The 57,671-nt window shown below is 34.6% G+C and carries 47 protein-coding genes, 3 tRNA genes and 1 other RNA gene (1 of these 51 only partly in view); 22 read left to right on the top strand and 29 right to left on the bottom strand.

Translation table 11 applies throughout. The features are described from left to right. A protein-coding gene (locus tag GTZ96_RS01810) for an SDR family NAD(P)-dependent oxidoreductase (protein WP_161640877.1) crosses the window boundary here: on the top strand, positions 1–398 show its final stretch. It extends 421 nt beyond the left edge of the window; the window shows 398 of its 819 coding nt (coding positions 422–819); its start codon lies off the left edge, out of view; its stop codon occupies positions 396–398. Positions 399–456: 58 nt separating this feature from the next. After that, a complete protein-coding gene (locus GTZ96_RS01805; protein ID WP_161640876.1) occupies positions 457–1,353 on the top strand; it encodes a helix-turn-helix domain-containing protein in 897 nt (298 codons plus the stop codon). 194 nt (positions 1,354–1,547) lie between these two features. Here the strand turns inward: GTZ96_RS01805 and GTZ96_RS01800 are convergent, their stop codons facing one another. Further along, the gene (locus GTZ96_RS01800) at positions 1,548–3,851 is read right to left on the bottom strand and encodes a DNA topoisomerase 3 (protein ID WP_161640875.1); all 2,304 of its coding nucleotides are present in this window, start codon (positions 3,849–3,851) and stop codon (positions 1,548–1,550) included. A 194-nt stretch (positions 3,852–4,045) separates the two neighbouring features. On the opposite strand from GTZ96_RS01800, the gene GTZ96_RS01795 reads away from it, so the two are divergent. Together GTZ96_RS01795 and GTZ96_RS01790 are read left to right on the top strand one after the other, a co-directional pair. Continuing rightward, positions 4,046–4,252 (top strand): hypothetical protein, encoded by a 207-nt coding sequence (locus GTZ96_RS01795; protein ID WP_161640874.1) that lies wholly within the window; start codon positions 4,046–4,048, stop codon positions 4,250–4,252. Next, positions 4,253–4,525 (top strand): type II toxin-antitoxin system YafQ family toxin, encoded by a 273-nt coding sequence (locus tag GTZ96_RS01790; protein ID WP_161640873.1) that lies wholly within the window; start codon positions 4,253–4,255, stop codon positions 4,523–4,525. Positions 4,526–4,730: 205 nt separating this feature from the next. On the opposite strand, the gene hmpA is transcribed toward GTZ96_RS01790, so the two are convergent. The 7 genes from hmpA to GTZ96_RS01755 form a co-directional block, all read right to left on the bottom strand. After that, the gene (hmpA, locus tag GTZ96_RS01785) at positions 4,731–5,930 is read right to left on the bottom strand and encodes an NO-inducible flavohemoprotein (protein ID WP_161640872.1); all 1,200 of its coding nucleotides are present in this window, start codon (positions 5,928–5,930) and stop codon (positions 4,731–4,733) included. Positions 5,931–6,030: 100 nt separating this feature from the next. Continuing rightward, positions 6,031–6,375, bottom strand: coding sequence for a hypothetical protein (locus GTZ96_RS01780; protein ID WP_161640871.1), 345 nt, complete (start codon positions 6,373–6,375; stop codon positions 6,031–6,033). A gap of 15 nt (positions 6,376–6,390) precedes the next feature. After that, complete coding sequence (locus tag GTZ96_RS01775; RefSeq protein WP_161640870.1) at positions 6,391–6,978, bottom strand: 5'-methylthioadenosine/S-adenosylhomocysteine nucleosidase family protein; 588 nt, start codon at positions 6,976–6,978, stop codon at positions 6,391–6,393. A gap of 402 nt (positions 6,979–7,380) precedes the next feature. Then, a complete protein-coding gene (locus GTZ96_RS01770; RefSeq protein WP_161640869.1) occupies positions 7,381–9,663 on the bottom strand; it encodes an NADP-dependent malic enzyme in 2,283 nt (760 codons plus the stop codon). 359 nt (positions 9,664–10,022) lie between these two features. Further along, positions 10,023–10,099: transfer RNA gene (locus GTZ96_RS01765), tRNA-Arg, on the bottom strand. 30 nt (positions 10,100–10,129) lie between these two features. After that, a tRNA-Pro gene (locus GTZ96_RS01760) sits at positions 10,130–10,204 on the bottom strand. Between the two features lie 16 nt (positions 10,205–10,220). Next, positions 10,221–10,304 (bottom strand) — tRNA-Ser (locus GTZ96_RS01755). A 246-nt stretch (positions 10,305–10,550) separates the two neighbouring features. On the opposite strand from GTZ96_RS01755, the gene GTZ96_RS01750 reads away from it, so the two are divergent. Both GTZ96_RS01750 and GTZ96_RS01745 read left to right on the top strand, forming a co-directional pair. Continuing rightward, positions 10,551–11,729: an acetyl-CoA C-acyltransferase gene (locus GTZ96_RS01750; RefSeq protein WP_161640868.1), complete on the top strand. Its 1,179-nt coding sequence runs from the start codon at positions 10,551–10,553 to the stop codon at positions 11,727–11,729. A gap of 13 nt (positions 11,730–11,742) precedes the next feature. Then, on the top strand, positions 11,743–12,504 hold the full coding sequence (locus GTZ96_RS01745) for a C40 family peptidase (protein WP_161640867.1): 762 nt from the start codon (positions 11,743–11,745) through the stop codon (positions 12,502–12,504). A gap of 61 nt (positions 12,505–12,565) precedes the next feature. On the opposite strand, the gene GTZ96_RS01740 is transcribed toward GTZ96_RS01745, so the two are convergent. Further along, entirely contained in the window at positions 12,566–13,840 is a 1,275-nt protein-coding gene (locus tag GTZ96_RS01740; RefSeq protein ID WP_161640866.1) for a tetratricopeptide repeat protein, read from the bottom strand. A 41-nt stretch (positions 13,841–13,881) separates the two neighbouring features. Further along, positions 13,882–16,527 carry a DNA gyrase subunit A gene (gene gyrA, locus GTZ96_RS01735; protein WP_161640865.1) on the bottom strand — a complete coding sequence of 882 codons (2,646 nt, stop codon included), beginning with the start codon at positions 16,525–16,527 and terminating at the stop codon, positions 13,882–13,884. A gap of 256 nt (positions 16,528–16,783) precedes the next feature. Between gyrA and GTZ96_RS01730 the strand changes: the two genes are divergently transcribed. Both GTZ96_RS01730 and rimK read left to right on the top strand, forming a co-directional pair. After that, the gene (locus GTZ96_RS01730) at positions 16,784–19,333 is read left to right on the top strand and encodes an ATP-dependent Clp protease ATP-binding subunit (protein ID WP_161640864.1); all 2,550 of its coding nucleotides are present in this window, start codon (positions 16,784–16,786) and stop codon (positions 19,331–19,333) included. Positions 19,334–19,482: 149 nt separating this feature from the next. Then, on the top strand, positions 19,483–20,859 hold the full coding sequence (gene rimK, locus GTZ96_RS01725) for a 30S ribosomal protein S6--L-glutamate ligase (protein ID WP_207720131.1): 1,377 nt from the start codon (positions 19,483–19,485) through the stop codon (positions 20,857–20,859). Here the strand turns inward: rimK and GTZ96_RS01720 are convergent. The 3 genes from GTZ96_RS01720 to GTZ96_RS01710 form a co-directional block, all read right to left on the bottom strand. Continuing rightward, entirely contained in the window at positions 20,856–21,704 is an 849-nt protein-coding gene (locus tag GTZ96_RS01720; RefSeq protein ID WP_161640977.1) for an EamA family transporter, read from the bottom strand. The genes rimK and GTZ96_RS01720 overlap by 4 nt on opposite strands. Before the next feature lie 75 nt (positions 21,705–21,779). Beyond that, positions 21,780–23,111 (bottom strand): inorganic phosphate transporter, encoded by a 1,332-nt coding sequence (locus GTZ96_RS01715; RefSeq protein WP_161640863.1) that lies wholly within the window; start codon positions 23,109–23,111, stop codon positions 21,780–21,782. Positions 23,112–23,140: 29 nt separating this feature from the next. Next, the gene (locus GTZ96_RS01710) at positions 23,141–23,785 is read right to left on the bottom strand and encodes a DUF47 domain-containing protein (RefSeq protein WP_161640862.1); all 645 of its coding nucleotides are present in this window, start codon (positions 23,783–23,785) and stop codon (positions 23,141–23,143) included. A gap of 685 nt (positions 23,786–24,470) precedes the next feature. On the opposite strand from GTZ96_RS01710, the gene thrA reads away from it, so the two are divergent. From thrA to thrC, 3 genes are all read left to right on the top strand, one after another. After that, on the top strand, positions 24,471–26,918 hold the full coding sequence (gene thrA / locus GTZ96_RS01705) for a bifunctional aspartate kinase/homoserine dehydrogenase I (protein ID WP_161640861.1): 2,448 nt from the start codon (positions 24,471–24,473) through the stop codon (positions 26,916–26,918). Positions 26,919–27,076: 158 nt separating this feature from the next. Further along, positions 27,077–27,997, top strand: coding sequence for a homoserine kinase (locus GTZ96_RS01700; RefSeq protein ID WP_161640860.1), 921 nt, complete (start codon positions 27,077–27,079; stop codon positions 27,995–27,997). Between the two features lie 126 nt (positions 27,998–28,123). After that, the gene (gene thrC / locus GTZ96_RS01695) at positions 28,124–29,413 is read left to right on the top strand and encodes a threonine synthase (protein WP_161640859.1); all 1,290 of its coding nucleotides are present in this window, start codon (positions 28,124–28,126) and stop codon (positions 29,411–29,413) included. A 137-nt stretch (positions 29,414–29,550) separates the two neighbouring features. Here thrC and GTZ96_RS01690 read toward each other — a convergent pair whose 3' ends face one another. Further along, positions 29,551–30,075 carry a hypothetical protein gene (locus tag GTZ96_RS01690; RefSeq protein WP_161640858.1) on the bottom strand — a complete coding sequence of 175 codons (525 nt, stop codon included), beginning with the start codon at positions 30,073–30,075 and terminating at the stop codon, positions 29,551–29,553. Then, on the bottom strand, positions 30,072–30,539 hold the full coding sequence (locus GTZ96_RS01685) for an N-acetyltransferase (protein WP_161640857.1): 468 nt from the start codon (positions 30,537–30,539) through the stop codon (positions 30,072–30,074). Before GTZ96_RS01685 ends, GTZ96_RS01690 begins: the two co-directional genes overlap by 4 nt. 424 nt (positions 30,540–30,963) lie before the next feature. Here GTZ96_RS01685 and GTZ96_RS01680 point away from each other — a divergent pair, with 424 nt between their 5' ends. The 7 genes from GTZ96_RS01680 to GTZ96_RS01650 all read left to right on the top strand — a co-directional run bounded on the left by GTZ96_RS01680 (position 30,964) and on the right by GTZ96_RS01650 (position 38,575). Further along, positions 30,964–31,539 carry a methyltransferase family protein gene (locus GTZ96_RS01680; RefSeq protein ID WP_161640856.1) on the top strand — a complete coding sequence of 192 codons (576 nt, stop codon included), beginning with the start codon at positions 30,964–30,966 and terminating at the stop codon, positions 31,537–31,539. Positions 31,540–31,923: 384 nt separating this feature from the next. After that, positions 31,924–33,498 (top strand): rhomboid family intramembrane serine protease, encoded by a 1,575-nt coding sequence (locus tag GTZ96_RS01675; protein WP_161640855.1) that lies wholly within the window; start codon positions 31,924–31,926, stop codon positions 33,496–33,498. 108 nt (positions 33,499–33,606) lie between these two features. Beyond that, positions 33,607–34,188: a hypothetical protein gene (locus tag GTZ96_RS01670; RefSeq protein ID WP_161640854.1), complete on the top strand. Its 582-nt coding sequence runs from the start codon at positions 33,607–33,609 to the stop codon at positions 34,186–34,188. Positions 34,189–34,235: 47 nt separating this feature from the next. Beyond that, positions 34,236–34,715 carry a GNAT family N-acetyltransferase gene (locus GTZ96_RS01665; protein ID WP_161640853.1) on the top strand — a complete coding sequence of 160 codons (480 nt, stop codon included), beginning with the start codon at positions 34,236–34,238 and terminating at the stop codon, positions 34,713–34,715. Between the two features lie 258 nt (positions 34,716–34,973). Next, positions 34,974–35,318, top strand: coding sequence for a hypothetical protein (locus tag GTZ96_RS01660; protein ID WP_161640852.1), 345 nt, complete (start codon positions 34,974–34,976; stop codon positions 35,316–35,318). A gap of 69 nt (positions 35,319–35,387) precedes the next feature. After that, a complete protein-coding gene (locus GTZ96_RS01655; RefSeq protein WP_161640851.1) occupies positions 35,388–36,155 on the top strand; it encodes a phosphatase PAP2 family protein in 768 nt (255 codons plus the stop codon). Positions 36,156–36,163: 8 nt separating this feature from the next. Next, positions 36,164–38,575, top strand: coding sequence for a TonB-dependent receptor domain-containing protein (locus tag GTZ96_RS01650; RefSeq protein ID WP_161640850.1), 2,412 nt, complete (start codon positions 36,164–36,166; stop codon positions 38,573–38,575). 101 nt (positions 38,576–38,676) lie between these two features. Here GTZ96_RS01650 and GTZ96_RS01645 read toward each other — a convergent pair whose 3' ends face one another. The 5 genes from GTZ96_RS01645 to GTZ96_RS01625 all read right to left on the bottom strand — a co-directional run bounded on the left by GTZ96_RS01645 (position 38,677) and on the right by GTZ96_RS01625 (position 45,964). After that, positions 38,677–39,159, bottom strand: coding sequence for a hypothetical protein (locus GTZ96_RS01645; protein ID WP_161640849.1), 483 nt, complete (start codon positions 39,157–39,159; stop codon positions 38,677–38,679). 205 nt (positions 39,160–39,364) lie between these two features. Beyond that, a complete protein-coding gene (locus tag GTZ96_RS01640) occupies positions 39,365–40,813 on the bottom strand; it encodes a TolC family protein (protein ID WP_161640848.1) in 1,449 nt (482 codons plus the stop codon). After that, complete coding sequence (locus GTZ96_RS01635; RefSeq protein WP_161640847.1) at positions 40,776–43,973, bottom strand: efflux RND transporter permease subunit; 3,198 nt, start codon at positions 43,971–43,973, stop codon at positions 40,776–40,778. The genes GTZ96_RS01640 and GTZ96_RS01635 overlap by 38 nt, the downstream gene beginning before the upstream one ends. Before the next feature lie 120 nt (positions 43,974–44,093). After that, entirely contained in the window at positions 44,094–45,176 is a 1,083-nt protein-coding gene (locus GTZ96_RS01630) for an efflux RND transporter periplasmic adaptor subunit (RefSeq protein WP_161640846.1), read from the bottom strand. 380 nt (positions 45,177–45,556) lie between these two features. Continuing rightward, on the bottom strand, positions 45,557–45,964 hold the full coding sequence (locus tag GTZ96_RS01625) for a hypothetical protein (RefSeq protein ID WP_181033119.1): 408 nt from the start codon (positions 45,962–45,964) through the stop codon (positions 45,557–45,559). A 376-nt stretch (positions 45,965–46,340) separates the two neighbouring features. On the opposite strand from GTZ96_RS01625, the gene GTZ96_RS01620 reads away from it, so the two are divergent. Both GTZ96_RS01620 and GTZ96_RS01615 read left to right on the top strand, forming a co-directional pair. After that, entirely contained in the window at positions 46,341–47,588 is a 1,248-nt protein-coding gene (locus GTZ96_RS01620; protein ID WP_161640844.1) for a hypothetical protein, read from the top strand. Positions 47,589–47,731: 143 nt separating this feature from the next. Next, positions 47,732–48,130, top strand: a complete 399-nt coding sequence (locus GTZ96_RS01615; protein ID WP_161640843.1) for a YybH family protein — start codon at positions 47,732–47,734, stop codon at positions 48,128–48,130. Positions 48,131–48,325: 195 nt separating this feature from the next. Here the strand turns inward: GTZ96_RS01615 and GTZ96_RS01610 are convergent, their stop codons facing one another. The 4 genes from GTZ96_RS01610 to glyA all read right to left on the bottom strand — a co-directional run bounded on the left by GTZ96_RS01610 (position 48,326) and on the right by glyA (position 52,048). Then, a complete protein-coding gene (locus GTZ96_RS01610) occupies positions 48,326–48,820 on the bottom strand; it encodes a GNAT family N-acetyltransferase (protein WP_161640842.1) in 495 nt (164 codons plus the stop codon). A gap of 3 nt (positions 48,821–48,823) precedes the next feature. After that, positions 48,824–49,867 (bottom strand): GMP reductase, encoded by a 1,044-nt coding sequence (gene guaC / locus GTZ96_RS01605; RefSeq protein ID WP_161640841.1) that lies wholly within the window; start codon positions 49,865–49,867, stop codon positions 48,824–48,826. A gap of 214 nt (positions 49,868–50,081) precedes the next feature. Beyond that, positions 50,082–50,675 (bottom strand): tRNA-(ms[2]io[6]A)-hydroxylase, encoded by a 594-nt coding sequence (miaE, locus tag GTZ96_RS01600; RefSeq protein ID WP_161640840.1) that lies wholly within the window; start codon positions 50,673–50,675, stop codon positions 50,082–50,084. Positions 50,676–50,773: 98 nt separating this feature from the next. Further along, positions 50,774–52,048: a serine hydroxymethyltransferase gene (glyA, locus tag GTZ96_RS01595; RefSeq protein ID WP_161640839.1), complete on the bottom strand. Its 1,275-nt coding sequence runs from the start codon at positions 52,046–52,048 to the stop codon at positions 50,774–50,776. A gap of 106 nt (positions 52,049–52,154) precedes the next feature. Here glyA and fahA point away from each other — a divergent pair, with 106 nt between their 5' ends. After that, complete coding sequence (gene fahA, locus GTZ96_RS01590) at positions 52,155–53,438, top strand: fumarylacetoacetase (RefSeq protein WP_161640838.1); 1,284 nt, start codon at positions 52,155–52,157, stop codon at positions 53,436–53,438. A gap of 74 nt (positions 53,439–53,512) precedes the next feature. Here the strand turns inward: fahA and fsa are convergent, their stop codons facing one another. The 4 genes from fsa to ffs form a co-directional block, all read right to left on the bottom strand. Then, positions 53,513–54,169, bottom strand: a complete 657-nt coding sequence (gene fsa / locus GTZ96_RS01585) for a fructose-6-phosphate aldolase (RefSeq protein WP_161640837.1) — start codon at positions 54,167–54,169, stop codon at positions 53,513–53,515. A gap of 92 nt (positions 54,170–54,261) precedes the next feature. Then, a complete protein-coding gene (locus tag GTZ96_RS01580) occupies positions 54,262–54,462 on the bottom strand; it encodes a hypothetical protein (protein WP_161640836.1) in 201 nt (66 codons plus the stop codon). Between the two features lie 2 nt (positions 54,463–54,464). Further along, positions 54,465–55,268, bottom strand: a complete 804-nt coding sequence (locus GTZ96_RS01575) for an SDR family oxidoreductase (RefSeq protein ID WP_161640835.1) — start codon at positions 55,266–55,268, stop codon at positions 54,465–54,467. Between the two features lie 190 nt (positions 55,269–55,458). Next, positions 55,459–55,556, bottom strand: an RNA gene (gene ffs / locus GTZ96_RS01570) — signal recognition particle sRNA small type. Positions 55,557–55,644: 88 nt separating this feature from the next. Between ffs and GTZ96_RS01565 the strand changes: the two genes are divergently transcribed. Continuing rightward, on the top strand, positions 55,645–56,694 hold the full coding sequence (locus GTZ96_RS01565) for a glutaminyl-peptide cyclotransferase (protein WP_161640834.1): 1,050 nt from the start codon (positions 55,645–55,647) through the stop codon (positions 56,692–56,694). A gap of 73 nt (positions 56,695–56,767) precedes the next feature. Here the strand turns inward: GTZ96_RS01565 and GTZ96_RS01560 are convergent, their stop codons facing one another. Beyond that, on the bottom strand, positions 56,768–57,643 hold the full coding sequence (locus tag GTZ96_RS01560; protein WP_161640833.1) for a hypothetical protein: 876 nt from the start codon (positions 57,641–57,643) through the stop codon (positions 56,768–56,770). Positions 57,644–57,671: the final 28 nt, after the last annotated feature.

Raw genomic sequence — 57,671 nt, 5'->3', positions numbered from 1 at the left:
CATTGCCTATTTTAGGGATTTACAGTGCTTCTAAATTTGCTGTTGAAGGTCTGACTGAATCTCTGGCTGCAGAAGTTGCAGGTTTCGGAATCAAAGTCACTCTTGTAGAACCAAATGGTTATGAAACCGATTTTGCTGCATCTTCTGCAGTACAAAGTAAACCTTTGCCACAGTATGATGCCGTAAGAACAGCACTTTTCGCAGGAAACAAAGAAGAAGATAATGGCGTGCCTGAAGCGACTTCAGAAGCCGTTTTAAAACTGGTAGATGCAGAAAATCCTCCATTAAGATTACTTTTAGGCAAAGCTGGTGTACAATGGACTAAATATGCTTATGGCGAACGTTTGAAAACCTGGGAAGAATGGCAGGACGTTTCTGAAGCGGCACATGGAAAATAAAGTTTAAATTTGCAGAATCCGATTCGTCGGGTTCTGCTTTTCTTTTAAAATTAAACAAATGAATCATTTCGATAAAATAAGTAGTTACAACCAAGCTATCGGACTTAAAGCTCCTGAGCATCCGTTGTTTTATATTGCTCGGGGCGATATGGAATGCTGCAGTGTTGGCAAGGAATCTGAATTTACGGCTGACTTTTATATCATTATTTTCAAAAAGATCGAATCTGGAAGCATACAATACGGAAAAACAAAATACGATCATAATCAGGGAAAAATGTCATTCATTAAACCGAGACAGATTACCGGATGCAAAAACATTCGTTTAGAGGAAGATTGTTTTATAATTCTTATTCACGAGGATTTTTTATCAGGAACAACTTTGCATAATGAAATCAAGAAATATGCTTATTTTGAATACGAAGTAAATGAAGCGTTACACCTTTCGCCCAGTGAAGAAGAGACGGTTTGGAATCTGGTGTATGCGATGGAAAAAGAATACCACAATAACGTTGATGATTACAGCAAGACCATTATTCTTAGTCATCTTGATACGATGCTTAAATATGCACAGCGCTTTTACAAACGACAGTTTATCAATCGCGAGGAATTATCCGGGGCAACATTTACAAAGTTTAATGATTTGCTTTCAGAGTATTTTGAAAATAGAAAAAATAATGATTTGGGACTCCCTACTGTTAGTTATTTAGCGGAAAAACTGAATATTTCTTCACGTTATTTGAGTGATATGCTAAAACAGGAAACAGGCAAAACTGCCTTGGAACTTATTCATCTCTACTTGATTTCAGAAGCAAAAAATTTATTGAAAGAGGGAAAAATGAATATTACTGAAATTTCTGTTTCTCTAGGATTTGAAAATCCTACTTATTTTTCCCGTTTGTTTAAAAAAGAGGTTGGAATCACACCGAATATATTCAGAGAGCAAAGTTTGAATTAGGTGATTTAACATTCTAAATGTGAAAAATTACTATAAGGTTAGGAATAAGGGTCAGGTTGGAAAAAGTACATCAATGATTCTCACCACCCTACAGCAATTTTTATACAATGCATTGTTTTAATGAATTGTCTTGTCCTGAAATAGATTCATACAAAAGTGTAACTATTTGGTTCAAAGCTTAAGAAAAATGCTTCTTAGACTCCTTCCTTCAAAATAGCATAAACCAGTTCTTTAGTTGGTTTTTGATCTTTTAATTTTTCTCTAACTACTTCAAAAGTAACTTTAAAGTCACAACCTGATTTATAATCACTACAACCATAGGCGGTTTTGCCTTTTATAATGGTTCCTTTTTGACATTTTGGGCAAGCTAATTCATCTGATGTTGGTGCAGATATTGTCTTCGGTGCTGTTTTCTTAGGCTCTAATTTAAGTTTGAAATTCTCATCAAAACGAAGCAAACCTTCCACTATATCATCATCAATTTTAAAGTCTTTTAAATTGACTGTAGAGCCTTTTTGGAGCAATCGCAAGTATTGGTTCTCCGATATTTTTTTGGTTCCAAAAGTAAAAGGCAATAGAAAATCGCAACCGGCTTTATAATCAGCACAACCATAGGCTGATTTCCCTTTTATTAATGTGGCTTTTTTACATTTCGGACAGGATTCAGCTTCCATTCCCGCCGCTTTCTTTTTCTCAACAGCAGCCACTTCTTTTTGAATACTTCCGGCATGCGAAATATTGGCACGGGTAGTTTCACTCCGTACTTCATATACCAAAGCATCTACCATGCGTTTCATGTTATTAATAAACGCAGCAGCAGTAAAAGTTCCTTTTTCAATATCCTTTAACTGCTTTTCCCAGGAACCCGTCAACTCAGCCGACTTTATCAATTCATTCTGAATGATATCAATAAGCTGAATTCCTGTTGGCGTAGGCAAAACTTGTTTTTTATTTCGAACAATGTATTGGCGTTTAAAAAGCGTTTCAATAATATTAGCCCTTGTAGATGGTCGTCCAATACCGTTTTCTTTCATCAATTCCCGTAAATCCTCATCATCCACCTGCTTACCTGCTGTTTCCATTGCTCTTAATAAAGAAGCCTCGGTAAACTGATTAGGCGCTTTGGTTTCTTTTTCTAAAAATGAAGGTTCGTGTGGACCTTTTTCCCCCACAACAAAACTGGGTAATATATCCGCTTCTTTTTCTTTGGCATTTGGGTCTTCAAAAACAACTCGGAATCCTTTTTTCAAGATTTCTTTTCCCGTAGTTTTGAACATTACATCGGCTGCTTTACCAATTACTGTGGTATTGGCAACCACGCAATCATCATAAAAAACAGCAATAAAACGCTTTACAATGATATCATACACCTGTTGCTGATTGTACTGTAAATTAGATTGTACACCCGTAGGGATTATTGCATGGTGATCGGTGACTTTTTTATCATTGAAAACCTTAGGCGATTTTTTTATTTTCTTTCCTAAAAGCACTTCTGTCAATGAAGCATAATTAGTCAGTTTTTGAAGAATATCCGGTACTTTAGGGTAAATATCACTTGGTAAAAAAGTAGTATCTACTCTAGGATAGGTAACTACTTTTTGTTCGTATAAAGTTTGAACTATTTTAAGTGTTTCATCAGCCGAAAACCCAAACTTGGTATTACAATACACCTGCAAACCTGTTAAATCAAATAGCTTAGGAGCAAATTCATTTCCATTCTTTTTTTCGACAGAAACAATTTCGAAATCACTTTCCTTGACTTTATCGGCTAAAATTGCTCCGTCTTCCTTTTTTAGAAAACGTCCTTCTTCATAACTAAAAAGGGTTTCTCTATATAAGGTTTGCAACTCCCAATATGGTTGCGGCTTGAAATTCTCGATTTCTTTAAAACGATCCACAACCATTGCCAATGTTGGCGTTTGAACACGTCCAATAGACAATACTTGTTTGTAACCGCCATGTTTTACAGTGTACAAACGGGTGGCATTCATACCCAATAACCAGTCGCCAATGGCTCTGGAAAAACCGGCATAATATAAATTATCGTAGTTGGCGGATGGTTTTAAGTTTTCAAAACCTTCTCTTATGGCTTCGGTAGTTAACGAAGATATCCACAGGCGTTTTACCTCTCCTTTATAATTGGCTTCATTCATAACCCAACGCTGAATCAGCTCTCCTTCCTGCCCGGCATCCCCGCAGTTTATAACCAATTCGGCTTTATCAAATAAACTTTTTATAATTCTAAATTGCTTCTGAATCCCTGCATTCTCCACTACTTTAGTTTCAAATTTTTCGGGAAGCATCGGAAGATTATTCAAATCCCAACTTTTCCAATACGGTCTGTAATCGTTGGGTTCTTTTAAGGTACATAAGTGACCAAAAGTGTAAGTTACAGCATAGCCATTACCTTCATAATACCCATCGTGTTTGGTATTCGCTCCTAAAACGGATGCAATTTCACGTGCTACACTTGGTTTTTCGGCAATACAGACCTTCATTTTTTCTTGCTAATTTGAGGGCGCAAATTAGGGATTTACAAATTGGAAATAAAGAGAAATCATCAGGAGTTATGAACCACAAACTGTTTTTACAACAAAGCCACAACAACAGCCGAAGCTTATACTAATTTTGCTTTTGTTAAGATTTTTAATTTGGAATATTTTATATCTTTGTAGTATTAAAAATTTATCTTATGGCCACAATAACATTATCTTATGATGCTCGTAACGTTATCGCAAAAAAAACTATTGCATATATACTCTCGTTGGGCGTTTTTAAAAATGCCGAAAAACCACGTTACAACGCTAAAACCGAGAAAGCAATACAAGATGCAAAAAACGGAATTGGAGTAATTAAAGTAAAAAACGTTGAAGATTTATTTGAAAAACTAAATTCTTAAATGTATAAAATTTCATTTTCAAATAAATTTAAAAAAGATTATAAACTTTGCAAAAAAAGAGGTTACGACATGTCTAAACTAGAAGCTGTAATTTCTATTTTAGAAAAAAAAGGAACTCTACCTCAAAAATACAAACCACATAAATTATCGGGTAATTATGATAATTGCTGGGAATGCCATATTAAAGGCGACTGGCTTTTAGTTTGGTTACAAAACGATAATGAACTTACTCTTTTATTTATCAATACAGGAACCCACAGCGACTTATTTTAGTCGCTTTTTTTTATACCAATTCTCTACTAAGTTTCCAGACTTCGTTACACACGCTAAATAAACAATATAAATTCAATCCTTATAGCCAAGATTTCTTCACTTGCCCTACTTTACGCAATATCAAACACAAAAGCATTTTAACCCTTTCAGAATTCAAAACTTTGAAAGGGTTAATTTTTACTCATTTAAAACTACCACCTAAACTTTAATTTAAAGAAACAGACTGAGGACCAAATTCTTCATAGAAAATATTTGATTTATCAACATTAAAACCAACTAATGATTCGTAGTGAGCTTTGATAAAAGGCGCTGGACCGCATAAATAATAGCGGGCATTTTCTAATAAAATAGCTTCTTTGCATTTTTTCAAATCGACTCTTCCTTCGATAACACCTGATTCCACATTTTGTTCTATGTCTTCATTAAACAAAAAGGTTTCTAACCAGTCTGATTCTTCTTCCATCGTATCAATTACTTCTTTGAAAGCATGAACTGATGAGTTGCGGCAACCATGAATCCAAACCGTTTTATTTTTATTTGCTTTTTGATTGGTTTCTAACATACTCAACAATGGAGTCACTCCCACTCCACCACTTATTAAAACTATGGGTGCATCAATACTTTGTAATGAAAAATTCCCCGCAGGAGCCGATACATTTACTGTGTCGTCTTCTTTCATTTGGTGTAAAGTATTCGAAACCATACCTTCTGGCTGAGTTTCCAAAGCAGTTTCTTTTTTGACAGATATCCTATAATAATTTGGATGAAATGCACTAGAAAGACTGTACTGCCTTGGTTGTAACAATCCCAATTGTTCAACAAAAACCTGCACACTTAAATATTGCCCTGCAATATAAGTTGCAATTTCTTTTCCATCCGTTGGATACAAATAAAATGATTTGATTTCATCTGATTCGCTAACGATTTCTTTGATGGTAAAATTTCTCCAACCGTTCCAGGCTCCTGTTTTTTCTGTATTTTTAAGATAGAATTCGGCTTCAATACCGATCATTATTTCTGCCAATTCATTATACGCAACAGTCCAGGCATCTACTAATTCCGGTGTGGCTACATCTCCTAAAACTTCTTGTATCGAAGCTATTAAATGCCCTCCTACAATGGCATAATCTTCGGCTTGAATATTTAAACTTACGTGTTTGTTTCCAATTCCTTTCAGAACATTAATCAATACCGAAGGATTATCAATGTGCTCTGCATAAGCCAAAATAGCTCCTGCAAGGGCATGCTTTTGTTTGCCATTAGCCTGATTTCCCATATTAAAAACAGATTTTAACTCGGGATTGTATTCAAACATTCTTTTATAAAAATAGTCAGTTAAGACTTCGCCTGATGATTGTAAAATGGGGATTGTAGCTTTGATTAATGCTTTCTGATTATTATTCATAATATTGTTTTTTAATTTACCACAAAGCTAAGTTTGAGTGCTAATTCTATTTTATGATTTGAATCATAAAGCCATAAAAAACAATAGTTATTTAAGCATTTTAAACGCTTTCCCAATTTAATTCGGAAACAACAATAAATTCCATTTCTTGAATAGGATGTTCTTGACGGAATTTCTTTCCAATGCTACTATATTGCCAGAAAGAAGAAGCGCTAATGGGATAAGGAATTTTCAAAAGCGAAATTTCTATTTTTTCATTTTCTTCCCAAAGCAATTGATAAATACCATAGACATAATTGACCACATCATAAGTGCTGAACTGGAGCTTAAAATCGGCTCTTAGATCTTCGTCATTGGCAAAACAAACGGAACCAACCTCAAATTCATCTTCGACAAATGGAGTTTCAATTATTTTTTCTATTGTTTTTAAAACTTCCACCTTCATTACTTATTAAATAAACTAGTTCTTAATTTGAAGAATTTCACCAAAAGCAACAGAGGCTTTGTGAACTAAAACTGTCCAGTCATCGGCTGCGTTATCATCGGCACCATCTGAAATGTATTTAAGACATAAAAACGGAATCTTTTCTTTCATAGCAATAGTTGCCAGAGCATAAGCTTCCATATCAACAACATCGTATTTAGTTTCGGTATGTCCCATTTCAAAACTATCTCCCGTACCACAAATTCCTTCAGGAAGACTTTCCATTGGCAAACCATATTGCAATAACGATGGCACGTCCGAAAAAGGTGTTTGATAAAGTTCGAAGCCCAAACCTCTTACATCCATATCGCGTTGTACAAACTGCGTACAACAAACAACATCTCCTTTACTGAATTGACTGCTTCCGGCAGAACCTAAATTTACAATTAAATCAGGCTTTTTTTGATGAATAGCCTTAGTCAATTCATAAGTAGCATTCACCTTCCCTATTCCGGTGAACAACTTGTTTTGAGCATGAAAAACTTCGCCTGCTTCCATTTCTAATGCAAATACAAAAAGGACATTATCTAGTGAATATTTATGGATTTGATTTATTGCTATCATCGGTATGGGTTGATTTATTGTATGCTAAAGGACTTTAAACTAAAATCCATCAAATTTTCGTCGGCAAAATTACAAATTATACCAATTGTATTTATTTTTTAATCCATGACGTTCTGGTATAATGCCGATATAGTATGAAAATAGTCCTCTTTTTTTGGAGGGATATATTGAATACATAATCGGTATTATAAAATCAGTCTAAAAATTAAGCTACAAATAAAAAGCGAACCCAATTTCTTTACAAAATTGGGCTCGCCTTTTTGAAATTTATGACAATTCCGTTTTAAGAACTAAAGCGATTATTCTTCAACGATTATTTTGAATTATTACTAGTATAAACAAAGGTATCAAAATCGGCAGCTGTTTTAGATTTTACACCATTGCCTCTGGCAAAAGTCTATATTAAGCTTTTCTTTTTTTTTCACGCTCCTGAGCATCAATTACAGCTACGGCAGTCATGTTTACAATTTCATTCACACTTGCACCCAGTTGAAGAATATGAACCGGCTCAGCCAGTCCCATCATGATAGGCCCAATTGATTCAGACTTATTCAATTCCTTCAACAATTTATAAGTGATATTAGCTGATTCTAAATTTGGAAAAACAAGTGTATTTACTTTTTTACCTGCCAATTTTGAAAAAGGAAAAGTCTTTTGCAATAATTCGGTATTTAAAGCAAAATCAGTTTGAATGTCTCCATCCACTACTAATTCCGGATTGTTTTCATGCAAAATGCTAACTGCTTTTCTAACTTTAGCAGCATTAGGATGTGTTGATGAACCAAAATTAGAATACGAAAGCATTGCAATAACAGAATCAAACCCAAAAGTGGTCGCAACATTTGCCGTCATTTGGGCAATATCTGCTAATTCTTCTGCTGTTGGGTCAATATTAATAGCAGTATCAGCTAAAAACATCGGGCCTCTTTCTGTGGTCAAAATATTAACCGTAGCCACTTTTTTCACATTAGCAGCTCTTCCAATCACTTCAAAAATAGGTTTCACCACCGTTGGATACGCTCTGGTATAACCCGAAATCATTCCGTCAGCGTCACCTTCCAGAACCATCATCGCTCCAAAATAATTACGCTCTCTCATTTTTGACTGAGAACTGTATAAGGTGGCTCCGCTTCTTTTTCTGTTGTTCCAATATTTCTCAGCATATTGTGTCCTTTTTTCCTTAGATTCAGCATCTTTAGAATCAATAATTACCACATCTGCATTAAAATCTAACTCTTTTTTAAGTTCTAAAATAGTTTCTTTATTACCTGATAAAATCGGTATAGCAATACCTTCTTCAAAAACAATTTGGGCAGCTTTTAGAACATCTAGTTGATCTGCTTCGGCAAATACAATCTTCTTAGGATTTGTTTTTGCTCTATTGTGAAGCATACGAACTACTTTATTATCATTACCTGAACGCAATAACAATTCTTCTTTATAATTATCCCAATCTTCAATTGCAATTCGGGCTACACCTGAATCCATTGCCGCTTTAGCAACAGCCGGAGGAACTGAATAAATCAATCTTGGATCAAAAGGTTTAGGGATAATGTAATCTCTACCAAAAGCCAGACGCGTTTCGCCATAGGCAATATTTACCTGCTCAGGAACAGATTCTTTTGCTAATTCGGCTAAAGCTTTAACGGCAGCCATTTTCATAGCTTCGTTAATTTTTGTAGCTCTAACATCCAGTGCACCTCTAAAAATATAGGGGAATCCCAAAACGTTATTCACCTGATTAGGATGATCTGAACGTCCTGTTGCCATGATAATATCTTTTCTGGTTTGCACCGCTAATTCATAACCAATTTCAGGATCTGGATTTGCCATTGCAAAAACAATTGGATCTTTTGCCATTGTGAGTAACATCTCAGCATTAACAACATCGGCAATAGATAATCCAATGAAAACATCGGCATCGACCATCGCTTCTTCCAGAGTATCAATCTTTCTATCTGAAGCAAATTCTAATTTCTCACCAGATAAATTTTCTCTGTCACTTCTAATTACGCCTTTACTGTCTAACATCACAATGTTTTCAGCACGGGCACCAAAAGCTTTATATAATTTAGTACAAGAAACAGCCGCAGCTCCCGCTCCACTTACTACAATACGTACTTCTTCTATTTTTTTATTGGTAATTTCCAATGCATTCAATAAGGCTGCCGCCGAAATAATTGCCGTTCCATGCTGATCATCATGCATCACCGGAATATCCAATTCTTCTTTTAATCTTCTTTCGATTTCAAATGCTTCTGGCGCTTTAATGTCTTCCAGATTGATTCCTCCAAAAGTAGGCGCCATTATTTTTACCGTTTCAATGAATTTATCCACATCTTTAGTGTCTAATTCAATGTCAATACTGTCAATATCAGCAAAAATTTTAAACAATAACGACTTTCCTTCCATTACCGGTTTAGAAGCTTCCGGACCAATATCTCCCAATCCTAAAACCGCAGTTCCGTTTGAAATTACCGCTACCAGATTTCCTTTGGCAGTATATTTATAGACATTATTGACATCTTTGGCAATTTCTAAACAAGGTTCAGCTACTCCCGGAGAATAGGCCAATCCTAAATCACGTTGTGTGGCATAAGGTTTTGTAGGTACTATTTTGATTTTTCCAGGTTGTGGTTCTGAATGGTATAATAAGGCGTCTCTTCTTAATTTTTCTTTACTCATAAATTCAATTATAAAATTTAATAAATCTTAATTCTAATTTGTCTTTTGATTGTGTAATAATTATTAACCCATATAAAAATAACTATTTAAAAAATGCCTCTCAACTTTTAAAAAATAGTTTCTTTAATTTATAACAATACCAGTTCTAATGTTGGCCCTGAATTGACTAAACGTTTTCCTTCTTCGGTATCCGTGTAGCATTAAAATCTTCATTACCAACCAATTTAACATAGATCTTCATGTGTGAAAAATATGTAAAAATGTACTAAAAAGAGGTGTTTTGTTGTGCTAAATGTAAGGAATTAAAAAACACGAAAAGGTACAAAACGCAAAAAACCCACTGAATACAGTGGGTTTCGTGGTGAACGCAGAAGGATTCGAACCTTCGACCGCCTGCTTAGAAGGCAGGTGCTCTATCCAACTGAGCTATGCGTCCATTTTTTTTTAACTTAATGGTAAAGTTTTGTCGGGGTGGCAGGATTCGAACCTGCGGCCTCCTGCTCCCAAAGCAGGCGCGATAACCGGGCTACGCTACACCCCGAAGCAAAAATATTAAGCGGAGAGACAGGGACTCGAACCCTGGCGACCGTTACCAGTCGACAGTTTAGCAAACTGCTCCATTACCGCTCTGGCACCTCTCCAAGCTCAAAGAACGTGTCTTGTTTTGCGGTTGCAAATGTAACACATCATCCCATTACTCACAACTATTTTCGGCATTATTTTTATTATTTTTTTTACTTTATTTTAAATCCACTCACAATCAAACACATAGATTCAAACAAAAATAAAACTATTTTTATAAAAATAGAATCAACTAATGAAAATCTAAATTTTATACAAAAAAGAGTAAATTTGCTACAAGTATACATTCAAACATTATTTAAGTCATGAGCAAAAGAGTTGTTATCGTTTCTGCTGTTAGAACACCTATCGGAAGTTTTATGGGAGCATTATCAGATATTCCAGCCCCTAAACTTGGCGCTATAGCAATAAAAGGAGCTTTAGATAAAATTAATCTAGATCCTACTCTGGTTGACGAAGTACTCATGGGTAATGTTATCCAAGCCGGTGTTGGACAAGCACCCGCTCGTCAAGCTGCTATTTATGCTGGATTAAACACTACAGTTCCTTGTACTACTATAAATAAAGTTTGTGCATCAGGAATGAAATCAGTAATGATGGCCGCTCAAGCTATTCAAGCAGGCGATGCCGAAATTATCGTGGCTGGCGGCATGGAAAACATGAGCTTAATTCCCCATTATACCCATTTAAGAAACGGAACTAAATTTGGCCCTACCACTCTTATTGACGGAATGCAAAAAGACGGACTAATGGATGCTTACGACAACCAAGCTATGGGAGTATATGCTGACCTCTGTGCTACCGAATACAAGATAAGTAGAGAAGAACAAGATAATTATGCTATCGAATCTTACAGACGTTCTGCTGAAGCTTGGGAATTGGGTAAATTTAATAATGAAGTTGTTCCTGTTGAAGTACCACAAAGACGTGGTGGACCAATTGTTATTGCAAAAGATGAAGAATTTACCAATATCAAATTAGACAAAATCTCCACTTTAAATCCTGTTTTTTCAAAAGACGGCACTGTAACCGCAGCGAATGCTTCTACTATAAATGATGGAGCTGCTGCTTTAGTATTAATGAGCGAAGAAAAAGCCGCCCAATTAAAACTCAAACCATTGGCTTACATTAAAGGTTATGCCGATGCTGCACAAGAACCAAAATGGTTCACTACAAGCCCTGCTAAGGCCTTACCTAAAGCCTTAGAGAAAGCAGGTATCACAATCAACGATGTCGATTTTTTCGAATTCAATGAAGCTTTTTCAGTTGTTGGCTTAGCCAATATTAAAATCCTTGGTTTAGACAGTAATAAAGTTAACATTAATGGCGGAGCTGTTGCCTTAGGTCATCCGCTAGGCTGTTCTGGCGCTCGAATTATTGTAAGCTTACTAAATGTTTTAGAACAGAATAATGCAAAAATAGGAGCTGCTGCAATATGCAACGGAGGTGGCGGCGCTTCAGCAATTGTTATTGAAAGAATCTAAAAAAATATAATTAATGTTTGGAATATGTAATCTAGCTATTATCCCACTTCGGTTTGAACCTAGTGACAAAAGTGAAATTGTTTCTCAAGTCTTATTTGGCGAACATTTTAAAATATTAGAAAAACACAAACAATGGTCTCGTATTAAATTACAATATGACGACTATGAAGGTTGGGTAGATTCTAAACAATATCAAGAAATTTCCGAATCAAATTACGAGCAATTATCAAAAGAAACCCTGATATTAAATTCCGATTTAATCGAATACATTACAGGAACTTCTAATACATTAATTCCTATTCCTCTAGGGGCTTCTTTGTCATTCTTGAACAATAACGAAATCAACACTCAGAATTATGAGTTTGAAGGCACAAAAGTAAATGGGATTAAAGACAAAAAAAATATCATCAATACCTCTTACCTATACTTAAACGCTCCTTATTTATGGGGTGGAAAAACACCTTTTGGAATTGATTGTTCCGGTTTTACACAAATGGTCTACAAACTTAACGGTTACAAACTTTTAAGAGACGCTTCGCAACAAGCAACACAAGGAGAAGCTTTAAGTTTTATTGAAGAAAGTGAACCCGGTGATTTAGCTTTTTTTGATAACGAAGAAGGTAACATCATCCATGTGGGCATTATCATGGAAAACAACTACATCATTCATGCCAGTGGCAAAGTTAGAATTGACAGGATTGATCATTTAGGTATTTTCAATGCCGAGACCAATAAACACACACACAAACTTAGAGTCATAAAAAAAATTATCTAAAAAAAAATCCTCTTTAAAATTATTTTAAAGAGGATTTTTTTTAGCACTTTTTTATTAAAGCTTATTTTTTCATTTTAGCTTTTAAAGCATTTTTCTCTTCAGTCATTTCTAATGCTCCATAAACTCCTGAAAGTGTTTTTGCAACATCCATATTCTCAGGATCTAACTCATAGGCTTTTTTCAAGTAAGGCAAAGTACTTTTAAACAATTCCTCTCTTTTCTTTTTCAAGACATCATAGCGTTTCATATCTTTATCAGAAGTACCCAATTTGTTCATTTCCTCAATCAGCACTTTCTCGTTTTGTAATTTTAAAACCGCTAAATTGATATAAGCATTTGTATAATCAGGTTTGATTTCAACCGCTCTCTTATAATATTTCTCAGCCTCTGCATTATCATTTGCATTAGCTGAAATAACACCTAAATTATAAACTAATCCGGCATCATTAGGATTTTTCGCTAACACTTCAGTAATAATCTGTTTGTATCTATCAAAATCTTTAGTTTGCAAATACAAGTTAGCCTCAGTTAACATCAATGAAGAATCATCTGGATTTGCAGTTCTAGCATCAGCAACTGCTTTTTTAGCTTCAGCAATTTGTCCTTTATCCACTAAAATTAAAGCCATGTTTTTGTAAATCTCTCCTCTTTTAGAAGGCACCTCTTCAGTTCTTGGTTTTTCATGAGTTCCTAATTTTACCGCCCTATCTCTTTCAGCAACAGAAGCAAATCCAACCTCTTGACCATTTACCTTACTTGTAGCTAAATATTCAGTTGCTTTTCCTGAATAATTCAAACGCTTCAACTCACTATACAACTCCATCGCCTTATCATAATCTTTAGCACTTACATAAGTTGAAGCTGCGTAATACAAGTTAATAGTGTCTTTTTTATCCAATTGATAAGCTTCGTATAACTTTTTAGCTCCATCTAAATTATTATTAGCTTTAGTAGCCTCAACACCACTATTGATTAATAAATTTTTAATCATGGTAATAGAAGTTGCCGCTTGCGCAGAATACTTTAATTTCCCCGATGTTTTTTCAGTAGCAATCAATTCTTTATACGCCTCTGCAGCCAAAGCCATATTAGCATCCTTATCAATTTTTTTATCAACTAAATCCATATGAGCATTTCCTTTTAAAAAGAAATACTGTGCTTTTTCTTCAGCCGAAGCATTAGCCATTACTGACTCTGCTCCTTTTAAAATTGTCAACACTTCGGCCATATCGCCCTTTTTCACTGCTTTTTCAGCAGCTTTCAATTCATTTTTCTGAGCAAAAGTAGCTACCGACAGCAATAAAGCTGATGCCAACATTACATATTTACCTTTCATAAAAACATTTTTTAATATTTATAGTTTATTTTGATTGTAGTTTATTCTTCGTCATCCTCAGAATCATCTTCATCTGTTAATTCTTCTTCATCAGAATCATCGTCATCATCGTCATCTTCTAACACCCCATCATCTTCAAGAACTTCTAAATCCGGTTTTACTCTTTCGATGGCTACAGTTTCAATAACATTACCTTCTTCATCAACGATAACTTCAGCAACATCATCTTTCATTACTTTTGTAACGGCAGCGATAGAATCTTTCCCTTTTAGATTAATCAATCGAACCCCTTGCGTAGCACGTCCCATAACACGTAAATCTTCAATAGCCATTCTGATAGTCAATCCTGATTTATTGATAATCATTAAATCATCAGCATCAGTAACAGCACTTATCGAAATTAGATTTCCTGTTTTTTCTGTGATATTAAGCGTTTTAACCCCTTTTCCACCACGATTCGTAATTCTGTAAACATCTTCACCATCTTCGTCAACTAATTTGGTACGTTTTCCGTATCCATTTTCAGTTACCACTAAAATTTGCGAATCGTTAATATCATTTTTATCTACAGTAACCATACCAATTACTTCATCGGTATCATCTTTTAATGTAATTCCACGTACTCCGGAAGCTGTTCTTCCCATTGGACGCGTCTTAGTTTCTTCAAAACGTACTAACTTACCAGACTTAACAGCCAGGATAATTTGGCTTTCACCATTAGTCAACTCAGCGCCTAATAACTCATCTCCTTCTTTAATAGTAATTGCAGCAACACCATTTACACGAGGTTTAGAATATTTCTCTAAAGACGTTTTCTTAACCTGTCCCTGCTTAGTTACCATAACCAGGTTATGCGTTTTGATGTAATCCTGATCTTTTAAATCCTGAGTACAAATAAATGCTTTTACCTTATCATCACTTTCGATATTGATCAAATTCTGAATCGCTCTACCTTTAGCAGTTTTACTTCCTTCCGGTATTTCATAAACACGCATCCAGAAACATTTTCCTTTTTGCGTAAAGAACATCATATATTGGTGATTTGTTGCCACAAACATGTGCTCTAAGAAATCCTGATCTCTTGTTCCTGCACTTTTTTGACCAACTCCACCTCTATTTTGAGTTTTGTATTCAGTAAGGTTCGTACGTTTGATATAACCCGCATGCGAAATAGTAATAACCACATTCTCATCAGCAATTAAATCTTCGATACTTACATCTCCACCAGAATATTCAATTTGAGAACGACGCTCATCTCCGTATTTCTCACGAATTTCTTCTAATTCTTCTTTAATTAAATTCGTTCTCAGGTTTACATCTGCCAATAAAGCTTTCAAATGCTCGATTAACTTCATCAATTCGTCATATTCCGCTCTTAACTTGTCTTGTTCCAAACCTGTTAACTGACGTAAACGCATCTCAACAATAGCACGAGCCTGAATATCAGACAATTTGAATCTTTCGATTAATTTCTCACGAGCTTCCTCCGTATTTTTAGAACCTCTAATCAACGTAATCACTTCATCAATATTATCCGAAGCAATAATTAAACCTTCTAAAATATGAGCTCTTTCTTCTGCTTTACGCAATTCAAACTGTGTTCTTCTAACCACTACATCATGACGGTGCTCAATAAAATAATGAATCATATCTTTCAGATTCAACATTTGTGGGCGGCCTTTTACTAATGCAATATTGTTTACACTAAAAGAAGATTGTAATGATGTGAATTTATATAAGGTATTCAAAACTACGTTTGGAGTAGCATCACGTTTCAGGATATAAACGATACGCATACCATTTCTATCCGATTCATCTCGAATATTAGCAATTCCTTCAATTTTCTTTTCGTTAACCAAATCAGCTGTACGTTTAATCATGTCAGCTTTATTGACTTGATAAGGTATCTCAGTAACAATAATAGATTCTCTTCCATCCACTTCTTCAAAACCAACTTTAGCACGCATTACAATACGTCCTCTACCCGTTTTAAATGCTTCACGAACTCCTTCATAACCATATATTATCCCTCCAGTTGGAAAATCCGGAGCTTTAATATGCGTCATTAATTCGTCTATTTCAATATCATTATTATCAAGATAAGCCAATGTACCATTAATAACTTCCGTTAAATTATGTGGTGGCATATTAGTAGCCATACCTACTGCAATACCAGTAGCTCCATTAATTAATAAGGTAGGAACTCTTGTAGGCATTACTTTTGGCTCATACAATGTATCATCAAAGTTCAATTGAAAATCAACTGTTTCTTTTTCGATATCAGCCATTATTTCTTCTGAAATCTTACGCATTCTAGCCTCAGTATAACGCATTGCTGCAGGACTATCACCATCTACAGAACCAAAGTTACCTTGACCGTCAACTAATAAATAACGCATACTCCACTCTTGTGCCATACGCACCATAGCGTCGTAAACCGAAGTATCTCCATGTGGATGGTACTTTCCTAAAACTTCCCCGACAATTCTTGCGGATTTTTTATGAGCAGATCTTGAAGTTACTCCCAAATCATACATTCCATAAAGTACTCTTCGATGTACTGGTTTCAAACCATCTCTAACATCTGGAAGTGCTCTTGATACAATTACCGACATTGAATAATCAATGTAAGCTGATTTCATTTCATCTTCTATGTTAATAGGAATTAACTTTTCTCCTTCAGACATAAGTTGTTATATTAAATAATTATATTCATTTCAAAACGTGCCAATATACGGATTTCTGAAATTTTTAAAAGCTTTTCAATACACTAATTTCAATGATTTATTAACAACTTAACATTGGCTTTTGTTTAATAAATTAAAAACAAATTCAAGCTTTTCTGCCTTTTTTTTTGTCTATTAGCTGACATAAGTACTTAGGTACGGTTTTTGTTTTTCAATTAGTAATTCACTAAATTTACACATACTAGAAATAAATATTATGGATGATAATTTTTCACCAAGAGTAAAAGACGTTATTACCTACAGTAAAGAAGAGGCTTTACGACTGGGTCATGACTTCATTGGGACAGAACACTTGATGCTTGGTATCCTTAGAGATGGTAATGGTAAAGCAATACAGATATTAAACAGTTTATCTATTGATTTAGATCATTTACGCAGAAAGGTAGAAATCCTAAGCCCTGCTATCCCAGGAATAGATAGTAATTTAGAAAAGAAAAACCTGCATTTGACTCGTCAGGCGGAGCGTGCATTAAAAACAACTTTTCTAGAAGCCAAAGTTTTTCAGAGTCCCTCAGTTAGTACGGCTCATTTGTTACTATGCATATTAAGAAACGAAAACGATCCTACAACCAAGCTACTAAATAAACTAAAAATAGATTATGACGTAGCTAAAGAACAATATTTAAATATGACACCAAGCGAAGAAGAATTCTTAGAAAATTTACCAAGAGCCACAGACTCTTACAATGACGATTTAGGACAAGATGACAGTTTAAAAGAAGGCAATTTCAATAATCCAGCCAACAAGTCTAACAAGAAATCTAAAACGCCTGTTTTAGACAACTTTGGTAGAGATTTAACTGATATGGCCGAAGAAGGAAAACTGGATCCTGTTGTAGGACGCGAGAAAGAAATTGAACGTGTTTGCCAAATCCTAAGCCGTCGTAAAAAAAACAACCCTTTATTGATTGGTGAACCGGGAGTTGGAAAATCAGCTATTGCCGAAGGCTTAGCTTTACGTATTATCCAAAAGAAAGTTTCCCGAATTTTATTCAATAAACGAGTTGTTACTTTAGATTTAGCAAGCTTAGTTGCTGGTACCAAATACCGCGGTCAGTTTGAAGAACGCATGAAAGCTGTAATGAACGAATTAGAAAAAAATGACGACATTATTCTTTTCATTGACGAAATTCACACTATCGTAGGAGCTGGTGGTGCTACAGGTTCGCTAGACGCATCTAACATGTTCAAGCCTGCTTTAGCCAGAGGTGAAATACAATGTATTGGTGCTACAACTCTTGATGAGTATAGACAATACATTGAAAAAGATGGTGCTTTAGAAAGACGTTTTCAAAAAATTATTGTAGAACCTACCTCGGTAGAAGAAACAATTACCATTTTGAACAATGTTAAAAACAAATACGAAGATCATCATAATGTTACCTACACACCGGAAGCAATTGAAGCCTGTGTAAAATTAACAAACCGATATATGTCGGAACGTTTTTTACCAGACAAAGCTATCGATGCATTAGATGAGGCAGGTTCACGTGTTCACATTACCAACATTGAAGTTCCTAAAAAAATCCTTGACCTGGAACGTCAATTAGAAGAAATTAGAGAATTAAAAAATGCGGTAGTTAAAAAACAAAAATACGAAGAAGCTGCTAAACTTCGCGATGATGAAAAACGCATTGAAAAAGATTTAGCAATTGCTCAGGAACAATGGGAAGAAGATGCTAAAAGCAACCGAATCCAAGTAACTGAGGACAACGTAGCTGATGTGGTTTCTATGATGACAGGAATCCCTGTAAATCGTATTGCGCAAACAGAAAGCAACAAACTAGCTAAACTACCACAACTTATCGAAAGTAAAGTTATTGGTCAAAGTGAAGCTGTAATTAAAATTGCCCGTTCTATTCAAAGAAATCGCGCTGGATTGAAAGATCCTAACCGTCCTATTGGTTCGTTTATTTTCTTAGGACAAACAGGAGTTGGGAAAACGCAATTAGCTAAAGTTTTAGCTAAAGAATTATTCGATTCTGAAGATGCCTTGGTACGAATTGACATGAGTGAATACATGGAGAAATTTGCCATCTCTCGTTTAATTGGTGCGCCTCCGGGATACGTAGGTTATGAAGAAGGTGGACAATTAACTGAAAAAGTAAGAAGAAAACCGTATTGCGTTGTTCTTTTAGACGAAATCGAAAAAGCACATCCGGATGTTTTCAACATGTTGTTACAAGTTTTAGACGACGGATACTTAACAGATAGTTTAGGTCGAAAAATTGATTTCAAAAACACTATTATTATCATGACTTCAAATGTTGGAGCAAGACAATTAAAAGATTTTGGTCAAGGAGTAGGTTTTGGAACTGCTGCCAAAGTAGCTCAGGCAGATGATAATTCGAAAAGTATTATTGAAAATGCTTTAAAGAAAACATTTGCACCTGAATTCTTAAATAGAATTGACGATGTAATTGTATTTAATGCTTTAGAAAAACATGATATTGATTTGATTATCGAAATCGAATTGAAAAAATTATATGCTCGAATAGCTGAATTAGGATACACTTTAAATCTTTCAGACAAAGCCAAAGCATTTATCGCTGAAAAAGGTTTCGACAAACAATTTGGCGCAAGACCTTTAAAAAGAGCGATTCAAAAATATGTTGAAGACACACTTGCCGAAGAAATTATTACTTCAAAAATTACTGCTGGCGACGAAATCTTCATGGACATAGAAGACGGCTCTCAAGAATTAAATGTGAAAATTCACAAAACCGGAGAGGCTACTAATTTATAATCCCAAGCCCTTCACAATACAACATAAACCCGTTACGTTTTCATAACTTAACGGGTTTATTCTTTTAACACAATTGGCGTTTATTTTCAGAACAAATAACTACATTTGGCGTTTTAACAAAACAGTCTAAATTTCAATAAAAAATCACAATGAATAAAGTTGTCGTAGGTAGCGAAGAGTGGTGTTCTTTCCCGGAATTAGGAATTCCAACAATAAAAGCCAGAGTAGATTCGGGAGCAAAAACCTCTGCCCTACACGCTATTAACATTGCGCCCTTTATCAAAAACGAATCGAATTGGGTTAAATTTGATATTAATCCTATCCAAAACAACTCTAAGACAATTATTCATTGCGAAGCTCCTTTAGTAGACAAAAGAATCGTAAAAAGCTCTAGCGGATTCAGAGAACAACGCTATGTTATTCAAACCAATCTGAAAATTGGCGACACAATATGGCCTATAGAAATGACTTTGACCAATAGAGACACTATGGGTTTCCGTATGCTTTTAGGTCGTGAAGCTATGAGCGGAAGAATTCTTGTTGATCCGGAGCAACGATTTTTATTGGGACAACCCACTTCAGACAGCTTAAAAGAAATTTATAAAAATTCAGAAAAAGCACCTAGTGGATTACGCATTGGTTTACTAGCCAGTAATCCTGAATTGTACAGCAACAAAAGAATCATGGAAGCAGGCGAAATGCGCGGTCATGAAATGCACTTTTTAAACATCAAAGAATGCTACATCAAACTGGATGCTAAAACCCCTGAGATCCATTATCGTGGAGGAAAAATATTAAATCAATTTGACGCCATTATCCCTAGAATTCGACCAAGTATCACCTTTTACGGCTGTGCTTTAACACGACAATTTGAAGCTCTGAAGGTGTTTTGCTTAAATTCTGCTACAGCTATAACACAATCACGAGATAAATTATATTCACTACAATTACTTCTGAATAGCGGAATTGATATTCCGACAACTGGTTTTGCTAATTCCCCTTTAGACACTGACGATTTAATAAAAATGGTTGGAGGTTCGCCTTTAATCATCAAATTACTTGAAGGAACTCAAGGAAAAGGAGTAGTATTAGCCGAAACTAAAAAAGCGGCTGAAAGTGTTATTAACGCTTTCAAAAGTTTAAATGCTAATATACTTGTACAAGAATTCATCAAAGAAGCCAATGGAAAAGACTTACGTCTGTTTGTGGTAGATGGAAAAGTAGTAGCTACTATCCAGCGTGAAGCTATGCCTGGAGAATTTAGAGCTAATATTCATCTTGGCGGAACAGCATCAGTTATAAAAGCAACTGCAGACGAAAAAAGAATCGCTATTAAGGCCGCTAAAGCCATGGATTTAAAAGTAGCTGGTGTAGACATTATTCGCTCTTCAAAAGGCCCTCTATTACTCGAAGTTAACTCTTCTCCTGGTCTTGAAGGAATCGAAACAGCAACTAACAAAGATATCGCAGGCGAAATGATCAAGGCTATCGAAAAAAATTTCAAAATAGAAACAACAAAACTCTAAGCTGAAACCACTATAAACACTATTGAAAACAGGGCTAAAACAAGCCCTAAATAGTTTAGTTTTGATAATTTTTCTTTAAAAACAACTATACCTACTATACTTCCCAGCAAGATAACTCCTATATTCATTCCCGCAAATACAGTGGATGGATTTGTCGAGAAAGCTTGATGTGCTTTCAAATAAAACAAAATATTTCCGAAGTTAAAACAGCCCACCAGGAAACCAAAAAGTAAATTATTAAGTTCGAAAGGTTTCTTTTTCACTATCATTTCGTACAACACCGCACAAATCATACAAAAGAAAGCAATACTAAAAATCAAAAATAAAGAAGTCGTATAAGGAATTGCAGTAAAAGCAGCTACTTTTTTGAACAAAATATCAATAATACCAAAACCCAAAAACACTAAAACAGGATATTTCAAATCCTTTTTTGTGTTATCAGCTGTTTTATTCAAAACACAAAACAAAGCCAGAAAACCAATTGTAATTCCGATTAATTTAGCAATCGAAAACACCTCTTTAAAAAGCAACCAAGCTGCCACAATAGACACAAACAACGATAATCGTTGAGCTGCATCGGTTTTTACAATTCCGATATTTTTGATAGAAGCAATTAAAAACAGAAAAACAACCGGCAACAAAATCCCTAAACTTATAAAGAGCAGAAATGGAGCTTCTGCAGTGATTGTTTGCACATCTGGAGAGAAAGTAAAATAACATAGTAGTAAAGCAAAAAAGTAATTAAACAAAACGATTTGCTTTGCATTGGTAGACCATTTACGAGCTATTTTAAAAATCACTCCTACCGAAACACTACATATAATACTCAATAACAAATACAACATAAAACTAACTTTAAAGGCACAAAACACAAAAGCCATCCGACGCGTCGGATGGCTTTTGTGTTTTATAAAATATTTTTACAAGAAAAGACTTAATGCATAGTAACAAATGGCTGCTAAAAGTGCCGAAATTGGTATGGTTAAAACCCAAGCCCAAATCAAACTAACCGTCACTCCCCATCGTACTGCAGAAACTCTTTTTGTTAATCCAACTCCAATAATAGAACCGGTAATTGTATGAGTTGTAGATACTGGAATTTTTAAATGTTCCGTAAAATACAAGGTCAAAGCCCCAGCTGTTTCAGCTGCAACTCCTTCAAAAGAAGTTACTTTGGTAATTTTAGACCCCATTGTTTTTACAATTTTCCAACCACCACTTAAAGTACCCGCTGCAATAGCAGTATAACAAGCAAGCGGAATCCATCCTGGCATTACTCCTTTTACCCCTAAATCCTCATTAGGCAAAACAACATCTAACCAAGAATCCATGTGAACACCCGGATTTGTATTGATATATACTGCTACAGCCGCAGCAATAATACCCATAACCTTTTGTGAATCATTTCCACCGTGTCCTAAACTAAAAGCCGCAGATGATAACAATTGCATTTTCTTTAATGCCCCCTCAGCCTGATGAAGATTCAAACTACTGAATATCAAACAAAACAAACTAACGGTCAATATAATAAAGGCAACTAAAAACCATTTAATGTTGTGTGAATCAAAAATTACACTCCAAAAATGAGATTCAAAACGAGGTTTTTCAATAGCATCAAATGAAACCATCTGAGCACTAACAAACCAAATAGTTGCAATCATTAAAGCTACTGTAAATATTTTAGGACCAATAACTTTGCGTGAAGCATTTAACAACCAAATCGATATTAAATAAGAAGCAAACACTCCTAACAAAGGTGCCAAAACAATAAAAGCAATAATGATAATAACCCCTGAAGGCATCCCACCGTCTTTTCCTGCCTTGTACCAACTTACAATTTCGTACCAGTAATGTGTAGCGCCATCTTCGCCTATATAAGCTGAAAAACCATGTACTGCTATAGCATGAGCAACTGCTGCTCCTGCAAAACCTCCAATTAAAGTATGGGAAGAACTCGAAGGAATTCCTAACCACCAGGTCAATAAATTCCAACAAATGGCAGCAATAACACCAGCCAGAATCACAACCAGATTAATCTCCATGGTGTGAGCTGTTTTTGCTACTGTATCAGCTACTCCAAAACCAAAAACCCAATAGGCTAAAAAATTAAAAAAAGCAGCCCAAACAACTGCCTGAAAAGGAGTCAATACTTTTGTAGCAACTACTGTTGCAATAGCATTAGCAGCATCATGAAAACCATTTATGTAATCAAAAATAAGTGCTAAAACTATAATTGTGATAAGTAAAGTCATACGTTAATTACTTCAAAAAATAAATTAAATTAAGAATGTTTAACCGAAATAGATTCTAAAACGCTCGCTACACTCTTACATTTGTCTGTAGCCGATTCCAGAATAGATAATACTTCTTTGTATTTAATGATGTTCTTAGCGTCTGTTTCGTTTTCGAAAATTTCAAAAACCGCTTTGTTATAAACATTATCAGATTTGTTTTCTAACTTAGAAATTTTAGCACAAGCCGCTTTAATTTTATGTGCATTTTTAAAATCTCTCAATTCTTTTACCGCAACATCGATATTTTGACAAGCTTCAAGATTAATTTCTGTCAATTTTCGAATTGATTTAGTAATCTTATCCACCTGGTACAAACGCATAATACTTGAAGCACCGTGCAAACGATCGGCAACATTATCAATAGAAGTAACCAAAGAGTGGATGTCTTCTCTATCAAACGGAGTAATAAAGTTTCTACTCAATTCTAAGTTCGTCTGACGTGTAATGTCTTCTCCCCTTTGCTCTAATTCATCAATTTTATGAAAAAGAACTTCTCTCTCTTTCAAAGGTAGGTTTACAGCTTCGTGTAAATTAGAAGCCAACTCAATCAAATTACTAGAAGCTTCTTCAAAAAGTGGAAAGAATTTTTTATCCTTTGGTACTAAAAATTGGAAAATACTGTTTATTGACATTTTTTACTTTATTTTTTAGATAGCAAAAATACTTTTTTTTATTTCATGTTAAAGTTATTTTAAAAATTAATACTCCTAAATCGTGAAACTTTATTGTCTCGTCAGTTCGAATCTACCGATTTTGATTAAGTAATATCAATAACTTTTTTTTCAAAAAAGCTTCTCGATACAATTTTAAATGATAATGCGAACAGCTTTTTCTGAAAATTTGTATCGAGAACCGTTTTTAAGAATTTCATTAACAGCTTAACTTAACAGCATCAAACCAAGCCATGGACTTCTTTTCAAACTTCAAGCAATTAAATCCAAAGTTCTAAAACACATTCTACATCAATTATTTTCACAAAAAACAGGCTATTTCAGAAAATTTAAAGCCGAATAGCTATAATTAAAGACTGTAAAAACATATATTTGCTCTTTTTTTAAAATTATTCACAAAAACCCAATAAAGGTTTTTGCTTTTTATAAAAAACTGTATTTTTGGGAACTATTATGACAAACAGCAGAACTACATATCACTCTTCGATAAAAACTCAAATTTGGGTTTCAATTTCTGTTACAACTACTACTACCCCTTAGGGGTATTCATCATTACATATAATCCTGATTGATACATACTTTTTTTATTAGAAGAAAGGTGTTGGGTGTATATAAAGTATTGCATTTTTAAAATAAAACAAACAAAATGAAAGTATTAAAATTTGGCGGAACTTCGGTAGCCAATGCAAAAAATATAAAACTAGTTTTAGATATCGTTCTCAACAAAGCTAAAAAAGACAAACTAATTGTTATTGTTTCTGCCCTTAGCAAAGTAACCGATTTATTGCAATTAGCAGCTTCAAAAGCAGCTTCTAATGATGAAAGTTACAAAGACATCGTTGCCGAAATTGAGAAAAAACACTTAGACGCTTTAAAAGAATTAATTCCTGTAAGCGAACAAAGCAGCTTATTAAGCCACATTAAAAGAATCATCAATCATCTTGAAACTATTTTAGATGGCTGTTTCCTTCTTGGCGAATTATCTGCGAGAACATCTGATACTATTTTAAGTTTTGGCGAATTACTTTCATCTTACATCATTGCCGAATCTTTAAAGCAAAATTTAAAAAACAGCAGCTACAAAGACAGCCGTGAGTTGATTAAAACCAACAACAATTACGGAAAAGCTGCCGTAAACTTCGAAGTAACTAACTTGCTGACTACTGCATTTTTTAGTGCGAATGACTCTCAGGTAGTGGTTATGCCTGGTTTTATAGCTTCTTCTTTAGACGAAATCAATACTACTCTAGGTCGCGGCGGATCAGATTACACTGCAGCTATTATTGCCGGAGCATTAAACGCCAGCGAATTGGAAATTTGGACTGACGTAAACGGAATGTTTACTGCTAATCCTAAAATTGTAAAACAAGCCCAACCTATTGCAACTATCTCGTATCAGGAAGCAATGGAGTTGTCACATTTTGGTGCCAAAGTTTTATATCCACCAACAATTCAACCGGTTTTAAGAAAGAATATTCCAATTCATATCAAAAACACTTTCGAACCGGAAGCTGAAGGAACTTACATTTCTGATGTTTCTACTTCGAATGGAAATCCGGTAAGAGGAATTAGTCATATTGACAACATTACTTTGATTACACTGGAAGGTCCTGGAATGATCGGAGTTTCCGGTTCTTCAAAAAGACTTTTCGAAGTGTTGTCGAATGAAAGTATCAATGTAATTTTCATCACTCAGGCTTCTTCTGAGCACTCAATTTGTATTGGAATCTTGAATTCTGATGCCGAAGTTGCCGAAAATGCTATCAACAAAGCATTTGAAATCGAAATTGCTCAAAACAAAATCGATCCATGCATTGTGGAGAAAAACTTATGCATCATTGCATTAGTGGGCGAAAACATGAAAAACCACCAGGGACTAAGCGGAAGAATGTTTAGTACTTTGGGTAAAAATAACGTAAACATCAGAGCGATTGCTCAAGGTGCTTCAGAGAGAAATATCTCGGCAGTAATTAACGAAAGAGACGTTAAGAAAGCCTTGAATACTTTGCACGAAAACTTCTTTGAGGAAAACACCAAACAGCTGAATTTATTCGTGATGGGTGTTGGAAATGTAGGTGAGAAATTCATTGAGCAAATCCACCAACAAAAGAAATTCCTAAAAGAAAATCTAAAAATAAACGTACGCGTTACGGCTTTGTCAAATTCAAGAAAAATGTATTTTGACGAAGACGGAATCGATTTAGACTCTTGGCAAGCGGCTCTTGAAAACGGAGAAGCGGCTAACAGAGAATTGTTTATTGAAAAAGTTACAACATTAAACTTACGTAACTCTATTTTTGTAGATATCACGGCTAATGCCGATGTGGCTGCTACTTACGAACACTTCTTAAAACAAAGTGTGGGTGTGGTAACTTGTAACAAAATTGCCTGTGCTTCGGCTTATGACAATTACAAAAACCTGAAAAAATTATCAAGACAATACAACGCACCTTTCTTGTTTGAAACCAATGTTGGTGCGGGATTACCAATTATTGACACAGTTAAAAACCTAATCGCATCTGGTGATAAAGTGCATAAAATCCAGGCGGTTTTATCAGGAAGTTTGAACTTTATCTTTAACAATTTCGACAAAAATAATTCATTCCACGATGTGGTTAAAGAAGCAGGAGTTCAAGGATTTACTGAGCCTGATCCAAAAATTGACTTAAGCGGAATTGACGTTGCCAGAAAAATCCTGATTCTAATTCGCGAAAGCGGTTACAAAATGGAAATTGAAGATATTGAAAACCAGGCTTTCTTACCAAAAGAATGTATGGATACAGCTAATAACGAGGAGTTTTTCAAATCGTTAATTACGTACAACAGCCATTTCGAAGGTATTTTGGCGGAAGCCATACAAAAAGACAGTAGATTGAAATTTGTGGCTCAATTTGAAAATGGAAAAGCGAGCGTAGGTTTGCAATTCATTCCAAAAGACCACCCTTTCTACAACTTAGAAGGAAAAGACAATATTGTTTTATTCTTCACTGACCGTTATGTAGACCAACCTTTATTGATAAAAGGTGCTGGCGCCGGAGCAGCGGTTACGGCTTCGGGAATTTTTGCCGATGTAATTAGAATTGGAAATGTTTAGAATAAGTCACTAAGATACTAAGTTGCTAAGGCTCTAAGAATAAAATCTTAGCGACTCAGGAACTTAAAAGCTTTTAAAAACAAGTTGCTAAGCAACTAAGGTACTAAGTCTTTAAACTTAGAATCTCAGAAACTTAGTCCCTCAGAAACTCATAAAAAATGAATGAAGTAAAAGTATTTTGCCCTGCAACTATTGCCAACCTTTCCTGTGGATTTGACGTTCTGGGATTGTGTTTAGACAATGTAGGAGACGAAATGATTGTTCGAAAAACGGCTGAAAAAGGCATTCGCATCACCAAAATTGAGGGTGCTAATTTACCATTGGAAACCGAAAAAAACGTTGCGGGAGTCGCTTTATTAGCCATGCTGGAAGAAGTAGATGCCGATTTTGGTTTCGAAATCGAAATTTACAAACACATCAAAGCCGGAAGCGGTATTGGTAGTTCGGCTGCCAGTTCGGCGGGAGCAGTTTTTGCTGCCAATGAATTATTAGGCAATCCATTTACCAGAAAAGAGTTAGTGAAATTTGCAATGCAAGGCGAAAAATTAGCTTCCGGAAATGCACATGCTGACAACGTTGCCCCTGCCCTTTTAGGTGGATTTACGTTGGTTAGAAGTTCAAATCCTTTGGATATCATCAAAATTGATAGTCCTGACGAATTGTTTGCAACCGTAATTCACCCACAAATTGAACTAAAAACATCTGATGCACGTTCGGTATTAAAACAAACAGTTTCTCTAAAAAGCGCGATTACGCAATGGGGAAATGTAGGTGGATTAATCGCTGGATTGTACACTCAGGACTACGATTTAATCGGACGTTCGTTGCATGACGAAATAGTAGAACCGTTGCGAAGCGTATTGATTCCCGGTTTTGATTTAATCAAACAATCGGCTTTAGAAAATGGAGCTTTAGGTTCAGGAATTTCAGGTTCCGGTCCTTCTATTTTTGCATTAAGCAGAGGAAAAGCAACCGCAGATAAAATTGCCCAAGGCATGAGTGCCGTTTACGATACGATGAATTTACCTTATGAAATTCATGTGTGTAAAGTGAATGATACGGGAATGAGAGTTATTTAAAAATCCTCCCCACCCCTCCAAAGGAGGGGCTTCTTAACGATGCAAAATTATTAAAATTAATATTCCCGGTTCTACCTCCCTCCCCTTTGGGGAGGGCTGGGGTGGGGATTCTAAAGTATAGCATAAATGAAATATTACAGTTTAAACCATAACGCACCAAAAGTTTCTTTTCAAGAAGCCGTAATTCAAGGATTAGCAGCCGATAAAGGATTGTATTTTCCGGAAAGCATCACTGCCCTTCCTCAATCTTTTTTTGACAATATTGAAAACTTAAGTCATGAGGAAATTGCTTTTGAAGCGATTCAGCAATTTGTTGGTGACGAAATTCCAACAGAAACCCTAAAACAAATCATTTCAGAGACTTTATGCTTTGATTTTCCTGTGGTTCCTGTAGAAAACGGAATCTATTCTCTGGAATTATTCCACGGTCCTACTATGGCGTTTAAGGACGTTGGAGCGCGTTTCATGTCACGTTGTCTGGGTTATTTTAACAAAGACAAAAAAGACAATACCAATACTGTTTTAGTGGCTACTTCCGGAGATACAGGAGGTGCTGTTGCCAGCGGTTTTCTTGGGGTTCAAGGAGTTGAAGTAATCATTCTTTATCCTTCCGGAAAAGTAAGCGACATTCAGGAAAGACAATTAACTACGTTGGGACAAAACATCAAAGCGCTTGAAGTGGATGGTGTTTTTGACGATTGCCAGGACATGGTTAAAAAAGCTTTTTTGGACGAAAGCTTGAAACACAAAAACCTAACTTCGGCTAACTCGATTAATATTGCTCGTTGGTTGCCACAAATGTTTTATTTCTTCTTTGCTTACAAAGCATTGAAGTCACAAAACAAACCTTTAGTATTTTCTTGCCCAAGTGGGAATTTCGGAAATATTTGCGCGGGTATTATCGCTAAGAAAATGGGATTAAACATCGAACATTTTGTAGCTGCTACCAATGTAAATGATACGGTTCCAAGATTCTTAGTAAACGGAATTTACGATCCAAAACCATCTATTGCAACGATTTCGAATGCAATGGACGTAGGAAATCCAAGTAACTTTATCCGTATTCAGGAAATGTATGGAAACGATTTAGCGCAGTTTAAAAAAGATTTTTCTTCTTATACATATACTGACGAAGAAACTCTAGTAGCGCTAAAAAACATATACAATACCGATGGTTACATTGCTGAGCCACACGGAGCCGTAGGTTATTTAGGTTTGAAAAAAGAATTGCAAAACTACCCGAACGCTATTGGTGTTTTCTTAGAAACTGCTCATCCAATCAAGTTTTTAGATGTAGTAGAACCGGCTTTAGGAGTAACATTACCTATTCCAACTCAAATTGAAAGTGTACTGAACAAAGAAAAAGTAAGTACTAAAATTAAAACTTATGATGAATTGAAAGCCTTTTTAGGATAAACTTTCAAAACAAAATAATACAAACGGCTATGGAGTGATCTTTAGCCGTTTTTTTTGTAGCTTTTTTCTAGTCTAAAGTTCTCAATAAAGTTATTTTTCTAAAATTGAAATTGATTTTTGACATTGCTATTGACATTTTAAATGTCAAATACTAAACAATTTTTCACATGTTTGCTTTCCTTTAGTCTTGACTCTTTATCGGTTTGCAATTCATATTCTTTTTGTTTTTCTAATAGTTTATACCAACTTACCGCAGATATGGTATTATTTGAATGCAACTCTAATCGCACAATAGTTTTTTTATTTGGAGTACGCCCTTTATTTAAAATTGAACTTAGTTCAGTTTCAGCTAGCTCAATATCTTTTGCAAAATTCTTATTTATTTTATAATTAAGTTTAATATACTTTCTTAAAAAATAGGCAAAAGAAAAGTCTTTATTATAAGTATTTGATTTTGCATAATCTTCAATCAAAAATTTTAATTGTTGAACTTTAGCATATAAAATTTGATTCTCATTTAATTGTTCTTTCGCTTTTTTACGTGCTAAAAACAATTCATTATCAGCTTCTTGAATTTGTTTTTCCGAAAGTTTAGTTCTAAAAACAAACGCATCAACTTGCTCCTCTTTTGAATATTTCTCATTTAATTTTTCTCTTCTCATAATTCATTTTTTTTTAATAATCTAAACAACGAAATACCTTCTAAAAAAACTTGCTTTCCAGCATCTAGCATTCCATATTTCTCTATATAATGACTCTTTAATTCTGTCTTAGGAAACAATGAAACACATGCATTTTCAGCATAATTTTTAACAGCCTCCCGACAAGCAAATGCAATTAAATTCTCTGCTATATCTTTATATTTTTTATTCTGTCCCCTATTCTCTTTAGACACAGATAACAGTTTTATTTCACACCTTTCTTCTTGTTCAAAATGTTTAATTGCCATCAACCCTAAAATCTCATCAGCACCATCAATTCTTAACTTATAAATTAAATTTTCCTTTTCTTTTTTCCAATCAAAAAAATATTTTGCTTTTGTAATCGATTTAAAATCTTCCTCTGAAACCAATTCTATTACAATATCTTTTTTTGCAGAAGTTTCTAAATGAGTAATTTTTTGCATACGCTAATATACATTAAAATTTACAATAATTGTAAATAATTTACATTTTTTGTAAATTAAAACTAGCCAATCACCTCTATTTTTCCAGCGGTGTACTATTTTTTGATAAATATCAGAAGAACTCAAACGAAGACTCAAATCCCCTAATTAAATATGTGTGAAAAATTTCAAATAAACAAAAGGTCTATTTTGTAATTTGTAAGAATATTTTAATATATTTGAAAAAATATTATATGATAGTTGTTATACATATCTACCTGGAAATGGGTGGCTTTGAATGATTTTGTCATACATAAACTAGTGTCAAGTTAAGCCTTATTTATCATTGAGATATTCAAGCAGTCAATTTGATATGTATTTTTATCGCATCATTATATGGTTAACATAACACTAGTTGGGCGCAACTTAAAGAAACGGATTTGACATGGATATAAAACTTCAAACGATTATTTATTTCTCATATTTATATGGATTCTTTGAGATTTTCATGAGTGTGAGACAAAGACTAAAGCGAAAACAGGATATAGTCAAATCAGGCGATAAATCAAGTATATGGATTCTTTTCATTTTTATTGGGATTGGTTATTTCCTTTCATTTATGATTGGATTTACAAGAATTGGTAGGATTTACAATTGGGATTCTTTTTTTGCAATTGGGGCGATTTTAGCAATAATTGGATTATTGATCCGGATTATTTCAATTTTGACACTTAAGCAACATTTCACTTATACGGTGACAAAAATTGATAATCATGAATTGATAGATACAGGATTATATAAAAACATTAGACATCCCGGATATTTGGGACAATTGATTATTTTCTTTGGTATTTCAATTGCTTTTTCGAACTGGATTTCAATGATTTTAATGATGCTTCCAGTTTTAATTGGATATTTAAATCGGATTAGAGTAGAGGAGATATTTCTTATTGAGCAAATGGGACAAAAATATTTGGATTATCAAGAACGAACTAAAAGACTCATTCCGATGATATACTAAATAAATAAGCAGCACCCAACAGCTCATAAAACATAAGAACCTTAGGCGGTTAGGATACATTTTAGCCCGCTTGCAAGGTTTGTATCGGTAGATATATTCGTAATCACCTCCACTGATCCCGATAGCTCGGATTTGTAATCCGTTCCCACAAAGATGAGCAAATAGATATACTTTGCCGAGTTACTGGATAAGATTGCTTCGCCAGTTCGCTATCGCTCGTGTCCTCATCTTCGGAATGACAATATTGCGGGTATCCCACCTCTGGTGCTCGATTGCATCGAGTACCTACTTAAATGAGAAAACCAATCGTAGCGTTTGCAACGCGAATCACTAAAACATAAATAATTTAAAAAGAAGTCCTCCAACAACAATAACGACATAACATTGGAAACATACATCACGAAACTTAAACACATTCTTCCTACTTTTTTCATAATTGCCACATCAACAATTCTTGGACTTTTACTTTTTCGTTGGCTCTTTGTTATTCAATTTGACATTATAGATATTAAAGAAGAAGTTTGGTGTTTCTGGTTACCGATGGCTTTACCTTGGATACCACTTTTAATTTGGTTACGCCCAAGATTTAGAATACTAACATTCAAAAAGGACAATGACAATGGGCGCTTTTTCTACCAGTTTTTATCAGCTGGGACAATTATTGCTTGTCTTTTGGTTTCTCAAAATTATTTAACGACAGCAACAGGCAAACTTCAAAAGCTTTCGACAATTAGTGATATTGAAAAAGTAGAAAAATCACGCTATTATAAGTTGACAAACTTTTCTGTGGCTAATTATTATGGTGGAACTTATACTGACTTTAGAACAAGTGGAAAATACAATCAACACTTAAATTTCGACATCTATTTTGTTACACCAATTTTGGCTAAAAAATCCGAAAGGATTAATGAAATTCCTAAATACTGGTATGGGGTAAATTTCAAAGAGCAAATTAGTAACAAAATTAATAGTAACGAAAAAGAAAAAAAGTATCAAGCTTTTTATGATGATTGCATTGAAAAAATGAATCGGTATGAATTTCATTCTTTAGACCACTTTGAGAGAAAACCAACATCGGACGACAGACAAAATTATTTAAAAGCCATTGAAGCAAGAACAAAACAAACAGCAGACAATAATTTTATTGTTTTAGAGCCTATCAAAGAAAAATACGAAGACAGAAACGGAAACAAGTTTGCTTGGATTTTCGGTTCATTTGGTATTGGACTTGGTATTTTACTATTCTCATTAATTTGGCCAGGATATAGTGAAATAGAAAGAAAAAGATTTTTAGCTGGTAAAAAACCAAAGCAAGACGATTTGATTAATATGCTTAATTATCTAATTCCAAAAGGCGATCATTTTGCAACTTCAATAATTTTAGACCTAAATATTATTGTCTTTTTATTGATGCTTTTTTCGGGTATTAATATCATTTCACCAAACGGACAGGAATTACTTCAATGGGGTGCAAATAGACGATTTGAAACGACAGATGGTGAATGGTGGCGATTACTTACTAGTATATTTTTACACGGTGGTATTATGCATCTGGTCTTGAACATTTCTGGTCTTGTGATAGCAGCCATTTTTGTTGAGCCATTACTTGGACGAAAAAAATATTTCATTTTATACCTATTGTCTGGACTTTGTGGTAGCCTTGCTAGTATTTATTGGTATCCTAATACAATTAGCGTTGGAGCATCTGGAGCAATTTTCGGACTATATGGGGCAATATTAGGACTGCTTTTGACAAACGCTTTTCCTAAAGGCGGTAAAAAAGGAATTTTGATAATGATTGGGACTTATGTGGCAATAAATCTAGTATGGGGATTGACAGGCGGTATTGACAACGCAGCGCATATTGGTGGACTTTTAAGTGGTGCTTTAATCGGAGTGCTATTATACAAAATTGATGATGGAGAGAAAGTGGCATATAACAGCGATTTGGTCAAGTAGATAGATACTTCAATAACTTGAATGCAAGTCCTCTGCTGTTCGATTACATCGAGTACCTAATTAAATCATAGCGTTTGCAACGCGAATCATTAAAACATAAAAAAAAACATGAAAAAGAACTTAATTTTAATAATTGGATTTTGCTGCTTTACAATGATGTCCTTTACAATGAATGCTATTATTGATTATCTATCAACAGGCTCTGAATTGAGTTTCAATAATGAAAAGTATGATTTAGCCTGGAGTTCGCATCCAAACGCAACTTATTTCAAACAAGAATATTTACGAAAATCAGACAAACTGGAGAAATACGAAAAAATGATTCTCGTAGAAGCTATTAAAACCACTTTGAATCCTGAAAAGGCGAGCCAAATGAAAATCAATGAGCTTGATAACATAAAAAAAGTCAATCCTATAGTCAATTTCAAACAAGTACAAGTATCCAATCAAAACGACAAAATCATTTCGTTTACCATTAGTGGAGGAAATATTCTTGAATGGAATGTGTATCGATACCAACAACAGCAAATTGAAAATGAAAACATGATTATTCTATATGCCTATTCGTATAGAAATTATGTTTCCACTAAAGAAGATGTGACAAAGTTTATGAACTATGTCAAGAATAATGAAAACAAAATGATTGAAACGATCACTAAAACAAACATACCAAAAGTTAAAATAAAATAAATCCCTATTTCAAGAAATGCAGATTTAATACAATATTTAAGTTTTTAATGGCAAAATTAGAATTTCACATTGTTTACCCCGACGACCAAGAGACATTTCAACTTATAGCCAATTGGTATTTAAGTGAGTGGAAAATCCCAACGGATAAAACAATTCAAAGGCTCAAAACGATAACGGCTGACAAATCTCAGTTTCAGGTTTTAATGACACTTGACAATATTCCTGTTTCGACTGGCGGAGTTTACAACCATGTTGGACTACTTGACAAAGAGCCAAAATTTAAAATTCACAAAAACTGGCTGGCACTTGTCTACACCATTCCCGACCAAAGAAATAAAGGCTATGGAGCATTGATTTGTAAATTCATTCAAGACCATTCAAAAACTTTGGAACTTAACACACTACATTTGTTTACTGACACAGCAGAACAACTTTACAAACGGCTTGGATGGACAGCAGTTGAACGTCTTGCAATGGGAGACAGAAATTTAGTTGTAATGAAACTCAATTTACATAACAACGATTGACAAAACAACAGCCTCTAACACAAAGTAAAGGCTCGAGTCCTCCTATCGTTGGGAAGTCAAAATTGTGGAAATAGATTCGAACATCTATGTTTTATGAGTTGGAAAAAACAGCTTAAGTTTTTTTAGACAATTAACTTTTTATAAACAGTCAATCGCTATAAATAAGTTATATTTGGGTTCTATTTTCATACAATTTTGAGACATCTTTTTAACTTCTTTTTATTCGCATACTATACTTTAGGTATAATTTGTTTACCAATGGGGGATTTTTCGACCCTGGTACATTTACCTGAAATGTATAGCCATTGCAAAGAAACAGAAGATCCTGATTTAAATCTTTGTGATTTTATAGGGGAACATCTGATGAATTTAGACGGAATTTTTGAAGCTCATGAAAGTGAAGAAGATGACGATAAACCCCATCAGACTGTAGACTTCGTATCTCTAAATCAAGTAACACAATTAGCTCAAAAAATAACTGTATTCGAATTCAAAAACAACAATCCTTTTGTTGCTTCCTACCAAATAGAAGCCATTGAATTCAAAAATCAGATTTATTTATACAATCCTAATTTTTCTATTTTTCGACCTCCGATAGTTTAATTCTTAATTCGTATTTTTTTTGATATAATTCTCAAGATTATATCTATTACTTATTTGAATTAAATAACTATGCAAAAGACAAATTTTTATATTGCTTTACTGCTTATTGCAGTAGGGCTAAATCTGAGCGCACAAGAATTAGCACCAAAGGACACTACTGTTTTTGTAAAAGATAAAAATCTAAAATTCAATTACAAACAATTAATCCTTCCGGTGAGTTTGATGGGTTATGGTATCATTGGTATCAAAAGTGATGCCCTGAAATCCATTAATTCTGAAATTAAAGAAGAGGTTGAAGAAAATATCGATAAGAAGATAACCATTGATGATTTTTCTCAATACGCCCCAGCTGTAGCTGTTTATGCGCTTAACAATATTGGAATAAAAGGTAAAAACAACCTGAGAGACCGTTCCATTATATTGGCGACATCTTATTTGATTATGTCAGCAACCGTTTTGCCTTTAAAATCCATAACCAAAGTTGAACGCCCTGACGGTAGTTCAAACAACTCTTTTCCTTCCGGTCATACAGCAACCGCATTTGCCGGAGCTGAATTTTTATGGCAGGAATACAAAGATGTTTCCATTTGGTATGGAATTTCGGGCTATCTGGTAGCTGCTGGAACGGGAGCTTTCCGAATATACAACGATCGCCATTGGCTGACTGATGTGGTCATGGGAGCTGGTATAGGAATCCTTTCTACCAAAATTGCCTATTGGACATTTCCTTACATCAATACCTTATTAAAAAAGAAAAATAAAAACAATATTGGAATCATTTCGCCCTTTTATAATGGCTCTCAACTGGGAGTTGGAATGATTTTGAATGTAAAATAATAAAACTCATGAAAATATTTTTTTTAAATATACTCCTCCTTTTTTGCTTACTTACAACCCAATTATGGGCACAAAGCAAGCAAGTAACGGTTTCGGGATTGGTGAAAGAGAATAAAACCAACACCTCTTTATCTTTTGCCAATGTGGTTTTAAAAACGGCCAGTCAAAAAACATTTGCAGCAGGAACCATCACAAACGAAAGTGGCCGGTTTACTTTGACGAATATCAAATCAGGAAATTATATTCTTGAAATTTCCTCATTAGGATATGCAACACACGAACAAGAACTATACATTGGTAATTTATCTGATTATTTAGACTTAAAAGCAATCGAATTGACCGAAAATGTAAATGCACTGGATGAAGTGGTTGTTAACGCTCCCACTTCGACTATTAACTCTAAAATGGATAAAAAATCCTTCTCAATTGCTGATAATATTACACAATCAGGAAGCTCTGTTTTACAAGCCATGCAAAACCTTCCCAGTGTAACGGTGCAAGACGGTAAAGTGCAATTGAGAGGAAATGATAAAGTAATGGTTTTGATTGATGGCAAACAAACGACTTTAACGGGGTTTGGCAGCCAAAGCGGTTTGGATAATATTCCGGCATCAGCTATTGAAAAAATCGAAATCATCAATAATCCTTCTTCGAAATATGATGCCAATGGAAATGCGGGTATCATCAATATCATTTATAAAAAAAATAAAAAAGAAGGTTTTAATGGAAAAGCAGGTTTAACAACGGGTTTGGGTTCTCTATGGATTCGAAAAGAAAACCTGCCTACGATACGTCCGCAATATACTTTGACGCCAAAAATCAATCCGTCACTTTCATTGAATTACCGTAAAAATAAAATCAATGCGTTTTTCCAGGGCGATTATTTATATACCGAAACTTTAAATAAAAACGAATTTGTTACCCGATATTACGACAATGGCGACATTATTAATTCCCAGTTAAAGCGAAACCGAAACACGCATTTCACCACAATAAAATCAGGCTTTGACTGGACTATCGACGACCAAAATACCTTAACTATTTCGGGATTATTTGGCAGTGAAAAAATCATTGATCGAGGGGATCAGCCTTTTTTTAATGCTGATTTATCAGAAAGAAGAAGATTGTGGCAATTTTTGGAAGACGAATTAAAAACAACGGTAATGGCAACAGCGGCTTACCAGCACAAATTTAAAGAACCGGGGCGTTTGTTGAATGTCGGTTTTAATTATACTTTTCACAGAGAAGACGAGAAATATTTTTACGACAACATCCTCCCTAGTTCCTCGGGAACTGATGCCTTCAAATTGTTATCGGACGAAAAAGTCTATGATTTGAATTTTGATTATATCGAACCTTTAAAACAAGGCCGTATTGAAACAGGAATCAAATTACGTAAAAGAGACATTCCTACCAATATGGATTTCAAACCCGGACAAAATTCGGTTATAGATGCTAATGCAGGTGGACCTGCTACTTACAAAGAACTCATTCCTGCCATCTATGGAAATTATGTTTTTGAAAATCAAAAATGGGAAGCCGAACTAGGTTTACGTGTTGAATATGTCGATTTGAATTACGAGGTAAATCCAAATCACAATACCTATAAAAGTAATGGTTACAACTATACGCAACCCTTTCCTAATATGCGACTAGCATATAAATTCAATGAAAACAATAAATTATCCCTCTTTTTTAACCGAAGAGTCGACAGACCTAATGAAGTTGACATTCGAATTTTTCCAAAATATGATGATGCCGAAATTATTAAAGTGGGGAATCCCATGCTGAAACCTCAATTTACCAATTCATTGGAATTGGGTTATAAAAAGAATTGGGAAAAAGGAAATTTATACGCAGCCCTTTACCACCGATTTGCCGATGCCACCATTACCCGAATCTCCAGTACTGTTCCGGGGAGTGAAATTATTTATGCTACTTTTCAAAACGTAAACAAAAGTTACAATTCAGGTATCGAAATGGTATTATCCCAAGACGTTAGCAAACTGTATTCCTTTAATCTCAACATGAATACCTATCGCAACCAGATTGATGCTTTTACGGTAGAGAATAAATATCCGAGTTCGCATTTATTTTCTGCTCCAAAAGAAGTTATGGTTTCCGGAAATCTAAAATGGAATAACAGCTTTCATTTTGCTAAAAAAATAGATGCACAATTAACCGCAATTTATTTAGCACCTGATATTATTCCGCAAGGAAAAATAAAATCACGCTTTTCGGTAGATTTTGGAATCAAAAAAACGGTTCAAAACGGCAAAGGGGAATTCTTTATCAACGCAACTGATGTACTCAATACCATGGTTCCTAAAAAAGAAATTCAGGGTGCCGGTTTTCACTATAGCAGTAATGATTATTATGAAACCCAAGTGATCCGTTTAGGATACAATTATAAATTTTAGCATCTATTAATCAAGCAAAAAGCCTCTAGAACAATTGTTTTAGAGGCTTTTTGTTAAAATAACTTAGTTCAATGATTGCATCGAGTACAGTAACCGACCAATTATTTATCAACGCAGTCAACAGTTAAAAATTTATATTTCACTCTATCAAAATCTATAGGTTTGCCTTTAGCAAAATAGGAACGCCCTAAATAAGTTTCTATTACGCCATTACCTAAAACAAGTGTATCACCCTTTTTTAGCATTGCCAACGGATTTTTGTATATTCTTTTTTCATTCTTTCCTTCAAAAAATGAGTAGTCTGCAAATAAAGTATCTCCATGAAATTCGCCAGTGATTTCTCCAACTTTTTTTGGCATAGCATAAAATTTCATCACCATATTTCCGGAAATTTTCCCATCTTTTAAGGTGTTAATTTTTAACTCAATAGTATCTGTTTCATACAATGCTTTATAACAGCTTACGCTTATGGGCTTTTCTGCCTTGGCCAGAGTAGCTTTAACATCGTTTGAGTTTTGATCATTTTTACAGCTTTGGAATCCAATGCAAGTCAACAGCAAACAAAATAGACTTAGATTTTTCATGTAGGTAATATTTAATTAATAATTGTGCGAATAGCCGTTACTAATTTACACATAAATACGGAACGCTTGCAAGGCAAATCCATAAAAACAGAACTGATTTTCAAACAAATTATTGCTTTTATAAAGAACACAAAATAAATAGAATTACAAAAAAAAGAGCCGAACATCACGTTCGGCTCTTCGTTTATAAAAATGGGAAATGTTGTTACTTCCAACCTCCACCAAGGTTTTTGTACACATTAACCACGGCATTCAATTGGTCTCTTTTAGTATCAATTAATTCCAGTTTCGTTTCTAAAGCATCGCGCTGCGTTAGCAAAACTTCTAAATAATCCACTCTCGCCGATTTAAATAAATCATTCGAAACATTAATCGATTGATCTAAAGCAGCTACTTGTTGCGATTTTAAATCATAACTTTTTTCCAGATTATCAATCTTCGAAAGTTGGTTTGAAACTTCTAAATAAGCATTCAAAACCGTTTTTTCATAGTTGTACAGAGCTTGAAGTTGTCTCGCATTGGCAGAATTAAATTCGGCTTTGATAGCATTTCTGTTAATCAAAGGGGCAGCTAAATCCCCTACCAAATTGTACAATAACGATTCTGGTGTTCTAAACAAATACGAAGGTTTGAACGCATTGAATCCTACTCCTGCCGAAATTTCCAAAGAAGGAAAAAATTCTGCTCTGGCTACTTTCACATCTATTTTGGCAGCTACCAATTCTAATTCGGCTTGTTTAATATCCGGACGATTGCTCAACAACTGAGACGGAATTCCCGCTGCAATTGCTTTAGGAACAATACTCAAAACAGAAGCCTTATCTCTAGGAATTTCTTGTGGATAACGCCCTAACAAAAAGTTGATTTTATTTTCAGTCTCTTTAATATTTTGACGAATATCAAATTCCAAACTTCTTGATTTCAAGACTTCGGCTTTGAATTTTTGTACTGCTAATTCAGTTTCTTTTGCCGCCTCTTTTTGCCATTGTACAATTTCTAAAGCATTCTTTTGAATGGCTATATTTTGTTGTACAATCAGCAATTGGTTATCCAAGGCTTGCAATTCATAATACGAATTAGCAACTTCGGCAACTAAATTAGTCAACACAAAGTTTTTACCTTCTACGGTTGCTAAATACCTCGTTAAGGCTGCTTTTTTAGAGTTGTGGAGTTTGTGCCAAATATCCACTTCCCAATTCGCATAAGCTCCAACGATAAAATCACTCAATGGATCCGGCATTTCTTTTCCTGGTGTGATTTCGGTAGAAGCATCACCTGCACCCTGGCTGGTATAGCGACCTACTTTTTCAATTCCAGAACCAGCACGCAGGCCTACAGTTGGAAACAAAGCCGCCTTTTTAAGACGGACTTCGTTTTTAGCAATTTCGATTTCCTGTAAGGTAATCATCAACTCCTGATTGTTTTGTAGCGCAGTATCAATTAAGTTTTGCAAATTGTTATCGGTAAAGAAATTTCTCCATTGTACCGTAGCGGTATTGGTAGTGTCTTTACTCGAATTATATGCTTCCGGAACCACTGTTTTAGCAGTAGTTTCCATAACTGATGGCGCCTTACATCCTACTACCAGTGCACTTAAACCAAGTGCAACAAAGTATTTATTTAGATTCTTTAGATTTAGATGGACTTTGTACATGATTGTTATCAATTTCTTCAGTTAATGGATTTTCATTTTCATTTTTTATCATCTTGTATTTCTCTGAGATTCTGGCGAATATATAGTACAAGCCCGGAATAATAAATACCCCACAAATTGTTCCTATAAGCATTCCTCCCGCTGCGGCTGTACCGATGGTTCTGTTTCCAATTTTACCTGGTCCGGAAGCAAAAACTAACGGAATCAAACCGGCAATAAACGCAAATGAAGTCATTAAAATAGGACGGAATCTCGCCTTAGCACCTTCCATAGCCGCTTCCAATACCGTTTTTCCTGCAACGTGTCGCTGGATTGCAAATTCAACAATCAAAACGGCATTTTTACCTAGTAACCCTATCAACATTACCATGGCAACCTGTGCATAGATATTGTTTTCCAGACCCGTAAATTTCAATAAAATGAACGCTCCAAAGATTCCCGCAGGTAAAGACAGAATTACTGATAATGGCAGAATAAAACTTTCGTATTGCGCCGCCAAAACCAAATAAACGAAGGCTAAACAGATAAGGAAAACCCAAATGGCTTGATTTCCTTGTGCCACCTCATCGGCAGAGATACCAGCCCAGTCAATGTCATACCCTCTAGGTAATTTCTCAGCAGCCACTTGTTGAATCACTTTAATGGCCGTTCCACTACTGTATCCCGGAGCTGCACCACCACTAATTTCAGTAGAAGTGTACATGTTATGTCTGGTAATTTCTGATAGTCCGTACACCTTTTCTAATTTCATAAAGGCCGAAAAAGGAACCATTTCATCACGGTTGTTTTTCACATAAAGCTTTAAAATATCCTCTGGCAAGGCACGATATTCAGGAGCTGCCTGAACGATTACCTTATAGTTAATTCCGTACTTAATAAAACTGATTTCGTAGTTACTTCCCACAAGAGTTGACAAAGTGTTCATCGCATTTTCGATAGAAACGCCTTTTTGCTGAGCCAAATCATTGTCGACCTTCATCATAAACTGAGGGAAACTCGCACTAAAGAAACTAAACACGTTAGTTAATTCAGGACGTTTGTTCAATTCTTCCACAAACTCTTTATTGACAGCTTCCAGTTTTTTGAAATCACTAGTCCCTGTTTTATCCAATAAGCGAAGTTCGAATCCTCCTGCTGCTCCATATCCTGGTACCGCTGGTGGTTGGAAAAATTCGATATTGGCACCTGAAATGTCTTTAGATTTTTCTTCTAATTCAGTCATAATCTCCTGAACAGATTGCTTTCTATCATTCCAATCCTTAAGGTTGATCAAACAGGTTCCTGCATTTGAACCAGTACCTTCAGTCAAAATTTCATAACCTGCTAATGAAGAAACCGATTTTACTCCTTCTACACCTTCAGCAATTTTTTGCAGTTTTTCGGCAATATTATTGGTTCTTTCTAATGATGATCCCGGAGGCGTTTGAATAATCGCATAAAACATCCCTTGATCCTCGTTTGGAATAAATCCTGAAGGAACCGTACTACTGGTAATCCATATTCCGGCACAAAAAGCAATTAAGGTTATAAAAGTCACTGCTCTTCTGCTGACAATCTTTGCTAATAAGTTTTGATATTTCCCTTGTGCAATGTTGAACTTGTTGTTAAAACCATCCAAAAACATATTGATAGGCGTCTTCTTTTTGGCTTGACCATGATTGTTTTTCAACATCATTGCACAAAGTGCAGGCGTTAATGTCAATGCTACAATTCCCGAAAGGATAATTGCTGTTGCCATTGTAATCGAAAATTGGCGGTAGAATACCCCAACCGGACCTGACATAAACGCAACCGGAAGAAATACCGCAGCCATCAGGAACGTAATAGCAATAATAGCTCCTGCAATCTCATGCATGGCTTTTTTAGTAGCCTTTAAAGCCGAAAGATGTTCTTCCTCCATCTTGGCATGGACGGCCTCGATAACCACAATGGCATCATCGACAACGACTCCAATAGCCAAAACCAAAGCAAATAACGTAATTAAGTTCAATGAAATATCAAAAAATGTCATGAATACAAAAGTTCCAATCAACGATACAGGTACTGCAATAGCCGGGATAACAGTCGAACGCCAATCGCCCAAGAAAATAAACACAACCAATCCCACCAAAATAAAGGCTTCAATTAAGGTGTGAATTACTTTTTCGATAGAAGCATCTAAGAATTTAGAAACGTCATACGAAATTTCATAATCCATTCCTTTTGGGAATTTTTTCTTGATGGTTTCTAATTTGGCTTTCAAATCTTCAATAACCTGATTGGCATTACTACCAAAAGATTGTTTTAATACAATTGCCGCCGATGGTCTTCCATTTAAATTCGAATAGATATCATACATCGAGCTACCAAATTCAACATTGGCTACATCTTTCAAACGTAGAATTTCCCCATCCGCACTAGATCTTAGTACAATATTACCATACTGTTCTTTAGTTGTAAAACGACCTGAATATTTCAATACATACTCAAATGCTTGCGAACGTTTTCCTGATGCCTCCCCTGTTTTACCTGGTGAAGCTTCTAAACTCTGACTTGATAAAGCTTCCATTACCTCTTCGGCAGAAATTTTATAAGCCAGCATACGATCAGGCTTCAGCCAAATACGCATAGCATATTCACGTGTTCCCAAAATATCTCCGGATCCAACACCATTTACCCTTTTCAATTCAGATAAAACGTTGATATCGGCATAATTGTACAAGAACTTTTGATCGGTATTTTTATCAGTACTAAAAAGGTTGACATACATCAACATACTTGGAACCTCACGGGTAATTTTCACACCCTCTCTTACCACTAATGGCGGTAATTTATTAACCACAGAAGCCACACGGTTTTGTACGTTAATGGCAGCCTGGTTAGGATCAGTACCTAAGTTAAAAACTACTTGGATACTTGCTTCACCGTCATTTCCCGCATCTGAAGTCATGTATTTCATTCCCGGAACTCCATTTAAAGCTCTTTCTAAAGGAATAACAACCGATTTGATCATCAATTCTCCATTAGATCCCGGATAATCTGCGGTAATATTCACCATTGGCGGTGATATCGAAGGGAATTGCGTAATAGGTAAATTCATTACCGACAAAACCCCTAAAAAGACAATAATGAGCGATATTACTATCGACAAAACTGGTCTTTGAATAAATTTATTAAACATTTGTTTCTATTTTTTATGATTAAACCAAACTGGAATTTAATGGTATCAGCTTGGTTCTATTTACTTTTTTAAGTTCAAACAACTACTGAAAACTAAATACTGAAAACTGATTACTTGAATTTATTCTGCTTTTAATCGCAAATGAGTAATAACTTCCTGAGGTGCTATGTATTTATATTGAATTTTATCATTCTCTTTTACTTTCTGAACTCCTTCCAATAAAATTTTGTCGTTCTCTGTTATTCCTCCATCAATCATATACAAATCAGGGATTTCACCTTTTATTGTGATTTCTTTAGAACTTACTACATCATTTTTACCCACGACAAAAACATATTTTTTATCCTGAATTTCATAAGTCGCTTTTTGTGGAATCACAATCACATTATGAAGAGGAACTTCCATCAATACTTTTCCTGTTTCGCCGTGTTTAAGCAATTTATCAGGATTAGGGAATCGGGATCTGAAAGCAATGTTTCCTGTTTCGCTATCAAATTCACTTTCGATAACTTCTACATTTCCTTTGTATTTCAAACGGGTACCATTAGCTAAAAGTAAGCTCACCTTGCTATCAGCTCTGTTTTTAATATTGGTTTCATAGTCTAAATATTCCGGTTCAGAAACATTAAAATAAGCATACATCTGAGAGTTATCAGAAAGGCTGGTTAACAGTTCTCCTTCGTCAATAAGGCTTCCTAATTTTTTTGGAAGTCTATCAATAGTTCCCGAAAATGGTGCTTTGATTACTGTGGCAGACAAATGGAATTTAGCCATAGCCATTTCAGCTCTAGCCTGATCTAATTTAGTTTGCGCTAGAGCCAATTCATTTTTAGAAACCACATTTTTATCAGAAAGGCTTTTTGTATTCTGAAGTTCAATTTCGGCAGTTCTCACTTCTGCTTTCGACTTTTGGTATTCAGCCTCATACATAGTTGGTAAAATTTGGAATAATACTTGACCTTCTCTCACATATTGACCTTCGTCAACATATATTTTTTGTAAAAACCCTTTTTCAAGAGCTCTCACTTCGATGTTTCTAACAGATCTTATCTGTGAAACATATTCTTTCGTAAAAGAAGTATCAACTCGAACAGGATTGGTTACCGTGAATTTTTCAGCTTCTTCTTTTTCTTCTTTCTTAGAGTTACAACTCGTTAAGCACACAAGGGCGATAAGCCCGGATAAAATGGCAATTCTCTTCATAATTTTTTTAAAGAAATTGAATAATTGATATTTAGTATTTGGAATATTTACTGTTAAAAAAGGCCATGAAAGACCATACAAAGCTTAAGACTGCTTTCGTAAAAATTATTAATTTAATCCGTTGAGTTGATTATCAAAAATGGTAATCCGAATGTTTTTTTGCGTAGCAAAACCAAACAAAGCTTCTCCATATACTTTGCTACTGGAAATTGCATTAATCAATCTCGTTTTGTCATCATAGATGAAAGCGAAGGACAAAACGCCGCGACGAATTAGTCAAACTAACAAAAAATGATCATCAAAACAATTACACTCAATGGAATGGTTTATTTACGTAAGCGCCAATAAATAATGTATTTACAACCGAAAAGAGGTGGTTATCAAATTCTTAAAACGCTTTGTAAAATGTAAAGAGGTTGTGAATAAGTAAAATAAGACTTGAAGTTTTTGAAGCCTTTAAAATTATTTTTTAAAATAACTAAACCTAAAAATTCTAATTGCCATTGATTAACTAAATCATTGGTAAGTGAAGAAATTTTATTTGATTTATCTATGTCATTGTTATTTTCTTCTGCCGAATCGAAATCAGCATCTTCAAAAATCCTGTTAGTATCAACTGAATTGCCTAAAGAACAAGGTTGTTCTATGCTTTGGCTATGAGATGACGAAGCGCATACACAGTAAGGCTGCGCATGATTGATAACGCTATGTGTTCCATTGAAAAGGAATAATGAACACAGAAAAATAAAAAATACAGTTGCTCTCATTTCTTCTGCAAATGTAAACAAACATTGAAATTAAAAATCAATTTTATGATTTTGTTAAAGAAAAATATTGATTAACTCGTTAACAATGCAGAAAAAGCAGTTAAACGACTAATATCAACATAAGCTTAATTGCTACACAAGCATCATGCTGTTAATTTTTATTTTTTTACATCAACATCAATTACGTCTGGCTTTAGCCAGATGATTAGAATTTGAATATAATGAGGCTTTAGCCAAAACTTTATTTTATTTTTTGGATAAAGCCAATTTGGAATCTTAATTTTTGTAAGATTTATTTATATATTTGAGAAATAATGTATAACAGTTGTCATCCATATCTACCCAAAAACGGGTGACATGGTCATACATATAAACGAGTTAGCAACAATTATAAAAAATGAAACTTACAAAAGAACAATTACTTGAAATAAACGAAATAAATAGGGTTATTATTGGATTTGCTGATTATTTTGCTGATTATGAAGAGGAATTACTTTTTTCGGAAAAAAGAATACAAGAAATACTTGACGAGAAAGAAGACATTGAAAGCATTGATATTAGTTTTCCTGGTGAACACGATATTGTTTCGATTGAAACATCACAATTCTTAGAACTTGGAAATGAAATTAAATCAATCAAAATAATTAATAAGAATTATATCAAAACTAACCAACGCAGTTACTATATAGTTGCGGCAACAGATTCAGAAGAAAACCATGTTTTGAGTGAATATAGTGATATTAAAACAACTGCATCAAATGGAACTAGAATAAACATCTTAACTGAATCTATAATTGTTGGTTTAGCAGCAACAAAACTAGGAGAATATGACAGAGATTACTGGGGTACATTTAGCCAGTATATTTCAATTGAAATTATTTATGATTATGTAGAAAATGTTTTGACTAAAGAAAAAGAAATTGACCTTTTAAATTCCTTTATCTTTGAAGTTGCTGATAGCACAGGCATTGCATTAAATTTTTCTGAAATTAGAAATCCTATAGATGATTATTATGAATATGACGAAACAGAAAAACTAACTCAAACACTTAGAGAACTAGAACCGTTTAACGAAGGTATGAAGCTTTTTGTTTCTGCGGTACAAATAAAGGATTCAGAATTAAAATTCCTTAATTTTTATAAGGTTTTAGAGCATTTCGCACCAATCGCTGTAAATATTGAAGCAAATGAATTAATGAGAAAAAAACTTGATGCACCAAAAAGTTCATTTGAAGATGGGGACTTTATAAGATCAGTATTTGAGCTTGCTAATTCTATGCGTGATAAATCCAATGATGAAGACTTAATTAAGGCTTCATTTATTTCCTGCATTGATTTTGTTGGATTATTTAAAAAATTACCCCTATCAATTAAAAAGAAAATAAAAAAACATCTAAATATAACTGAAATCACTTACTCACTTGACAAACAAAATATAAATACTGCAAGTAATATTGCTGCAAAAATCATATACAAAACTAGGAATAAAGTTGTACACGCAAAATCAAATTTCAACTTGACTGGCGATGAAATAGATGTGGAAGAAATCAATGATCTAAATGAATTTATGAAAGAAGCAAGTTCACAAGCAATTCGATGGTATTCAAGACAGCCCAATCATCATAAACTAGAAATAATTAAATAAGTGTTGCTAAACAGACACTACAGCGGATTTAGGTAATTGTCTTAATAAAAACTTGGTTTTGTGTCTTTGAAGTCAGTAAAAATCGAAAGTTTATGTTTATTTAATCCACAACAGCCAATCATTAAACAATAAAAAACAAAACAATGACAGATAAATTTGATAGGACAATTCCAGCTGATGCAGTAAAATATTTTCGCAGTTGCATTGTAAACGGTGACTTACAAGGAGCATTAAGTTGTTTTGACAAAGATGCAACATACATTGAGAGAGACGGACAAGAAATTACAGGCTTAGACAATATTGCAAAATCAATGGAACATCTTTGTACTTGGAAACCTAAAATAACAGGAAGTAAACACAGGGTTACAATTGTAGGAGACCTTGCTATTTGGGTTGATAAATGGTCCCTAAATGCAATAATGCCCGATGGAAATCCTGTTGAAATGGATGGTGCAACAAGTTGTATGATGAAGAAAAACGACGAAGGAATTTGGTTATGGTTAGTGGACAATCCATTTGCAGCAGAAGTTTTTCAAAACTAACTACTTGCAGTTATACAAACAAAAAGCACGCCCCCCACTACCCCATAGCGCGGATTTGTAATCCGTGCCCACAAAAATGAGTAAATAGAAATACTTTGCCGAATTACTGGATGAGATTGCTTCGCCAGTTCGCTATCGCTCATGTACTCATTCTTCGGAATGACAAAATTGCGGGTACCTTACTCAATACCAAAATCAAATCCTCTTCTCCATAACATAATCTTCCATTAAATAACCATATTCTAACTCAATATCGATTGCTTCAATGATTTCGAAACCTAATTTTTGATAGAAAGTCAAAGCCTTATTGAACCGGTTGACATTTAATAAAAGTGTAGTAGCATTGTTTTCTTTTGCAAATTGAGCTACAGAATCAATCAATAGCTTACCGATTCCTTTTCCTTGAGTTTCGGGAAGAATATAAATTTTATGGATTTTTGTAGTATTTCCATCTTCATAATGATGTTCGAAAGAAGCAAAACCTAAAATAGTATCCGCTTCTTTAGCAAATATGAATTCATGCCCATTTTCTATATTGGCTCGCAAGGCTGCATCCGAATAAAAAGCGTTGAGCATGTACTCTAATTGCGCTGGAGATAAAATTTCGCCATACGTAAGCGGCCAGGTTTTATGAGCTATTTCAGTAATACTTTTTAAATCGGCAACGGTAGCTTTAACAATACGTATCATTTGTTATTCATTCGTAAAAACTCTATTTTCCTGTTCGCTTACACGTATAAAAGTAGTTCTTTTAGTCAATTCTTTTAGTCGGGACGCACCTACATAAGTACAGCTGCTGCGCAAACCACCCAAAATATCTAAAACGGTATCTACTACATCGCCTTTAAAAGGAATTTTCACTGCCTTTCCTTCACTGGCTCTGTATTCGGCAACGCCACCTACGTGTTTGTTCATAGCTGTGGTAGAACTCATGCCGTAAAACTGTTTGAATTTTCTACCATTCATTTCCAGTAGTTCTCCTCCACTTTCGGTATGACCAGCGAGCATTCCGCCCAACATGACAAAATCAGAACCGGCACCAAAGGCTTTGGCTACATCTCCCGGAGTGGTACAACCACCATCACTAATAATGTGACCTCCTAATCCGTGAGCTGCATCGGCACATTCGATAATTGCCGAAAGTTGCGGATACCCCACACCTGTTTTTATTCGGGTAGTACAAACCGAACCTGGACCAATTCCGACTTTTATAATATCGGCACCGGCCAAAAGTAATTCTTCTACCATTTCGCCAGTAACCACATTCCCTGCAATGATTACCTTATCAGGAAATTGTTTTCGGGTTTGTTTTAAGAAGTTCACAAAATGCTCCGAATACCCATTGGCAACATCAATACAAATGAATTTCAATAAGGGATTAGCAGCAACAATTTCGATTACTTTTTTGAAATCATTTTTTCCAGTTCCTGTACTAACCGCTATATAATCATAAAAATCAGGCGAAACATCTTCAAGAAATGCATTCCATTCTGAAACCGAATAATGCTTATGAATAGCAGTGAATAATTTGTGTTTAGCTAATTCGCTAGCCATTTGAAAAGTTCCTACCGTATCCATATTCGCAGCCATAATAGGAATGCCATTCCACTTCGCGGTACTGTGCAAAAACTTAAATTCCCTTTCTAAAGAAACCTCAGCCCTACTTTTTAATGTAGAACGTTTGGGTCTAATCATTACATCTTTAAAGCCTAATTTTAGATCGGTTTCTATTCGCATAGCCTTGAATTTTGGTTACTTTCAAATATAGCGATTTTAGATTATTAAACCTGAAAAATATTGAACACTAATGAGACGAATTCTAAAAAATTTCGCAAAGATTCACTAAGATCCCACAGAGATTCACCAAGCTTTCTAATTTTACGCTTTTTAACTTTACTCGACGTTAAAAACTAAGACTGAACACTAAAAACGGAACACTGATCACTAAAAACTATCCGTGAATGGTTTCGTTTTTTCCATAATTAGAAATAATGGATTCTTCGAATTCCAGCCATTCTCTCCAACGTTTTTCTACATCAATTCCTTCGCCATATTTTCGGGCATAAGTAATAAAAGTAGTGTAATGTCCTGCTTCGCTTTCCATTAATTCTCTATAAAAAATAGCTAATTCTTCGTCCTGAATGTTTTCTGAAAGCACTTTAAAACGTTCGCAACTTCTGGCTTCAATCATTGCCGAAAAAAGCAATCTTTCGACCAAACCAGAAACACGGCTTCCGTTTCCGCTTCTTTTCATGTATTGGTACAATTCGTTTACATAATCGTCTTTTCGTTCGCGACCTAACTTTAATCCGCGTTTGATGATGATGTTATGTACTTGTTCGAAATGATCGATTTCTTCTTTGGCTAGAGCCAATAAATCTTTAACCAAATCCTGGTGTTCTGAATTATTAGTGATAATGGTAATCGCGTTGGTCGCTGCTTTTTGCTCACACCAAGCATGATCGGTCAAGATTTCTTCTATGTTTTTCTCTACAATATTCACCCATCTTGGGTCGGTTGGCAATTGTAATCGTAATACGCCCATGTTTTTAGTCTTAAGGTTAAAAGTCCTGAAAAGCAAAAGTCGAAAGTCAAAAATTATACTTTCGACTTTCGACTTTAAAAATTTGGTAACTTATTTTATTAGAAAACAAAAATCGCTCTTTCGCTCATCATTTCGTTTACTTCTTCAGCTACTTCTTCGATAATATCTTCGTTAGTATGATTTGTCAATACTTTATCAATCATAGCAACAATAGTTTCCATATCTTCTTCTAACAAACCACGAGTTGTAACTGCAGCAGTTCCTACACGGATACCAGAAGTAACAAATGGAGATTTATCGTCAAATGGAACCATGTTTTTATTTACAGTGATTTCTGCTTTTACCAAAGCATTTTCAGCATCTTTTCCAGAAATGCCTTTGTTTCTTAAGTCAATTAACATCATGTGGTTATCAGTACCTCCAGAGATAATATCGTATCCTCTTTTTACAAAAGCATCAGCCATTGCATTAGCATTCTTTTGCAATTGACGTGCGTAAGTAAAGAACTCATCTTGTAAAGCTTCACCAAAAGCAACCGCTTTAGCAGCAATAATGTGCATTAAAGGTCCACCTTGATTTCCAGGAAAAACAGCTAAGTCTAATAAAGAAGACATCATTCTGATTTCACCTTTTGGAGTAGTTAATCCCCATGGGTTTTCGAAATCTTTCCCCATCAAAATCAAACCACCACGTGGTCCACGTAAAGTTTTGTGAGTTGTAGTAGTTACAATATGACAGTGAGGAATTGGATCGTTCATTAATCCTTTAGCAATTAAACCTGCTGGGTGAGAAATATCAGCCATTAAAATTGCACCTACGCTATCAGCAATTACTCTAAAACGAGCAAAATCCATATCACGAGAATAAGCCGAAGCTCCAGCGATGATTAATTTTGGCTGCTCTTTAGTAGCAATTTCTTGAATTTTATCATAGTTCAAACGACCTGTTTCTTTGTCAACACCGTAAAAAACCGGGTTGTAAACACGTCCTGAGAAGTTTACAGGAGAACCGTGAGTCAAGTGACCACCGTGAGATAAATCAAAACCTAAAATTTTGTCACCAGGTTTCAAACAAGCGTGAAACACTGACGCGTTAGCCTGAGAACCAGAGTGTGGTTGAACGTTAGCATACACAGCTCCAAACAATTCTTTAGCTCTATCAATTGCAATTTGCTCAATAACATCTACCACTTCACAACCTCCGTAGTATCTTTTACCTGGATATCCTTCTGCATATTTGTTTGTCAAAACTGAACCAGCAGCTTCTATTACTTCATCACTTACAAAGTTCTCAGAAGCAATAAGTTCTAAGCCATGTATTTGTCTATCTTGTTCCTCAAGAATAAGTTCAAAAATTTGTTTGTCGCGTTGCATTTTTTAGATTTTAAATAATTTAGCGCAAAAATACAAAAAAACGTTTGCTAAACAGTTAGATTATGATATATTTGATATATAATTTTCAACAAAAAATTAACAAAACATGCCAATATCAGCCAACGACACTAAGAGAAAATCTTGGATAGAAGTTCCTAAAAACAGTGATTTCCCGATCCAAAACATTCCTTTTGGTGTATTCTTAACGAAAGAAAACGTCGTAACGGTAGGAACCCGCATTGGCGATTCGGCTATTGATTTAGGTGCATTACACCAATTGGGATACTTTTCGGGTATTGAATTAACAGATGATATGTTCATACAAGATACCTTGAATGATTTTATTTCTGACGGAAAAAAAACATGGCGATTAGTTCGCAATCGTATCGCTGATATTTTTGACGAAAACAATCCAAGTTTGCGTGACAACGCTGCTCATAAAGACATCCTTATATTTAAGATCGATGACGTAGAAATGCAATTGCCTGTATTAATAGGTGATTATACCGATTTTTATTCGAGTAAAATCCATGCATCGAATGTTGGAAAGATGATTCGCAACGAAGAAAATGCTTTGTTACCTAACTGGCCTCAAATGCCTATTGGTTATCACGGAAGAAGTTCAACAATAATCCCATCTGGAATTCCGGTTCACAGACCTATTGGACAAAGTTTACCCTTTGAAGGATCTACACCGGTTTTTGGCGCATCACGTTTGATAGATTTCGAATTAGAAACTGCTTTCATCACTACCGATGCTAATGTAATGGGAGAAATGATTCCTATTAGCGAAGCCGAAGATTATATTTTCGGAATGGTTTTGTTAAACGATTGGACTGCACGCGACATTCAAAAATGGGAATACATGCCTTTAGGCCCTTTTTTATCTAAAAACTTTGCCACTTCTATATCGCCATGGATTGTAACTATGGATGCTTTAGAGCCATTTAGAGTAGCCAGTCCAAAACAGAATCCGAGTCCGCTTCCTTATTTACAACAAAAAGGAAGACATACTTTTGATATCAATCTTGAAGTTAGCATACAGCCTGAAAATGCCGAGCCGACTATAGTTTCTAAATCCAATTTCAAACACATGTATTGGACTATGAACCAGCAATTAACTCACCACACCTCTAATGGTTGCCGAGTGAATTCAGGTGATATGATGGGTTCTGGAGCTATTTCCGGCCCTACCGAAGATAGTTATGGTTCGATGCTAGAATTGACTTGGGGAGGAGAAAAACCGCTGAAACTGAATGATGGTAGCGAACGTAAATTTATCAATGACAACGATACTATTACCTTGAAAGGCTTTTGCGAAAACAGCCAGGTTCGTATTGGTTTTGGAGAAGTTTCCAGTAAATTACTTCCTCCATTCGTAAGAAAATAAACAAACAACTAACATGAAAAAAGTCCCGTCTGAATTAACAAACGGGACTTTTTTATTGGGATAAAAGTAAAATATTACTTGTTTCCTTTTTCGAAATCAGCAATAAATTGAGCTAATCCGATATCAGTTAATGGGTGTTTCAACAAACCATAAATTGCAGAAAGAGGTCCTGTCATAACATCTGCACCAATTTTAGCACAGTTTACAATATGCATAGTATGACGAATAGAAGCTGCAAGAATTTGAGTTTCGTAACCATAGTTATCATAGATATCTCTAATTTCCTGGATCAAGTTCAATCCATCAGTAGAAACATCATCTAATCTTCCTAAGAATGGAGAAACATAAGTAGCACCCGCTTTAGCAGCTAATAAAGCTTGACCAGCAGAGAACACTAAAGTTACGTTAGTTTTGATTCCTTTATCAGAAAAATATTTAGCAGCCTGAACTCCTTCTTTAGTCATAGGCAATTTAACTACGATTTGCTCGTGTAATTCAGCTAATTCTTCACCTTCTCTTACCATTCCGTCAAAGTCCAAAGCATTTACCTCAGCACTTACATCACCATCAACAAGATTACAAATGTCAACATAATGTTTTAAGATGCTATCTTTTCCTGTGATACCTTCTTTAGCCATCAAAGATGGGTTTGTAGTTACACCATCTAATACACCTAAAGATTGTGCTTCTTTAATTTGAGCTAAATTAGCCGTGTCAATAAAAAATTTCATAATTTATATATTTAATTGTTTTTAGTTCATTATTAAAAGTGTTTTTTTAACACTTAATTTTTATTAAACGTTTGCAAATTTACAATTTATAATTATTTAATAGCGTTCTTTTTATTTAAATCTTTTAATTCATCACGAATTTCTTCCAGAACATTTAATAAATCATCTCTATGAACTTCAGCATTATTAATTTTATCACTTATCGCTTTTAATATTCTGCGGATTATAAACCACAAAACAACCATAAACAATATAGGAATAATAATTTCTTTTAAATCTTCAATATCTTTCATAATTACAATTTATAATGATTCATCAGCATTTTTTCATATACTTTATCTGCTAATATACGTTTTAATACAATAGAGAACTTTTGCATAAACGCACCCACCTTATAATGGATTCTAGGATTCTTTGCCTGAATGATGTTATAAACCGCTACAGCCATTTCATCTGGATTGCTTCCACTATCCACATGTTCATCCATCATTTTTAGAGTCATTCCATAAGGAACTTCATAAGCCGAACCTTTTATTAATGGTGCATGAAAACGTCCCGAAGCTATATTAGTAGCAAAATCACCAGGAGCCACATTAGTAATATTAATTCCAAAAGATTTCACTTCCATGTTCGACGCTTCAGTTATCAACTCTAAAGCTCCTTTAGATGCCGAATAAACACTTCTATACGGCAAACCCATATAGCCGGCAATTGAAGTAACATTGATAATTAATCCTGATTTTTGTTGGCGCATTTGTGGTAACACCGCTTTCATCACTTCGATAGGACCGAAAAAATTAGTCTCGAAATTATTTTTGATTTCCGCAGTTGGAATTTCTTCCAATGGACCTGTAATCCCTACTCCCGCATTGTTAATCACCACATCTATTCTTCCAGTTGTAGCAATTATTTTGGCAACAGCAGCCTGAATACTTTCTACATTTCGAACATCTAAAGAGACCAATGGAAAAACAGAATTCAAAACAGTTTGCGGATTTCTGCTGGTTCCATAAACAATAAAGCCTTTATGATGTAAAAATTCCCCAATAGATTTTCCTATTCCTGAAGAACCTCCAGTAATCAATACTACTTTGCTCATTTTATTTTTTAGTTATAGGTTATGGGGTGTGAGTTATGGGTTATGGGTTATGTGCATACACCTAACTCCTAACTTCCAACTCCTACACTTCCCAAAAGGTCAAAAATAAAAAAATCCTCCCGAAGGAAGACTACTTTTGTTTTAATTCTGAAAAAAGAATCTAATTCGCCTCGCGAACAGATGAAATAAAAAAAGGCAAGCGACCTACATCGCACCGCTCAACCACGTACCCTTGCTATGTTCCCATCCTGGGGGAGTCTGCAGGAGCTGGTCGTGTAGGACTTGCCGGTGCAAATATACAATCTTTTTATATTTTTGCAAGCCCTTTTGTATGCTTAAAATAACATTGTATATTAGGACTTTTAAAATTTACAACATGAAAAAACATAACTTACTATCTTTCATTTTATTAGGAACACTACTTTCTAATTGTGGAGATACAAAAAATAGAGAAAATACTATATTTAATTTTGATTCTTCTAAAATTTCGGCACAATACCAACCTCAAGAGACTCTTGACTTGACTATTTTAAACCCAAAATCGAAACAAGTCGATAGTATTGTGTACTACATTAACGATGCTAAAATTAAAACGGTAAAAGGACTGGAAAAGCTTTCTTTTGATTTAAAAAACCAAAAACTAGGCTACCAAAACATCAAAGCCTTAGTGTATTTTGAAGGTGAAAATGCAGAAACCACAACTAGAATAGAAGTTGTTTCAAATGTGACTCCTAAATTATTAAAATATAAAATAGTAAACACCTTTGCTCACGATACAAACTCTTTTACCGAAGGATTAGAGTTTTACAAAGACACCTTATATGAAAGCACAGGACAAAAAGAAAAATCTTATTTAAGAAAATACGATTATAGAACAGGCAAAGTTTTTAAGCAAATTGATTTGGATGCTAAATACTTTGGCGAAGGCATCACTTTTATCAACGGAAAATTAGTTCAACTAACCTGGCAAGAAAAAACAGGTTTTATCTATAATGCCAATACGTTAAAACTGGAAAAAACTTTTGCTTTTACCAAAGAAATTGAAGGCTGGGGAATGACTAATGATGGAAAATACATTTATCAATCGGATGGGACAGAGAAAATCTGGAAAATGGATCCTGCTACTCAAAAAATGATAGATTATGTGAATGTATATTCAGGAAGTTCTAAAATTAAATCAGTAAACGAATTAGAACTTATTAATGGCAAATTCTACGCTAACATTTGGCAAAAAGACGCTATTGCTGTTGTAAATCCAAGCACTGGAGCAGTTGAAGGAATTATCAACATGTCAGGTTTAAGAAAATTGATTAAAGCAACTCCAGACGATGTATTAAACGGAATTGCTTATAATCCAAAAAACAAAACCATTTTTGTAACAGGAAAAAATTGGGACAAAATGTTTGAAATAACAGTCTCAGAATAAATTCTAATACTCTTAAACACAAAAAAGAGGAGCAAATGCTCCTCTTTTTTTTATATCTAGAAAACTCTAAAAATTATTTTAAAGTAAAACTTGATTTAGAAGCCAATTCTCCTTTATCAAAAACATTTACATAATAAGTCCCTGGTTCAAAATTTTTCCCTGGTAAATTTTCTGAAACCTGAACTGTTTTATTTTCATATTTTACAGTACTAGTAAAGCTATAAGTCAAATCTTTACCATCAAAAGTTTCGTTTTTCTTTTCACCAAGAACATTGTTTTTACTATCAATAACTTGCACATAATAAGTTTTATCTCCTGACTGTGCAATTTCATTACCCGCAATAGTAAAACTAATTTTAAGCATATTAGTTCTTCTGGCCTTTTCAGTTGCAATTTCTTTTCCAGAACTTTTCACTCTATAAGCTGAACTCTGAATATTCAAAACCGTTAGTTTAGAACCTTTTTCAACAACTTTAGCCAATTCGCTATTTTGCCCTACTAAAGCTTCATTATTTTTTTTAGACTCAGTCAAAACTACTACTGTACTATCACGTTGCGATGTTAACTTAGTATTTTGTTTTTTCAAACCATCATTTTCAGCCATCATAGCCTTCATTTTGTTTTGTAAAAAATTAAGCTGATTCTTGAAAGCTGAAACATCTCCTTTAGATTTTTTTACCTCAGTCATCAAACTTACGACTTTGTCTCTTTCCTGAATTAACTCGTCAGACATTGAAGTATTCTCCGCAATCGCTGCATCATAAGTTGTTTTTAATTGCTCCAAGTCTTTCAATACGGATTCCTTTTCCGTTTCGGTTGTTTTTAAAACAGTTTGCACTTTATCTGTATCCGAAGATAATTTGAAAATATAAACTAAACTCCCAATCAATAAAACTGCCAATACAGCAATAACTGCCTTTAGACTTGAACTACTTTGTTTGTTTTCCATTTTTTTAACGTTTTTTCAATTTTAATAA

Origin of the sequence: Flavobacterium undicola, from assembly GCF_009909155.2 — a bacterium.
GTDB classification, from domain to species: Bacteria; Bacteroidota; Bacteroidia; order Flavobacteriales; family Flavobacteriaceae; genus Flavobacterium; species Flavobacterium undicola.
The sequence above is the reverse complement of the archived record's forward strand: the minus strand, read 5'-3'. Positions and strand labels throughout refer to the sequence as shown.

Bases quoted from the DNA above. Each gene is read 5' to 3' on its own strand.
- GTZ96_RS01805 (WP_161640876.1), top strand. From the start codon at position 457: ATGAATCATTTCGATAAAATAAGTAGTTACAACCAAGCTATCGGACTT.
- GTZ96_RS01800 (WP_161640875.1), bottom strand. From the start codon at position 3,851: ATGAAGGTCTGTATTGCCGAAAAACCAAGTGTAGCACGTGAAATTGCA.
- GTZ96_RS01795 (WP_161640874.1), top strand. From the start codon at position 4,046: ATGGCCACAATAACATTATCTTATGATGCTCGTAACGTTATCGCAAAA.
- GTZ96_RS01790 (WP_161640873.1), top strand. From the start codon at position 4,253: ATGTATAAAATTTCATTTTCAAATAAATTTAAAAAAGATTATAAACTT.
- hmpA (WP_161640872.1), bottom strand. From the start codon at position 5,930: ATGAATAATAATCAGAAAGCATTAATCAAAGCTACAATCCCCATTTTA.
- GTZ96_RS01780 (WP_161640871.1), bottom strand. From the start codon at position 6,375: ATGAAGGTGGAAGTTTTAAAAACAATAGAAAAAATAATTGAAACTCCA.
- GTZ96_RS01775 (WP_161640870.1), bottom strand. From the start codon at position 6,978: ATGATAGCAATAAATCAAATCCATAAATATTCACTAGATAATGTCCTT.
- GTZ96_RS01770 (WP_161640869.1), bottom strand. From the start codon at position 9,663: ATGAGTAAAGAAAAATTAAGAAGAGACGCCTTATTATACCATTCAGAA.
- GTZ96_RS01750 (WP_161640868.1), top strand. From the start codon at position 10,551: ATGAGCAAAAGAGTTGTTATCGTTTCTGCTGTTAGAACACCTATCGGA.
- GTZ96_RS01745 (WP_161640867.1), top strand. From the start codon at position 11,743: ATGTTTGGAATATGTAATCTAGCTATTATCCCACTTCGGTTTGAACCT.
- GTZ96_RS01740 (WP_161640866.1), bottom strand. From the start codon at position 13,840: ATGAAAGGTAAATATGTAATGTTGGCATCAGCTTTATTGCTGTCGGTA.
- gyrA (WP_161640865.1), bottom strand. From the start codon at position 16,527: ATGTCTGAAGGAGAAAAGTTAATTCCTATTAACATAGAAGATGAAATG.
- GTZ96_RS01730 (WP_161640864.1), top strand. From the start codon at position 16,784: ATGGATGATAATTTTTCACCAAGAGTAAAAGACGTTATTACCTACAGT.
- rimK (WP_207720131.1), top strand. From the start codon at position 19,483: ATGAATAAAGTTGTCGTAGGTAGCGAAGAGTGGTGTTCTTTCCCGGAA.
- GTZ96_RS01720 (WP_161640977.1), bottom strand. From the start codon at position 21,704: ATGTTGTATTTGTTATTGAGTATTATATGTAGTGTTTCGGTAGGAGTG.
- GTZ96_RS01715 (WP_161640863.1), bottom strand. From the start codon at position 23,111: ATGACTTTACTTATCACAATTATAGTTTTAGCACTTATTTTTGATTAC.
- GTZ96_RS01710 (WP_161640862.1), bottom strand. From the start codon at position 23,785: ATGTCAATAAACAGTATTTTCCAATTTTTAGTACCAAAGGATAAAAAA.
- thrA (WP_161640861.1), top strand. From the start codon at position 24,471: ATGAAAGTATTAAAATTTGGCGGAACTTCGGTAGCCAATGCAAAAAAT.
- GTZ96_RS01700 (WP_161640860.1), top strand. From the start codon at position 27,077: ATGAATGAAGTAAAAGTATTTTGCCCTGCAACTATTGCCAACCTTTCC.
- thrC (WP_161640859.1), top strand. From the start codon at position 28,124: ATGAAATATTACAGTTTAAACCATAACGCACCAAAAGTTTCTTTTCAA.
- GTZ96_RS01690 (WP_161640858.1), bottom strand. From the start codon at position 30,075: ATGAGAAGAGAAAAATTAAATGAGAAATATTCAAAAGAGGAGCAAGTT.
- GTZ96_RS01685 (WP_161640857.1), bottom strand. From the start codon at position 30,539: ATGCAAAAAATTACTCATTTAGAAACTTCTGCAAAAAAAGATATTGTA.
- GTZ96_RS01680 (WP_161640856.1), top strand. From the start codon at position 30,964: ATGGATATAAAACTTCAAACGATTATTTATTTCTCATATTTATATGGA.
- GTZ96_RS01670 (WP_161640854.1), top strand. From the start codon at position 33,607: ATGAAAAAGAACTTAATTTTAATAATTGGATTTTGCTGCTTTACAATG.
- GTZ96_RS01665 (WP_161640853.1), top strand. From the start codon at position 34,236: ATGGCAAAATTAGAATTTCACATTGTTTACCCCGACGACCAAGAGACA.
- GTZ96_RS01660 (WP_161640852.1), top strand. From the start codon at position 34,974: ATGGGGGATTTTTCGACCCTGGTACATTTACCTGAAATGTATAGCCAT.
- GTZ96_RS01655 (WP_161640851.1), top strand. From the start codon at position 35,388: ATGCAAAAGACAAATTTTTATATTGCTTTACTGCTTATTGCAGTAGGG.
- GTZ96_RS01650 (WP_161640850.1), top strand. From the start codon at position 36,164: ATGAAAATATTTTTTTTAAATATACTCCTCCTTTTTTGCTTACTTACA.
- GTZ96_RS01645 (WP_161640849.1), bottom strand. From the start codon at position 39,159: ATGAAAAATCTAAGTCTATTTTGTTTGCTGTTGACTTGCATTGGATTC.
- GTZ96_RS01640 (WP_161640848.1), bottom strand. From the start codon at position 40,813: ATGTACAAAGTCCATCTAAATCTAAAGAATCTAAATAAATACTTTGTT.
- GTZ96_RS01635 (WP_161640847.1), bottom strand. From the start codon at position 43,973: ATGTTTAATAAATTTATTCAAAGACCAGTTTTGTCGATAGTAATATCG.
- GTZ96_RS01630 (WP_161640846.1), bottom strand. From the start codon at position 45,176: ATGAAGAGAATTGCCATTTTATCCGGGCTTATCGCCCTTGTGTGCTTA.
- GTZ96_RS01620 (WP_161640844.1), top strand. From the start codon at position 46,341: ATGAAACTTACAAAAGAACAATTACTTGAAATAAACGAAATAAATAGG.
- GTZ96_RS01615 (WP_161640843.1), top strand. From the start codon at position 47,732: ATGACAGATAAATTTGATAGGACAATTCCAGCTGATGCAGTAAAATAT.
- GTZ96_RS01610 (WP_161640842.1), bottom strand. From the start codon at position 48,820: ATGATACGTATTGTTAAAGCTACCGTTGCCGATTTAAAAAGTATTACT.
- guaC (WP_161640841.1), bottom strand. From the start codon at position 49,867: ATGCGAATAGAAACCGATCTAAAATTAGGCTTTAAAGATGTAATGATT.
- miaE (WP_161640840.1), bottom strand. From the start codon at position 50,675: ATGGGCGTATTACGATTACAATTGCCAACCGACCCAAGATGGGTGAAT.
- glyA (WP_161640839.1), bottom strand. From the start codon at position 52,048: ATGCAACGCGACAAACAAATTTTTGAACTTATTCTTGAGGAACAAGAT.
- fahA (WP_161640838.1), top strand. From the start codon at position 52,155: ATGCCAATATCAGCCAACGACACTAAGAGAAAATCTTGGATAGAAGTT.
- fsa (WP_161640837.1), bottom strand. From the start codon at position 54,169: ATGAAATTTTTTATTGACACGGCTAATTTAGCTCAAATTAAAGAAGCA.
- GTZ96_RS01580 (WP_161640836.1), bottom strand. From the start codon at position 54,462: ATGAAAGATATTGAAGATTTAAAAGAAATTATTATTCCTATATTGTTT.
- GTZ96_RS01575 (WP_161640835.1), bottom strand. From the start codon at position 55,268: ATGAGCAAAGTAGTATTGATTACTGGAGGTTCTTCAGGAATAGGAAAA.
- GTZ96_RS01565 (WP_161640834.1), top strand. From the start codon at position 55,645: ATGAAAAAACATAACTTACTATCTTTCATTTTATTAGGAACACTACTT.
- GTZ96_RS01560 (WP_161640833.1), bottom strand. From the start codon at position 57,643: ATGGAAAACAAACAAAGTAGTTCAAGTCTAAAGGCAGTTATTGCTGTA.